The organism is Tateyamaria sp. 7Alg 36 (assembly GCF_059882455.1).
In genome coordinates this window covers 56,494-113,327 of record NZ_CM187613.1, presented here as the reverse complement: position 1 = coordinate 113,327, position 56,834 = coordinate 56,494, and the positions used below count along the sequence as shown (strand labels likewise).

The following is a 56,834-nucleotide window of genomic DNA, read 5'->3' as shown; positions in this document are numbered from 1 at the left end:
CCACCACATCCACGCCCTTTTCAGAGAGCTGGTTCATGATGCGGATCACGCCGCGTTCATTGCCCGGAATGGTTTTGGAGGAGAACAGGAACAGATCGCCCTCTTTCAGCTCCAGCCCCATATACTTGCCATTGGCCAGTTGGGCCGAGGCCGCGCGGCGTTCGCCCTGCGATCCTGTCACCAGCAGCATCAGGTTCTCGCGCGGGATATTGCGCGCATCCTCTGGGCTGACCACCGGCGGGAAATCCTTGAGCACGCCGGTTTCAATCGACGCTTCGATCATACGGCGCATGGCGCGCCCCAGCAAAACGATAGACCGCCCTGCCCGCTCGCCCGCTTCGGCAATGGTTTTCACCCGCGCCACGTTCGAGGCGAATGTGGTGGCCACGACCATGCCGGACGTGTGGCTGCGCACCAGTTTCTCGATCTCGGGACCGACGGTGATTTCCGAACGTCCCGCGTGGGGCGAGAAGATGTTGGTGCTGTCGCAAACCAGCGCCTTCACCCCGTCCTTGGACACATCGGCCCAGAGTTCAGGGTCAAAGGGTTCGCCGACAATCGGTGTCTCGTCCAGTTTGAAGTCGCCGGAATGGATCACGCGGCCCTCGGGGCTGTCGATGATCAGTGCGGCACTTTCGGGGATGGAGTGCGACATGGGCAGGAAGCCGACCTTGAAGGGCCCTGCCTGTACCTGATCGGGCCAGCCTGCGACCACATGCACCGCGTCCTGCGGGTGGCCGTGTTCGGACATCTTGCGGCTGGCAATGTTGGCCGTGAAGGGGCGCGCATAGACCGGCGCACCAAGGCTTTCATAGGTGTGTGCCACCGCGCCAACGTGGTCTTCGTGTGCGTGTGTGATAAAGATGCCGTCGATCCGGTCACGCCGTTCGGCGAGCCACGTGATATCGGGCAGGATCAGGTCCACACCGGGTGTGCCGTCCATATCGGGAAATGTCACCCCGAGGTCGACAACGATCAGCCGTTCCTGTTCGGGTTTGCCATAGCCATAAACATAAGCGTTCATGCCAATTTCACCTGCCCCACCGAGGGGCAGATAGATCAATCGTTCACTGCTCATTGTGTCAGTTATTTTCCTTGTTATAGCGATGGATGACCGTCAGGCCATGCATCGTCAAATCATCTATATAATGATCAAAAAGGTCCTCGGACTGCTGGAACAGCGGTGCAAGGCCCCCAGTTGAAATCACGCGCATGTCGCGGTCGCGTTCCGCCTTAATACGGGCACATATCTCACGGACCAGTCCGACGTAACCCCAAAATACACCTGACTGCATACAGGCGACCGTGTTCGTGCCAATCACGGACTGGGGCTTGGTGATGTCCACATGAGGTAATGCAGCGGCTGCGTTGTGCAAGGCCTCAAGGCTGAGGTTCACACCGGGTGCGATGACACCACCGATATAGGCGCCGTCGCCGTCCACCACGTCAAAGGTGGTCGCGGTGCCGAAATCCACCATGATCAGATCGCCGCCAAACAGGTCATAGCCCGCCACCGTATTCACCAAGCGGTCGGGGCCGACAGCCGTGCCGGCATCCACGCGCACATCCACAGGCAGCAGGCAATCGGGCTTGCCCACCACAATGGGGCGCGTGTTGAAATAGCGATCCGCAAAGACACGCAGGTTGAACACCACCCGCGGCACGGTCGAGGACACGATCACGTCCGTGATCTCGACGTCGATCTTCTGGAATTTCATCAGGGTCGACAGCCAGACATAGTACTGGTCCGCCGTGCGTTGCCATTCGGTCGAAGTGCGCCAAGTCCCGATAAACGCCTGCCCGTCCCAGATGGAAAAGACGGTGTTCGTGTTGCCGCAGTCGATGGCCAAAAGCATCAGCAGGCCCCTTTCAGAAGTAAACGTCGCCCGCCGGAATGGTGATCAGGCCCTGTTCCGTCTCTAGAACAAGTTGGCCCTCGGGGTCCACATCCCTGAAGATGCCCACATGGATATCCTTGGCTGTGCGGGCAGTTATGCGTTCGCCCAAGCGCGCCGCCTGCGCCAGCCATGCCGCGCGGATCGGGGCAAAGCCATAGGTGGCAAAGCTGTGTTCGTGCTGCGCATAGGCGGCGGCGAGCAAGTCAAGAAACGCCTCGGGCGCAATAGCCACCCCGAGTTCGGAGGCAAGCGCCACCGGCAGAAGGGCATTCGCCTCGACATCCGCGATCGGCGGGGCGGCAACCAGATTGACGCCGATCCCGATGGCCAGATGGGTGATCTGCCCCTTGGTGGCAATCGTCTCAAGCAGGATACCCGCGACCTTGCCCGACCGCATCAGCACATCATTCGGCCATTTCAGCGCAAAGGCATCAGGTCGGCCTGTGGCGGCAACAAGGGCGTCGCGCAGAGCCAAGGACACAACGAAGGACCGCAGCGCCGCCTGCCCCATCGGACCATCTAGCGGCATCACCAGCGTGGCAGCAAAGTTGCCCTTGGGCATCGCCCATGGCCGTCCGCGCCGCCCGCGTCCGCTGGTTTGTTGCAGGGCGAGAACCCATTCCGGTCCGGCAATATCCGGCGCGATCCGACCCGCTTCGCTCAGGGTCGAGTCGACTTCCGCCATGACGCGTTTGCCATAGCCTTCCGGCCAAGCCGGTCCTGTATTCTTAGCTTCCAAAAACTTCCCCTTGGAGGGTCGAACACACAGAAGGGCTTAATTAAGCAATGTGCTCGCCGCCATTGCTGCCGCAGTCTCGACCCCGAACATGTTGACGATCCCGACAATCATAATCGCCGCCGAGCCCATCAGCATCACACCAAGCACGACAGACTTGCCGCCGTTCAGGCCCTCTTCGGTTTCTTCGCCGAAATACATGAAGAAAACGATACGAAGGTAATAATAGGCACCGATCACCGAGGCAACGACGCCCGCGATAGCCAGCCATGCCAGACCACCCTCGTAGGCGGCGCGCAGCACGTAAAGCTTGCCGAAGAAGCCCAGCATCGGCGGCACACCCGCAAGCGAGAACAGCAGCACCAGCATCGCCAGCGCACGGCCGGGTTCGCGTTTGGCATACATGTTCAGCGACGAGATGCTGACCACCGGCTGACCGTCTTTTTCCATCATCAGGATAAAGGCGAAGGTACCGATGTTCATTGTGACGTAGATCGCCATGTACACCAGCATCGCCTGCACACCCAAGGCCGTGCCAGCCGCCAGACCCATCAGCGCATAGCCCATGTGGGCAATCGAGCTGAACGCCATCAGACGTTTGATGTTGGTCTGGCCAATAGCGGCGAAGGCACCAAGGAACATGGACAGCACCGACAGCAGCGCCATCACCTGTTGCCAGTCACCCACGGCACCACCAAAGGCGTCATGCATGACACGGGCAAACAAGGCCATCGCGGCCACTTTGGGTGCGGTGGCAAAGAAGGCCGTAATCGGTGTTGGCGAGCCTTCGTAGACGTCAGGCGTCCACATGTGGAACGGCACAGCCGAAACTTTGAAGGCGAAACCGGACATCAGGAATACTAGACCGAACAGCAGGCCCAGCGACGCGCCCTCTTCCGCGACGGTGATGATACCCGAGAACAGCGTGGTGCCCGCATAGCCGTAGATCAGCGATGCGCCATAAAGCAGCAGACCGGAGGACAGCGCGCCGAGGACAAAGTATTTCAGACCCGCTTCGGTCGACTTGATGCTGTCGCGGCGCAGGGATGCAACCACGTATAGCGCCAGCGATTGCAACTCGAGGCCCATATAAAGCGACATCAGATCGCCCGCCGACACCATCATCATCATGCCGACAACCGCCAGCACGACCAGCATCGGGTATTCGAACCGCAGGATGCCGCGGCTGGACATGTAGCCCTCGCTCATCAACAGCACCGCAGCGGCCGAAACCAGCACGACAACCTTGGCAAAGCGCGAGAACGCATCGTCCACGAACATGCCGTTGAAAGCGATGTTGACCCCGTCGCCTGTCACGCCGATCCACAGCGCAACGGCAAGGAACACAGCCGCCGTCGCCCACAACAGGATCGAGGCAAGCCCGTCTTTCGACGTATAGACCGCGCCCAGAAGGCCCAGCATGGCAAATACAGCCAACAGGATTTCGGGCAGGATGATGGTAAGATCAGCAGCCATTGGGGTCAGTCCTCAATTCAGTTCGCGGCCACTTGCGTCGCGGCGTCCGCGGCCGCAAGGGCAGTATCGTATTGGCTTACAAGGGCGGCCACCGATGGCCCGATGATGTCGAGGATCAGCGCAGGGTAAACGCCCAGCAGGATCGTCATCACCACCAGCGGTGCAAAGATCGCACGCTCGCGGGTGGTCATATCGGTGATCGACTTCAGGCTTTCCTTGATAAGGTCGCCCATCACCACGCGGCGGTACAGCCACAGCGCATAGGCCGCCGAGAAGATGACGCCCGTGGTCGCAACCATCGCCACCCAAGTGTTGACTTGGAACACCGCCATCAGCGTCAGGAATTCACCGACAAAGCCGGATGTGCCTGGCAGGCCCACATTGGCCATGGTGAACAGCATAAAGATCAGCGCATAGGCGGGCATCCGGTTCACCAGACCGCCATAGGCGTCGATGTCGCGGGTGTGCATCCGGTCATAGATCACGCCGACGCACAGGAACAGCGCGCCCGAGATAAAGCCGTGGCTGAGCATCTGGAAGATCGCCCCGTCCACACCCTGCTGGTTCGCGGCAAAGATGCCCATGGTGACAAAGCCCATGTGCGCGACCGACGAATAGGCGATCAGCTTTTTCATGTCTTCCTGCACCAGCGCCACCAGCGAGGTATAGACAATCGCAATTGCCGACATCCACAGCACCAGCGGGCTCATCACCTCGGACCCGACAGGGAACATCGGCAGCGAGAAGCGGATAAAGCCGTAGCCGCCCAGCTTCAGCAGGATCGCGGCCAGAACGACCGACCCTGCGGTGGGGGCCTGAACGTGCGCATCCGGCAGCCACGTGTGCACGGGCCACATCGGCATCTTGACCGCAAAGCTGGCAAAGAAGGCAAGGAACAGCAGAGTCTGCATACCGCCCACGATCTGGATGCCCAGAACCTCGAACGTGGCAAAGTCGAAGTTATGCACCAGCAACTGTTCGATATCGGTGGTGCCCGCATCGGCATACATGCCGACCATCGCCACCAGCATCAGGACCGACCCGAGGAAGGTATAAAGGAAGAACTTGAAGCTCGCGTAGATGCGGTTCGCCCCGCCCCAGATGCCGATGATCAGGAACATCGGGATCAGGCCCGCTTCGAAGAAAAGGTAGAACAGCACCAGATCCAGCGCCATGAACACGCCAAGCATCAGCGTTTCCAGCAGCAGGAAGGCGATCATGTATTCCTTGACCCGCGTTTCCACATTCCACGATGCGGCAATCACCAGCGGCATCATGAACGTGGTGAGCATCACAAACAGAACCGAAATCCCGTCCACACCCATCTTGTAGGACAGGCCCATGATCCACGCGCCCTCTTCCACAAACTGGAAGCCGGTGTTGGAGCGGTCAAAACCGAACAGGATGAACAGCGACACCACAAAGGTGATCGTGGTCGTGGCCATGGCAACCCATTTGGCATTGCGCACAGCGGCCTCATCGTCACCGCGCAGGAACACAGCCAGAATAAGGGCTGCCAGCGCGGGCATGAAGGTCACAATAGAAAGAAGGTTGTCCATCAGTTTGCTCCTCCGCTCAAAGTCATCCACGTGACCAGAACCGCGATCCCGATCACCATGGCGAAGGCATAGGTAAAGATATAGCCGGACTGCGCGCGTCCTGCGAGGCGGGTAAAGAAGGGCACGATGCCCATGGAGATGCCGTTGATGGACCCGTCAATGACGTTGCCGTCACCTTTCTTCCACAACTGCTTGCCGATCCACAGCGCGGGTTTGATGAACACCACGTTATAGAGTTCGTCAAAGTACCACTTGTTCTTAAGGAACAGGTAGAGCGGGCGCTGGTTCTCGGCCAGACGACCGGGCAGCGACGGATCCTTGATGTAGAACCAGTAGGCCAGCAGGAAGCCGAGCAGCATCGCGACGAAAGGCGAGGTTTTCACCCAGTACGGCACCTTGTGCGCGTCATCCAGAACCGTGTTGTCCGGCGCCATATACAGCGCCCCCTCACCCGGTTCACCGGCGAAGACATAGTGATGCTCGCCCTCTTTCTTGGTGGCGGCCTTGTCACGCGGGCTGATTGCGCCTGCGTGCTCTTCACCGGCTTCGGCGTAAGGAATGCCATAGAACTTGGCGACCTGATCGGTGTGACCAAAGAAGGATCCGTACCAGACCATACCGGCAAAGATCGCACCAAGGGACAGCACCCCAAGCGGCACCAGCATGACCATCGGGCTTTCGTGCGCGTGATCGTGTGTGTGCTTGTCGCCGCGCGCCTCGCCGTAGAAGGTCAGGAACATCAGACGCCAGCTATAGAAGCTGGTCATCAGCGCCGCAGCGACCAGTGCCCAGAAGCTGAAGCCTGTGCCAGCGGCATAAGCGCTTTCCACAATCGCGTCCTTGGACTGGAAGCCCGCAAAACCGATCGGAATTTCACCCAGCGTGAAGATCCATACCGGAATGCCCACACCTGTGATGGCCAGCGTGCCGATCATCATCGCCGCAAAGGTATAGGGGATCTTTTTGCGCAGACCGCCGTAGTTGGTCATGTCCTGTTCGTGGTGCATCGCGTGGATCACCGACCCCGCGCCCAAGAACAGCATCGCCTTGAAGAAGGCGTGCGTCAGCAGGTGAAACATCGCCGCCGAATACATGCCGACGCCTGCGGCCACGAACATGTAGCCAAGCTGCGAACAGGTCGAATAGGCGATGACGCGTTTGATGTCGGTCTGAACCAGACCCACGGTCGCGGCAAAGAAGGCTGTGGCAGCACCAAGGAAGGTAACGAATGCCATCGCCTCGGGCGCAAATTCCATCAGGGGCGACATGCGGCAGACAAGGAACACACCCGCCGTCACCATGGTCGCCGCGTGGATCAGGGCGGACACAGGTGTCGGCCCTTCCATCGCATCCGGCAGCCATGTGTGCAGGAACAGCTGCGCCGATTTACCCATCGCGCCGACAAACAGTAGGAAAGCAATCAGGTTCGCCGCGTTCCATTCGGTCCACAGGAAGGTCAGTTGCGTTTCCGCCAGCGTCGGTGCCGCAGCAAAGATGTCGTCGAAACGGATGCTGTCGGTCAGGAAGAACAGCGCAAAGATACCAAGCGCAAAGCCGAAGTCACCCACACGGTTGACCACGAAGGCCTTGATCGCAGCGGCGTTGGCCGACGGCTTGCGGTAGTAAAAGCCGATCAGCAGGTAGGACGCGACGCCGACCCCTTCCCAGCCAAAGAACATCTGCACAAGGTTGTCCGAGGTCACCAGCATCAACATCGCGAAGGTGAAGAAAGACAGGTAGGCAAAGAAGCGCGGCTTGTAGCTTTCGCCTTCGCGCCACTGCGGGTCATGCGCCATGTAGCCGAAGGAATAGAGGTGCACGAGGCTTGATACCGTGGTGATCACGATCAGCATGATGCAGGTCAGACGGTCAAGGCGGATCGCCCAGTCGGTCGACAGCGTGCCGGATTCGATCCAGCGCAGGATCTGGATGCTTTCCGTTGTACCGTCAAAGCTCAGGAATGTGATCCACGACAACAGCGCGGCCAGAAACAGAAAGCCGGTGGCGATCCAGCAGGATACGGCCTCGCCGAACAGACGCCAGCCAAAGCCACAGAGCAGTGCGCCGACCAGAGGGGCAAAAAGGAGGATGGTTTCCATGAACTCAGCCCTTCATCACGTTGACGTCTTCAACCGCGATGGTGCCACGGTTGCGGAAGAAACAGACCAGAATGGCCAGACCGATCGCCGCCTCGGCAGCGGCAACCGTCAGAACGAACAGGGTGAACACCTGCCCGACCATATCCCCGAGGAAACTGGAAAACGCGACAAGGTTGATGTTCACCGCCAACAGCATCAATTCGATGCTCATCAGCAGAATGATCACGTTCTTGCGGTTCAGGAACAGCCCGAAGATGCCGATGACGAACAGCGTCGCCGCGACGGTGAGATAGTGTTCAAGCCCGATCATTTCTGTACCCCGGTCATCTTTCTTCTTGCCTTCCAAACGCGCAGCAGGATCCAGCCTGCCACCGCCTTGAGCGCCCAAAGCGCTATCAATCCTGTGACGCCCAGCACCGACACGAATGTGTGGAACATGTGCGCCAAATCCATCATCGTTTCGACACCCCGAAAGGTGTCACAGCCACCCGAGTGGCCGACCGGCCCGTCACGGGCGCATATGCAACCCCGCGGGCCAAGCTTACAGCCCCTGCCCCGGTTTCACGTCCTTGAGCTCCATCGCCAGTGCCGGATCGCGCATCATCTGTGCGACGACATCCTGACGTTTCACATCCGAACGGTGGCGCAGTGTCAGAACAATCGCACCGACCATCGCCACAAGTAGGATCAGACCCGACAGTTGGAACAGCAGGAAATACTGGTCATAGATGATCAGACCCAAAGCTTCGGTGTTGTGACGATCCACAGGCGTCAGCTGTGCGCGCAGGGTTTCTGCGGCGGCGTTGCTTTCCCATGCGCCAAAGGCGATCACGAACTGCATTAGGATCACGAGGGCGATCAGCAGCGCCAGCGGCATGTATTTCGCCATCTCGGCCTTCAACTCGGCAAAGTCGACGTCCAGCATCATCACAACGAACAGGAACAGCACCGCGACCGCGCCCACATAGACGATGATCAGCAGCATGGCGACGAATTCCGCCCCCAGCATCACGAACAGGCCCGCCGACGACAGGAAGGCGAGGATCAACCAAAGCACCGAGTGCACCGGATTGCGGCTGACCACGGTGAATAATCCACCGGCGATCACGCATAGCGCAAAGAGGTAAAAGGCAAATACGGTCATGTCTTGTCCTTCTTGTCGTCCATGACCTCTTGGGCGAGGGCCGCAGCGCGGGTCACGGCAGGCACACCGGCGAACACCGCCATCATGCCCAAAGTCTCGGAAATCTGCTGGTCGGTGGCGCCTGCTTCGCGCGCATGGCGCACAGTCTGGCGCACCGCCGTTTCGGATTGCGCGCCCTGCATGGTCAGCCCAGCAAGGGTCAGCAGCAGGCGTGTCTTGGCATCCAGTGCATTTTCATTGGTCGCATTGCCAAACCACTGGTCCATCACCTCTTTGGGCATGGTGGGCCACAGCGCTTCGACCGCCTTGGGGTCGAACGCATCCATCTGCGGAAAGGATTTCGCCATTTCCTGCATCTGGGCCATCATTGCGGCAAAGGGGTTCTTGTCATCACTCATCGGTATGGCGCGTCGATTTCTAGGTTGCGTGCAATCTCGGCTTCCCAACGGTCGCCGTTTTCCAGCAACTTGGACTTGTCGTAGTACAACTCTTCGCGGGTCTCGGTCGAAAATTCGAAATTCGGCCCTTCGACGATGGCATCCACAGGGCACGCTTCTTGGCAGAAGCCACAATAGATGCACTTGGTCATGTCGATGTCATAGCGCGTGGTGCGGCGGCTGCCGTCATCGCGTGGTTCGGCGTCGATGGTGATCGCCTGCGCGGGACACACGGCCTCGCACAGTTTGCATGCGATGCACCGCTCTTCGCCGTTGGGATAACGGCGCAGCGCGTGTTCACCACGGAAACGGGGCGACAAAGGCCCTTTTTCGTGCGGGTAGTTCAGTGTTGCCTTGGGCGCGAAAAAGTATTTCAGCCCAAGACGGAAGCCACCAAGGAAATCAGCCAGCAGGAAGTACTTTGCCGCGCGGCCATAATCGATCTGCGTCATGTTACCCTCCTACGGTCCAGCGGGCGTAGAAACCCCAGAACCAGTCAAACTTGGCTGCGAATGCCACGAAAACCACCCAGAACAGCGAGAACGGCAGGAACACTTTCCAACCCAGTCGCATCAACTGGTCATAGCGGTAGCGGGGCGTGATCGCCTTCACCATTGAGAAGATGAAGAAGACGAACAGCATCTTGAGAACCATCCAGAAAATCCCGTCGGGCAGGAATGGCACGGGCGACAGCCAGCCGCCGAAGAACAGCAGCGACACCAGCGCGCACATCAGCACGACCGCGACCAGTTCGCCGATCATGAACAGCAGGAACGGCGTGGACGAGTATTCGACCTGATAGCCCGCAACCAGTTCCGATTCGGCCTCGGGAAGGTCGAAAGGTGGACGGTTGGTTTCGGCCAGCGCCGAAATCAGGAACAGGAACAGCATCGGGAAATGCGGCAGCCAGTACCAGTTAAACAGCCCCCAGTCGCCATCTTGGGCACTGACAATCGCGCCAAAGTTCATCGACCCTGTCGACAGGATCACACCGATGATGATCAGGCCCAGCGATACTTCATAAGAGATCATCTGCGCCGCAGAGCGCAGCGAGCCGAGGAACGGATATTTCGAGTTCGACGCCCATCCGCCCATGATCACGCCGTAAACCTCAAGAGAGGAGACCGCGAAGACATAAAGAATGGCGACGTTGATGTCGGACAGAACCCAGCCATCGTTAAAGGGAATCACCGCCCAGGCGATCAGCGCCATCACTAGGCTGACCATCGGCGCCATAAAGAAGACGCCCTTGTCGGCACCAGCGGGCACGACCACTTCCTTGACGATATACTTGCCGAAATCCGCAAAACTTTGCAGCAGGCCGAACACGCCAACCACGTTGGGCCCGCGGCGCATCTGCACAGCGGCCCAGATCTTGCGGTCAGCATACATCAGAAAGGCAAGCGCCATCAGCAGCGGCACCACCACGAGCAGAATCTGACCAACAATCAGAAGCCCTATGCCCAACGGGCTATTTGTGAAAAATTCAGCCATCAGTCCTCACACCGTCGGTATCCCCTTTTCCGCACAGGACGCAGACACGACTTCGGCGTCGATCGTCTTTATCCCACGCGGTAGAGCTGGCGAGATGGTGTAAACAGCATCCGCTCTCCACACGCCAGCCTCTTCGTCAACATTTGTGCGTAAATGACGCGCAAATCCCCAACCACGGATCAACGTATAACCCGCAGCCGCGCATTCGGCATAGTTGCTCACGTCCTGCGCACTCAGGGCGTTCGTCATAGATACGTTGAACTGCACGAGATCATCGTCCAGCAACGTGGTTTCCACACCGCGATAGTCCGGAATGAACTGTTCGGCTGTGGGCACCGGATCGCAGGCAGCCAAAGGCACGCAGGTTATGAACCATGCGGCCTTCATTCAGCAGCCAGCACCTGATCTTTGCGCGCTTTTGCATTCGCACTCAGTTCGGCCATCAACTGGCTGGCACGGGCAATCGGGTTGGTCAGCCAGAAATCGGTGACGGTCGAGGTCAACGTGCCCCCTTCCATCGCGCCCTGTTCCAGCGTGTCGCCTGTGTTCTCGGCCACCTCATCGATATTACCCAGATGCGGGAACTCTTTGGTGATCGCGGCGCGCAGGGCGGACAGGCTGTCATAGGGCAGCTTGGCTTCCATCTCACCCGAGAGAGCGCGCAGAATCGCCCAGTTTTCTTTGGCTTCACCCGGGGCAAAGCTGGCGCGGGCGGCCAGTTGCGGACGCCCTTCGGTGTTCACGAAAATGCCGCCCTCTTCGGTATAGGCCGCTGCTGGCAGGATCACGTCGGCGCGGTGTGCGCCACGGTCGCCATGGCTGCCCTGATAGATCACAAAGGCACCGGCGGCGATGTCGATTTCGTCCGCGCCGAGGTTGTAGATCACATCGGCCTTGTCGACGGCCATCATGGAATCGGGGTTGGTCGCGCCCACATCCATCGCACCGACGCGGCCCGCAGCAGTGTGCAGGATCATCAGTTTGGACTGGGTGCTGGCGGCCAGCGCCTGTGCCGCTGCCAGAATCGCCGTGCCATCGCCACGGGTCAGCGCGCCCATGCCCACGATGATCACCGACGCTTTTTCCGCCACATCGCTGTGATCGCGGCCCAGCAGATCGGTCAGCGTGTCGGTTCCGTTGCCAAGGTGGTTCACCTCATAGGTCAGGTCCGCCGCGTCGCCGATCACGCCAACATTCGCGCCACGCGCCCATGCCTTGCGGATACGGGCGTTCAGCACCGGCGCTTCAAGGCGCGGGTTGGTGCCGATCAGCATGATCGCTTCGGCCTCGTCCAGATCCTCGATCCGCGCGTCGCCGACATAGGCGGCGCGGTTGCCCGAAGGCAGTTTCGCGCCATCGGTGCGGCATTCGACGATACCGCCCTGCCCTTCGATCAACTGTTTCAGCGCATAGGCAGATTCGACCGAGGCCAGATCGCCCACAAGACCCGCAAGGTTGCTGGCCCCCTTGATCGCGCTGGCCGCTTTGCCAAGCGCCTCGGGCCATGTGGCTGGGCGCAGTTTGCCGTTTTCACGGATGTAAGGCTTGTCCAGACGCTGGCGGCGCAGACCGTCCCAGACAAAACGGGTTTTGTCGGAAATCCACTCTTCGTTCACGCCGTCATGGTTCAACGGCAGGAAACGCATGACTTCGCGCCCCTTGGTATCCACGCGGATGTTCGAGCCCAACGCATCCATCACATCGATGGATTCGGTCTTGGTCAGCTCCCAAGGACGGGCGGTGAACGCATAGGGCTTCGACACCAGCGCGCCCACGGGGCACAGGTCGATGATATTGCCCTGCAAGTTGGAATCGAGCGTTTCACCCAAGTAGGACGTAATCTCGGAATCTTCGCCACGGCCTGTCTGGCCCATCTGCGTGATGCCCGCGACCTCGGTCGTAAAGCGCACGCAACGGGTGCAGGAAATGCAGCGCGTCATGTGGGTTTCAACCAGCGGACCAAGGTCCAGATCGTCCGTCGCGCGCTTGGCCTCGCGGAAGCGCGAAAAGTCGACGCCATAGGCCATCGCCTGATCCTGCAAGTCACACTCGCCGCCCTGATCGCAGATCGGGCAATCCAGCGGGTGGTTGATCAGCAGGAATTCCATGACGCCCTCGCGGGCCTTTTTGACCATGGGGCTATTCGTCTTTATGACCGGCGGCGCCCCTTCGGGACCGGGACGCAAATCCTTGACCTGCATCGCGCAAGATGCCGCGGGCTTGGGCGGGCCACCCACCACTTCGACCAGACACATCCGGCAGTTGCCCGCGATGGACAAACGCTCGTGATAGCAGAAGCGCGGGATCTCGATCCCCACCTCTTCGCAGGCCTGAATAAGCGTCAGACCCGGGTCGACCTCGACCTCTTTGCCATCAATAACGATCTTGCGAAGGGTGCTCATACGTCAGTTCATCCTCAATAGGGCGCCAATCTGGCCACCTTTTTCGATCTCTTTGCGTCCAAGGCTGCAATAGCCCTTTGCGCCATTCGCCGCACCACCTGCCTTGAGGTAAGCGTCACGTTTGGCAATCAGGCGGGCCTTTTCGGCATCCGACTTGCGATAGGCGTCGATTTCCTCGTCCGAGTAACCGAGTTCGCGCGCGCGCGCACCCACGCCCGTTACCACGCGATAGGCCTTGACCATTCGGGCGGAAATGTCGGGACAATTCTTACGGATTTCATCTGCGATGCCCACAGCCAGCAAGGTGCCGTCAATCTCCGGCACATCCCGCAAATGGGGTTTGGCCGAAACTGCTCCGGCTAGAAGGCTGATTATTAGGGCCATAGTCATCGTGCGCATCTGGGCTCTCCTCTGGTCGCATCATGTGATGCACATATGGGAAAGTACCCTGTTGCTATGCAATAACACCGCCCTGCACAACCCGTTAGCGTACAAAATCCAACCCTTGCGACCATTAGTTCACTGCGGTGCGCAGGTGCCAACCAGCAGCAGGCTGTCGCCGGAAACACGCAGGCGGCCATCCTCTGCATCGGGCCCATCAACCCAGTCCACATCCGAGGTTCCGAAGTTGCCCACGCAATAGCGCGTCGCCTCGTACCGGCCCGCCGCCCGCGCCCCTTCGAGGGAGGCCGAAACAGGGCGCACAGTGACCTGAAAGTTCAGCCGCTGCTTGTCGGTTTTCTTGGCCGTGGCGCGGAAATACTGCCCGTCAAAGGCGATCCGGTCCGCTTTCTTGCCACCGCAAGCCGACAGCATCAGCGCCGCGATCAGCATAAGGGCCACCAACAGCACAGGCCGTGCGTCAGGTCGGGCAAGGGTTTTGGTCTTGATCATGGTCGGTGCCTCCTCACTGCGTCGTGCACATTTGGCCCCAGCCAGATGCGTGATCACTATTGCCATGGTTTTCAGGATGATGAAAGCGCTGCATCGCGTTGGTGCGTGTCGGAACGGGCGCGTCACCGACTTGCCACAGCGCCTCCACCATCAGCATTCGATGTACATGGCCCCTGCCCGCTTTTGGGGCGCTGCCTTCTGTCGCGGCGGGCGGCGTTCAGTCCGGCGCACCGCGCATCGCATGACGGGGCGGTTCCACCCGCTGTTTTTCCAGAACCACAATGGAATCATGCACATGCAGCGCGGCAAGGTGATCCTGCGCCGCTGTCACCTTCTGCCCGTGGCCGTGATACCAATGGTGCATGTCGTCGATCAGCTGTTTGACCTGCGCCATGAACGTGTCAGACCGCCCATAGCCACCTTTGAAGCGACGCCAGTAATCGGCGTGCAGGTCCTCGACCATGTAAATCCCACCGTCCGACAACATGGGAAACAGCACATCCAGCGTGGCGCGCATATGGGGCGAACGGTGGCTACCGTCATCCAGCACAATGTCCACCCCGCCCATTTCCGCCACCACGGCGCGCAGGAAATCAGGATCGTCTTGCGATCCGATGCGTACCTGCCCAAAATCTCCGTCAAATTGCGCGCAATCAGGGTCGATATCTATGCCAAACAGGATCAGATCCGGACCGAACCATTTGCGCCACATCTCAAGCGAGCCGCCCTTGGACACGCCGATTTCCAGCATGCGCACAGGCTTGCCCCGATAGGGTCCGAGATAGCGGTCATAGATGGGCAGATAATGCAGCCATTTGTGCACGATCGGCCCGTTTGCATCCCAGAACATCTGTTCGATGTCGCTACGCGTTGCCAGATCGTCGGGGGCGGGACCGGTATAAAGACGCTCGTCGAACCCTTGTACGGGATCGCGTCTGGCAAGACGGCGCAGGAATTTAGAGAGTAGTTTCATCAGGCCGACCTCTGCGCTGCGTTCCGGCACAGGGCCCTATGAAACTGACACTAGAGGATATGGGCGCGGTGTCATGTCGAAAAACGACATTTTCTCAATATGTTATAGAAAGGCCAGATATGCGATGGGAAGTCAGAAAATCACTGAGACTACCAACAGACAGCCTTAGAGATGCGTCAGGGGGCGAACGCCGCCCCCTGCCCGCTTTATCACAAGGAAACAGGCTTACTCAGCAGCCAGCCGTTTACCTGCGATGCGGTCTTCAATCTCGCCACGGAAGTTCTTGATCAGGCCTTGGATCGGCCATGCCGCCGCATCACCAAGGGCACAGATTGTGTGGCCTTCGACCTGTTTGGTCACGTCCAGCAGCATGTCGATTTCCGACGCTTCCGCCTCGCCCTTCACCAAACGCTCCATCACGCGCATCATCCAGCCGGTGCCTTCGCGGCACGGCGTACACTGGCCGCAGGATTCGTGTTTGTAGAACTTCGCCAGACGCCAGATCGCCTTGATCATGTCGGTGGAGTTATCCATCACGATGACCGCTGCGGTGCCAAGTGACGACCCTTTTTCCTTCAGCGCGTCAAAATCCATGATCGCGTCGCGCATGTCTTCGCCGCGCACGTTTGGCACGGACGACCCGCCCGGAATCACGGCCTTGAGGTTGTCCCAGCCGCCGCGAATACCGCCACAGTGACGGTCGATCAGTTCCTCGAACGGGATCGACATCGCTTCCTCGACAACGCAGGGGTTGTTTACATGGCCCGAAATCGCGAACAGCTTGGTGCCCGCATTGTTTGGACGGCCAAAGCTCGAGAACCACGACGCGCCACGGCGCAGGATCGTTGGCACAACGGCAATCGATTCCACGTTGTTCACAGTGGTCGGGCATCCATACAGACCGGCACCCGCAGGGAATGGCGGCTTCATCCGAGGCATGCCCTTTTTCCCTTCAAGGGATTCGAGCAGCGCGGTTTCCTCACCACAGATGTAGGCGCCGGCCCCATGGTGCAGGTAGATGTCGAAATCCCAGCCCGAACCGGCAGCGTTCTTGCCCACCAGACCGGCATCATATGCCTCGTCGATGGCGGCTTGCAGGGCCTCTTTCTCGCGGATGTATTCACCACGGATATAGATATAGCAGGCATGCGCGTTCATCGCGAAGCTGGCGATCAGACACCCTTCGATCAGGGTGTGCGGATCATGGCGCATGATCTCGCGGTCCTTACAGGTGCCCGGCTCTGATTCGTCTGCGTTTACAACCAGATAGGACGGGCGACCGTCGCTTTCCTTGGGCATGAACGACCATTTCAGACCGGTGGGAAAGCCCGCACCGCCACGGCCACGCAGACCGGAATCCTTCATCTCTTGGACAACCCAGTCGCGCCCCTTCTGGATCAGCTTGTCGGTGCCATCCCAGTGGCCCCGCATTTGCGCGCCTTTCAGCGTGCGGTCGTGCATTCCGTAAAGGTTGGTAAAGATGCGATCTTTGTCAGCAAGCATGCGTGATCTCCGGATAGCGGTCCCGCGCAGGGCCGTTTCATTTGTCCCGACTGTTTTGCCAAATCCTGACGGCAACCACCAGTGACCAAATGAACGCAGCCAGCGCGAAAAGCAGGAAAAGTACCTCGAACCGTGCGGGCAGGCCCAGCACGGACACGATGACGGGGGCGAATATGGAAAGAAGTGCGGCCCCCGCGATGACGAGGGCCGCTATACGACCCTGACGGGCCATTTTCGGATCAAGCCGGTCCGACATGTTTAGTACACGCCGCCCTTTTTGACCTTGGAAGAGAATTCGGTGGTGCCACCTGCGGCCAGCGTCTTAGCCTGATCGACCCACGCATCGCGCGTGGCGCGGCCCTTGAACCCTTTGAGGTTCTGGTCAACCCACGCCACCTCGTCCGGACCCCAGTCGGCGATCTGGTCAAAGTGGAAGAAGCCCATGGAATGCAGCATGGTTTCCATCGCGGGGCCGACACCTTTGATCTGTTTCAGATCGTCCGGCCCGCCTTCACGTGCGGCGTCCAGTGTTTTGGGCTTGGACCCTACGCCTTCGGTCACAGCTGTGGTTGGGGCCGGTTTCGCCTTGGCGGCAGGTTTTGGTTTCGCGGCGGCTTTCGCCGGCTTTGCCGCTGTCGCGGCGGAGGCAGCACTGGCTGTCTTGGCCGCCGGTGCCTTGGCCGGTGCGGTTTCTGCCTTGGCGGCAGGTTTGTCTTCGGCTGGTTTTGCCGCCGGTGCATCTGTGTTGGACGCTGGCGCTGGTGCTGCTGCGGCCTCGGGTGCGACTGCCGCTGCGGCCACGGGTGCCGCCGCTGCGACGCCTGCGGTTGATGCTGCGGCTGCCGTGCCTGCGGTCGAGGCTGCGGAGGCTGTTGCCCTCTGCCCGCCTGTGCTGGCTGTACCGGTGTTGGCCGCACCGCTTGCGGCTGGGGTGCTGGATACATCACCGCCCAGTTTCGCGTCGGTGCACAGGGTGCGCAGCAACAGGAACCCGAGGACCAGACCAAAGATCAAACCGATCAGAACCGCCGGAAAGAACGAGAAATCCAACAGGAGCCCGAACAAGAGCGCCACCAAGAGGCCGCCTACCGCAGCCATTATCCAGCAGCGTCGCGTGCAGCTGCCCATGCCTTGTGTGTCACTCATCGTTCGGAATCTCCTGTCGGTTTAAAGTATCAAGCCTTATATATACCGCCTTTTTTGGCACGCTTAGAGAATTCTGTCTCATCCCCTGCGGCAAGTGATGTTGCCTGCGTGACCCAATTGTCACGGGTTACACGGCCCTTGAACCCTTCGAGGTTCTGATCGACCCATGCGATTTCTTCGTCTGTCCAGCTCGCCACTTGGCTGAAGTGGTAAAAGCCCAGACGGTTCAATAGTGCCTCAAGCTTGGGCCCGACGCCGCGGATCATCTTGAGGTCGTCGGCCTTGCCATCGCGCGGTGCGCTCAGCGCTTCGGGCTTTTTGCCGGGCCCATCATGGACAACCGGCGCGGCCTTGTCGGCAGCCGTGGGGGCGGCCTTTTTCGGCGCGGCAGCTTTGGGCGCGGCGGCTTTGGGGTTTTCGACAGGCTCTGGTGCGACGCTGCCCACGTCGGGTTTGCCCTTGGCCAGATCGTCCGACACCTCGCCCGGCGCTTCGGACTTGCCGTCCGAGGACGCACCGCGATCACGGGGTGCGGGTTTCTCGCCCTGCGTACGCCCGCCCTGTTTGCCGTCAGGCCCGTCCGGCGGCATCATGTCGCCCGAAGGTGCCACATCTTCGTTGGCGCGTCCCCATGGGGCCAGCAATGGCACCTCGGTCCCGTCGATCCGCTTGATCGTGTCACCAATATCGGTCGCCAGTTGCACAGAGGCGTTGTATTTCGTGTGGCCGCTGTCGAATTCCTTGAGCGTGGTCAGACCGCCAAGGGGTTCTGCTGCATAGCGTCCGTTCTGCGGGCCAGGTGTTGGCACCTTGCCTGCGGCCAGTTCGTCGATCAACTCGCCCATGCGCGCAGCTGTCAGGTCTTCGTAATAGTCCTTGCCGATCTGCGCCATCGGGGCGTTCGCACAGGAACCAAGGCACTCGACCTCTTCCCAGCTGAACTTGCCATCGGCACTCAGTTGGTGCGGCTTGGCGGCGATCTTTTCCTGACAGACCGACACAAGATCCTCTGCCCCGCAGATCATGCAGGACGTGGTGCCGCAAATCTGGATATGCGCCACAGATCCGACCGGCTGCAACTGGAACATGAAATAGAACGAGGCCACTTCGAGCACGCGGATATAGGCCATATCCAGCATCTCGGCCACGGTTTCGATGGCCGGACGGGTCAGCCAGCCTGTCTGTTCTTGCGCACGCCACAATAGCGGAATGACCGCACTGGCCTGACGGCCTTCGGGGTATTTCGTGATCTGCGCCTCGGCCCATGCCTGATTGGCAGGGGTGAAGGCAAAGCTATCGGGTTGGTCAAGGTGAAGGCGGCGGAGCATTGTATTGTTCTCTCGGTCTGGGTGGAGGCGTCGCGTGCCTCCGGCGGGCGTTTAGTGGGCACGATGCAGGTGGGTCACCTTCATCACGATTTACAGGCAGGTGGCAACAGCAGCAGGGTTTCCTCGTCCGCAGCGAACGTGGCGATCCCTTCGGCCATCATCTCGCGCGACAACCGGATGGCCGTCGGGCGGTCGATGCCAAGCGCAGGCATTTGCGCGTTGGCTTGTTGGGTGGTCATCATACAGCCGTTCTTTTGCATCGCTTCGATCAGTGCAGCCTTCTGGTCATCCGCAAGGGATGCCGTTGCAAGGCCGCAGAACAGCAATGGCAGTGCGAACTGTCTCACCGGTCGATCTCCCCGAACACCACGTCCATGGTGCCGATGATCGCGGCCACGTCGGCCAGCTGGTGCCCCTTGGAAATATAGTCCATCGCCTGCAAATGCAGGAAACCGGGGGCGCGCAGCTTGGCGCGGTAGGGTTTGTTGGTCCCGTCCGCCACAAGATAGACGCCGAATTCGCCCTTGGGCGCTTCGACGGCGCAGTACACTTCGCCCTCGGGAACGTGGAAGCCCTCGGTATAAAGCTTGAAGTGGTGGATCAGCGATTCCATCGACGTTTTCATGTCTGTCCGGCTGGGCGGCGTGATCTTGCCCCGCGCCAGCACGTCGCCGGTGGCCTCGCGCAGCTTGGCGATGGCCTGTTTGATGATGCTGACCGACTGGCGCATTTCTTCCATGCGGACCAGATAGCGGTCATAGCAGTCGCCGTTCTTGCCCACGGGGATCTGGAAGTCGAACTCGTCATAGCACTCATAAGGCTGCGAACGACGCAAATCCCACGCAAGGCCGGAACCGCGCACCATCACACCGGAGAAGCCATAGTTCAGGATGTCTTCCTCGGTCACGACACCGATATCGGCGTTACGCTGTTTGAAGATGCGGTTTTCGGTCAGCAGCCCGTCGATGTCGCCCAGCACTTTGGGGAATTCATGGGCCCATTCCTCGATATCGTCGATCAGGTCGTCGGGCAGATCCTGATGGACCCCGCCCGGACGGAAATAGGCGGCGTGCAGACGCGCGCCACAGGCACGCTCGTAAAACACCATCAGCTTTTCGCGTTCTTCAAAACCCCAAAGCGGCGGCGTCAGCGCGCCAACGTCCATCGCCTGCGTCGTGACGTTCAGCAGGTGGTTCAGCACGCGCCCGATCTCGGAATAGAGCACACGGATCAACGAGGCACGGCGCGGCACCTCGACCCCTGTGAGCTTTTCAATGGCCAGACACCAAGCGTGTTCCTGATTCATCGGGGCCACGTAATCCAGCCGGTCGAAATAAGGCAGGTTTTGCAGATAGGTGCGGCTTTCCATCAGCTTTTCGGTGCCACGGTGCAGCAGGCCGATATGCGGGTCACACCGCTCGACCACCTCGCCGTCCAGTTCCAGCACCAACCGCAGAACCCCGTGCGCCGCAGGGTGCTGCGGGCCGAAGTTGATGTTGAAGTTGCGAATCTTTTGCTCGCCCGTCAGGGCGTCGTCGAATTTGGAGCCGTCCATCATAAGTTGCTCACCCTTCTATTGCCGGACCATATGTCGTCCGGACGTCTGCTGTCAGTGTTGCGGACGCGCCAAAGGCACGTTCGTGTGTGAAACGGTCCGTCATGATGCCACCGCGCTTTGGGCAAGGTTGTCCTGCCAGCGTTGCGGCAATGTCCCCAAAAGGGACCGTGCGGCGTCGTATTGCGGGCGCAAAAGCGCGCCCAGTTGTGAATGCACATCCGGCGCAGGCGCGCTACGGGTGCTTGCGTTGATCTTTTCCTCGGGTCCGGCAAGCGGCGTATCAAGGCCCAGAAACCCAGCCAGCTTTTCCAGCGTGCTCGGCTGGAACAGATCCTCGAAGAAGACCACCATGCGCTGGTCCGCAGGCACGGCGGCCTCAAGCCGTTCGAGCGTGCGGGCATAGTCCGAGCGCGCGCGTTCGGGATTGTCTGCACCGGTCGTGACCTCTTGCAAGATCGCGGCACTGGCCACGTCCGCAGGCACGCCCATTTTCACGCGCCGCGCCACGGTCATCGAGATGTTGGACCACAGCCGGTCAATCGGGTCGCGCAGGATCATCAGGAACCGCGTGTTGCCCCCGTTCAGCGCCGCCATCCGCCCATATGTCTGCTGTTTCAGCAGCGCATAGGCAGGGGTCACATCCGCCACCAGACGGTGCGCAGGGCCCACGGGGCGCATCATCAGCTTTTCATAAAGCGCATCATTGCGCCGCTGCGATCCCACCAGCCCGAGCCAGCGGTCGATCTCTTGCACGCGGCGCTGTGTGCGCTGGCGCGTCTTGTCATCTTCGGCACTGGCCATCTGCGCGCGCACATCGCCACGCACGCGGATCAACTGGTCCAGCGCCCAGATCGACGTGCCGTTTTCCAAAGCGTCGAAGTAATGCGTTTCCTTGATCGGCGGCAACACGGCCTGCTCATGGCTGCGCAAGGCACGCGCCAGCCATGTGGTTCCGGCCTTGGCCGCACCGATGCAATATAGAAACGTCGCCGCCATCCCTAGCGTTTCTCCAGCTCTTGCAGCTTGAGCGCCATGAACCACAGCAGCGCAACCGTGCCGATTGGGATAACGCAAACAAACGCCCAATAGGCGTTGATCCCGAAATGGGGCAGCAGCTTGAACATCGGAATGATGATCAGCACAGCCATGATCAGCAAGAAGATCATGCCAGCCCCCCTGCCCGCGTCTTACCACGGACCACGCCCGGCACGAACAGGGCTACGCAGCCAAAGGCCGCCAAGCACAGTGCACGGGCAACGGATGTCATGCGGCACCCCCGTCTTTCTTCTCGTCACCGGGAAGGATGTATTCCGCCCCTTCCCACGGGCTCATGAAGTCGAACTGGCGGTATTCCTGCACAAGGCTGACAGGCTCGTAGACAACGCGCTTTTCAACTTCGTCGTAACGCACTTCGGTATAACCCGTCGTCGGGAAATCCTTGCGCAAAGGATAGCCGCGGAAACCGTAGTCGGTCAGGATGCGGCGCAGGTCAGGATGCCCCGAGAACAGTACACCGAACATGTCGAAAATCTCGCGCTCGAACCAGTTCGCACTGGGGTGCACATCGGTGATCGACGGCACCATCTGGTCCTCGCGGATCGACACGCGCAAACGGATGCGGTGGTTCTGGTACATGCTCAGGAAATGATACACGACGTCGAACCGTTTCGCGCGACCCGGATAGTCCACCGCCGTGATGTCCACGAGCGAGGAGAACTTGCATGTCGAGTCGTTGCGCAGGAATTCGACAAAGCCGGTGATGTTGGCGGGCGCCACATCGACGTTCAACTCGTTATGGGTCACATCCCAGTTCAGCACGCAATCGGGGCGCTTTGCCTCCAAATAGCTGCCAAGTTCGTTCAGGGCTTCGGTCATTATATGCTCCTTGCCGGAGAAAAGTAGTCGCCGCGCAACGCGCGCGGCGATATTCGGTGCAGCCTAGCGGACAATCGTGCCCGTGCGGCGCATTTTGCGTTGCAGTTGCAGGATGCCGTACAGCAGCGCCTCCGCCGTGGGCGGGCAACCTGGTACATAGACATCCACCGGTACGATCCGGTCACAACCACGCACCACGGAATAGCTGTAGTGGTAGTACCCACCGCCATTCGCACATGACCCCATCGAGATCACGTAGCGCGGCTCGGGCATCTGGTCATAGACCTTGCGCAGGGCCGGTGCCATCTTGTTGGTCAGCGTGCCTGCCACGATCATCAGGTCCGACTGGCGCGGGGACGCACGCGGCGCAGTGCCGAAACGCTCAAGATCATAGCGCGGCATCGATGTATGCATCATCTCGACCGCGCAGCAGGCCAGACCGAAGGTCATCCAGTGCAGCGAACCGGTACGTGCCCAGTTGATCAGATCATCGGTTGAGGTCAGCAGGAAGCCTTTGTCCTGCAACGATTCATTCAGAACCTGTGTGGCGTGGTCCTTGTCGCCGCCCGCGGTTGCGGGGCCGAACGAACCTGCATCTGTTACTGCCATTCCAGCGCCCCTTTCTTCCACTCGTATGCAAAGCCTGCGGTCAGCACGCCAAGGAACACCATCATCGACCAGAAGCCGACCATGGACACATCCTTGAACGCCACGGCCCATGGGAACAGGAAGGCGATTTCGAGGTCGAAAATGATGAACAGGATCGACACCAGATAGAAACGGACATCGAACTTCATCCGCGCATCGTCGAAGGCGTTGAACCCGCATTCATAGGCGCTGACCTTTTCGGGGTCGGGATTGCGCACCGCGATGACGATGGCCGCCAGTATCAAAACAAGGCCGAGGCCGATGGCAACGGCGAGAAAAACAAGGATGGGGAGGTACTCCCGCAACATTTCTTCCACGTTTGGCTCCTTTGTCTCGCGGATGATCGCACACCCGCGGGGTCATGTGGCAAGATTGGCTTTTTACGGGTTTACGCCCGACACCGCGCAGGGTCAATAAAGCGCGGGCCAGAACTGGGTCAATTTCGACGGGTGATTTCGACGCAGCCGTTCGGCCTATTCCAGCGGGTCGCGGAACCACTCGACAAGGGTCAGCCCGTTATCGGCATCCGACACGCGCGCTTGCAGCGCGGCACCCGACTGCGACGGCAATTCCACCTTGATCGCCCCGTGCTGCGGCGTCACGCGTTGCAAGCGGCGCGCCACATTGGGCAGCGCGAGCATATCCTGATTGCTCAGCTTCAACTCGGACCGCAGACCGGAACTGGCAAAAACCAGTGTCCCGTCGCCATTATGCACAGTCAGCGCGTCGCCCCGCCGGTTCGAAAGAACGTTCAGCACCGCGTCATTTTCCGCCAGCGCCTCGCACAGCTGCTTTTGCTCGTAGCGCAGCAACTGCCGTTCAATCCGGCTTTCGACCAGCCCGCTTACGGCGCGCAAAAAGGCCGCGTCGGCCTCGCGCCAGACCCGTGGCGTGGTCGAGGTCGCACAGATCGCGCCAACCGCACCGCGTCCCTCTACAATCAGTGGTACACCCAGAACGGCAGCAATCAGGGGCGACTGGCCCAAAGGCATTTCACAGGTCGTGGGGTCGGTCAGCACATCGTTGATGGCAATCGCCCCGCCCGAGCGCACCACACGTCCGCTGATCACATCCGTCAGCGTCAGTGTGCGTCGGTTCAGGTTCGCAGCCATCTGCTGGCGCTGGCCCAGTTCCACAAGTGCATCATCATGGCACACACATACCACAGCGTCGTCGCAACACAATTTTGCGGCGATCGATTGCGACAAGGCATTGAACTCGGCCATATCGCTGAAATCGGTACTATAAAGAGACATGACATATACCAAACAACCCAGAACACGCTGGAACGTTTGCGGGGCTCCTCCCGCTGTTTGATGAGATTACCGAAATTTCGGCGAAAGCAACACCCAATCCGACGCAACCAGCGCGGGTTTCCGCCACGTGCAACATGGATGCGTCACTGGAAATGTTAGCGCCCCAACCAAGGGGCAGGTTCTTTGGCAAAAAACGCATCAATTCCCGCACGCGCCTCTTCGGTTTCCCACCGCTCTTTCAGGGCGGTGATCGTCATTTCGATGGTGTCCTCGTCAATGCGCGGCCCAAGGCTGCGGGCCAATGCCTTGGCCGACGCGACAGCACCAGGCGCGCAGGAAAGATAGGGCGTTACCTCGGCCTCAATGGCCTCGTCCAGATCGTCCGCAGGCACGGCGCGGGCCAGCAAACCAAGGGCGACCGCCTCGTTCGCATCAAAGAGACGCCCCGACATAAAGACGCGGCGCGCGCGCCCTTCTCCCATGCGTGCAAGGACATAGGGGCCAATGGTAGCAGGTATGATGCCCAGCCGCGTTTCCGTCAGCCCCATGCGGATATGGTCGGCCCCAATAGCCACATCACAGACCGAGGCCATGCCGACCCCGCCGCCGAACGCGTTGCCCTGCACCGCCCCGATCAGCGGCTTGGGCATCGTGTTCAGCGCTTGCAACATAAAGGCGAGTTTCGCCGCCTCGCGCGCACGGGTGGCGGCGTCGGCCTCCATCTGCTCGCGCATCCAGCCCAGATCGCCGCCCGCACAGAAACTCTTGCCCGCGCCGGTCAGCACCACAACACGCACCGCCGGATCACTGCCTAATTTTTGTGCAACCTCGGTGAGCTCGGCCAGCATCACGGCGCTAAGGGCGTTGTGCTTGTCCGCACGCGACAGGGTCAGGGTCGCCACACCGCGCCCGTCAACCGCGATCCGAATCGTTTCAAATGTCATTTCTGCCGTGCCCCGTTATGCCTGCCGCAAGGATTTGGCGAACGCCGCCGCATCATTCACCGCATCCAGATCAAGACCGGTTTCATAGCCCAACCGCTCCAAATGCGCGGCCACGTCCTCAGTCGCGACATTTCCCGCCGCACCGGACGCATAGGGGCACCCGCCCAGACCGCCCACGGCGGCATCGAATACCCGCACACCGAGACTGAGCGAGGCGTCGATATTGTCGATCGCCCGACCGCCCGTGTCGTGGTAGTGGCCTGCCAAACGGCCCACAGGCACCACATCGCGCACTGCCAGCAGCATCCGCGCCACCGCATCCGGCGTACCATGACCCAGCGTGTCGCCCAGACTGATCTCGTAACAGCCCATCGCGAACAGACGGTCCGCCACCCGCGCCACGGCTGCAGGATCAACGGGGCCGTCATGGGGGCACTCGACCACGCAAGAGACATAGCCCCGCACCGGCAGGTCGATCTCCCGCGCGGCTTCGATCACCGGCGCGAAACGGTCGAGGGATTCGTCAATTGAGGCATTGATATTGGCCCGCGAAAACCCTTCGCTGGCCGATCCGAACACGGCAATCTCGTCAGCCCTGGCCGCCACCGCCGCATCGAACCCTTTCATGTTGGGCGTCAGCGCCGCATAGCGCACGCCACCCGCACGGGTGATCTTGCCCAGCACTGCGCCACTGTCGGCCATCTGCGGCACCCATTTGGGACTGACAAAACTGCCCGCCTCAATACGCCGGAACCCCGCCGCACTCAGCCGGTCGATCAATGCGACCTTATCGGCCAGCGCGATCTCTCCGCTTTCGTTTTGCAGACCGTCGCGCGGGCCTACCTCGTAAATCTCGACCGCACCTGCCATTCAAGCCTCCCAAGCTGGATAAAAGTCCTTGTCGTATAGATGTCCGCCCTCGTCCGGCAGGCTGGCCTGAAACCCCGCGCGCTCCGTGATCCGCTCGTACCAGCGTGCGGTTTCCGGATGCCCGTCGAGTTTGGCAAAGTGACGCGCCATATAAACCGCCTGCCCGACCGAGATATCGGCAGCAGAAAAGCCCGAGGTTAAAAGGTAGTCCCGATTCTCCAGCGGTGTGGACAGGCGCGCTTCAAGCGCATCATAGCACTTCTTGAGGCGCGCGGCCTCCAGCTTCATCACCACGGGGCTGCGCATCTCGTCCTCGTACAGCATGATATGCTGCTGAGTCAGTGCGGCCACGTGCTGGCTGATGGTTTCGGCAAAGCTGACCCAGACCAGCCACGCCATCCGGTCCGGACTGTCCGGCGAACGGCCCATGCGGTCGGGGCTGAAACGTTCGCACAGATATTGCGTGATCGCCGCCGTCTCGAACATCCGCTCGCCATCGATTTCCAGCGCAGGCACCCGCCCCGCAGGGCTGAGCGACAAAAACTCGGGCGAGCGCAAGGAGCGGTCGAACGGGTGAATGTGCACACGAAACGGCGTGTCGATCTCGTTCAGCAGCCAAAGGGTGCGCATGGATCGGCTTTGCGGACAGTGATGCAGGGTGATCAAGTGGTTTCCTCTTCTAGACGGACCAGAGCCGCGCCTGCTGCCACCTGATCGCCAGTTTCGGCAAGCACTTCGGCAATAACTCCGTCGCGCAGGGCAAGCAGGGCGTGTTCCATTTTCATTGCCTCCAGAATGGCCAATCTGTCGCCTTTGGCAACCCGTGCCCCCGCCTTGGCAAAAACCGCCCGCACCAGTCCGGGCATCGGGGCCTCGATCAGGTTCCCGTCCCCCGCAGCAGTTGACGCCACATCCAGCGGATCGACCAAGCGGTAGCTGATGCCATAATGGTCAAACACCGTGGCGGTGCCGTCGGCCACTGCGACCGTTGGCGCGGGCAACCCGTCGATGACCCACGCGCCATGGCGACGCTCGGCCATTACAATGGTGCCGTCCACATCCCAGCGTTGCGCGTTACGGCCCAGCACTTCGACATGCAATTGGAACACATGATCCTTCAGGGCAAGGCCCACAGTACGGCGCAAGGGCCGCCATAGGGTAAACCCGCCGAGCGCTCCGCCATCGCTCACCCCCGCCACGGCCATGCCTGCCGCCACCGCGTGGCGCGGCGCGGGCGGCTGCATCGCGGTCAGTGCGTCGATGTCGCGCGCGATCAGGCCGGTATCCACCTCGCCACGCGCAAACCCGTCGTGACGCGCCAACGCGCCCAGAAACCCAAGGTTCGTAACCGTGCCCGCCACCTGCGTTTGCGCCAGCGCGCGATCCAGACGACGCAGCGCCACCTCGCGCGTGGGGCCGTGCACGATAACCTTGGCAATCATCGGATCATAAAACGGGCTGATCGTGTCCCCCGCCCGCACGCCACTATCCGCGCGCACGCCGTCGGGAAATTGCAGATGGCTCAGCGTGCCGGTGGCAGGCAGGAACCCCGCCGCCACATCCTCGGCATAAAGACGCGCCTCAAAGGAATGACCACGGATCGACAGATCCTCCTGCTGTGCAGGCAACCCCTCACCAGCGGCCACACGCAACTGCCATTCCACCAGATCAACGCCGGTGATCGCTTCTGTGACAGGGTGCTCTACCTGCAACCGCGTGTTCATCTCCATGAAATAGAACCCGTCGGCCCGCAATGGCCCCGACCCGTCAACGATGAACTCGACCGTCCCTGCCCCGCGATAGCCGATGGCCTCTGCCGCCTTGACCGCCGCCGCGCCCATCGCGGCGCGCATCTCTTCGGTCATGCCCGGCGCGGGCGCTTCCTCGATCACTTTCTGATGGCGGCGCTGCAAGGAACAATCCCGCTCGAATAGATGCACGGCACGGGTGCCATCGCCAAATACCTGCACCTCAATATGGCGCGGATGGGTGACAAATTTCTCGACCAGCACATCAGCATTGCCAAAGGCTATCCGCGCCTCGCTGCGCGCACTTTCCAGCGCATCGGCAAAACCTTCGGGAGTTTCCACAAGGCGCATTCCCTTGCCACCGCCGCCCGCCACGGCCTTGATCAACACCGGATAGCCGATGCGCCCCGCTTCGGATGCCAGAACATCATCGCTCTGGTCGCGCCCGTGATATCCCAGAACCACCGGCACACCCGCCTCGACCATCAACGCCTTAGCCGCATCCTTAAGACCCATGGCACGGATAGCGTCTGCCGGCGGGCCGATAAAGACAAGCCCCGCCGCCTCGACCGCTGCTACGAAATCGGGGTTCTCCGACAGAAAACCGTACCCTGGATGGATCGCCTGCGCACCGGTATCGAGCGCGGCCTGAATGATTACATCGCCCCGCAAATAACTCTCGGCAGGCGCGCTTGCGCCGATATGCACCGCCACATCCGCCAGCGCGACATGCTTGGCCTCGCGATCCGCATCGGAATAAACCGCAACACAGCGCACCCCCATCGCCCGCGCTGTTTCGATCACACGGCAGGCAATTTCACCGCGGTTGGCAATCAGGATCGTATCAAACATCATCTTCTTCCCGTCTTTGGGTGAAAAATACCTCGGGGAGCCCGAGGGGCTGGCCCCTCGGCACCGCCCCTGCACACAGCGCCAAGGGCGCGCTCTTACATGCGGAACAGGCCAAAGCGCGTCTCCTCGATTGGGGCGTTGATCGCGGCGCGCAGGCTCAGGTGCAGCACGTCACGGGCGCGTCGCGGGTCAATAACGCCATCGTCCCAAAGCCGTGCACTGGCATAAAGCGGATGGGACTGTTCCTCGAACATATCAATGGTGGGCTGCTTGAACGCGGCCTCTTCCTCGGCGGACCATGCGCCGCCCTTGCGTTCGATCGCATCGCGTTTGACCGTGGCAAGTACCCCCGCCGCCTGCGCGCCGCCCATGACCGAGATGCGCGAGTTGGGCCACGACCACAGAAACCGCGGGTCATAGGCGCGCCCCGCCATGCCATAGTTGCCCGCCCCGAAAGAGCCGCCCACCAGCATGGTGATTTTCGGCACCGAGGTGGTCGCCACCGCCGTCACCATCTTGGCCCCGTGGCGCGCAATGCCTTCGTTTTCGTACTTCTTGCCCACCATGAAACCGGTGATGTTCTGCAAAAAGACCAGCGGGATCCGCCGCTGGCTGCACAATTCGATGAAATGCGCGCCCTTCTGCGCTGCCTCGGAAAACAGCACGCCATTGTTGGCGATGATGCCCACCGGACAGCCCATGATATGGGCAAACCCGCACACCAGCGTTTCCCCGAACCGTGCCTTGAACGCGTCAAAACGCGACCCGTCCACCACCCGCGCGATCACCTCGTGGATGTCGTAGGGCGTGCGCAAGTCCGCAGGCACAACGCCGAGGATTTCGTCGGGGTCATAGGCAGGCTCTTCGGGGCTTTGCAAAGTGATGTGATTGGCTTTGCAAAGGTTAAGGTTTTCTACACTTCTGCGCGCAAGGGCCAGCGCATGGGCGTCATCCTCGGCCAGATAATCCGCAACCCCTGACAGACGGGTATGCACATCCCCGCCACCCAATTCCTCGGCGCTGACCACCTCACCCGTGGCGGCCTTGACCAGTGGTGGTCCGGCCAGAAAGATCGTGCCCTGATCCTTGACGATAATCGTCACATCCGACATCGCGGGCACATAGGCCCCGCCAGCGGTGCACGATCCCATCACCACCGCGATCTGCGCGATGCCCTTGGCCGACATCTGCGCCTGATTGAAAAAAATGCGCCCGAAATGGTCGCGGTCGGGAAACACCTCGTCCTGATTGGGCAGGTTCGCCCCACCACTGTCCACCAGATAGATGCAGGGCAAGCGGTTCGCCTCGGCGATCTCTTGGGCGCGCAAGTGCTTTTTCACACTCATCGGGTAATAGGTGCCGCCCTTTACGGTGGCGTCGTTGCAGATGACCATCACCTGATGGCCCGCCACCTGCCCGATGCCCGCGATCACCCCCGCACAAGGCGCGGCCCCGTCATACAGGCCATGCGCCGCCGTCGCCCCGATTTCGAGGAATGGCGCCCCCGCATCCAGCAGACACGCCACACGTTCGCGCGGCAGCATCTTGCCCCGCGACAGGTGCCGTTCACGCGACGCCGCACCGCCCCCTTGCGCGGCGGTTTCAGCCGCCTCGCGCACCTGCGCCAACGCCTCCAGATGGGCGGCTTGGTTGTCCTTGAACGCCTGCGATGCCGGCACGGCCTGCGAGGTCAGCTTCATTCGTTTTCTCCTGTTTCGGCGGCGGCACGCGCCTTGAGCGCCTTGCGGATCACCTTACCTGTCACCGTCATCGGCAATTCATCGACAAAGGTGATTTCCCTTGGGTATGAATAGCTTGCAAGACGTTCTTTCACGTAATTCTGAAGGGCGCCCGCCGTAATTTGCGCGCCGTCACGGCGCACCACATAAGCCTTGACGATCTGCGTGCGCAGCGCATCGGGCTTGCCCACCACCCCGACCGTGGCCACGTCAGGATGGGTCAAAAGGCAGTCCTCAATCTCGGCAGGGCCAATGCGATATCCGGCGGATGTAATCACATCATCCTCGCGCCCGACAAAGCGGATATCGTCGCCCTCGCGCTGGCCGCGATCTCCAGTCAGCATCCACGGGCCGCGGAATTTCTCGGCGGTTTCCTTGGGGCGGTTCCAGTATTCCAGCATCATCGACGGCGCGCCACGTCGCACGGCGATATCGCCCTCGCCGTCGGTAATATCACCTGCCTCGTCAATGACTTGCACGTCAAAACCGGGAACGGGACGTCCCATGAACCCTGCACGCGGGGCAAAGCGCGCCGCGCAACTGGACACAACCATGTTGCATTCGGTCTGCCCGTAAAATTCGTTGATGGTTACGCCAAGGGCGCGCTGCCCCCATGCGAGCATCTCTGCGCCCAAGGGTTCACCGCCGCTTGCGACCGAGCGGAGGCCGTCGATGTGCGCATCTTCCGCCTTCAGCATCCGCAGCGCCGTGGGCGGAAAAAACACATTTTTGACAGCAGCTTGCGAGATGATCCTCATGCATTCATCAACCGAAAATTTCGCCATCCGCGCCGCCACCACAGGCACGCCCAAGGCAAGTCCGGGCATCAGAACATCGAACAGGCCGCCAATCCACGCCCAGTCCGCAGGGCTCCACAGGCAGTCGTCCGGCTGGCCCAGATCATCATGGCTGAGGACCACACCCGGAATATGACCCTGCAACACGCCATGGCCGTGCAGCGCACCCTTGGGCGTGCCCGTGGTGCCAGAGGTATAGATCAGCACCGCAGGGTCGTGCGCCTCGGCCTCCACAAATGGAACCGGCGGACCATCGACGCCCGCTTGTTCAGCCAGCCAGCATTCGGCCAGATCGCCGACCAGCGCCGCACCTTCTGCGTCCGTCAGAACAAGGTCCAGACCCGCATCCCTGACCCGAGACTCCAGCGCATCATGCTTGAAGAGTTTGAACAAAGGCACTGAAATCGCGCCGATTTTCCAGATTGCGAGATGGGCCGCCGCACACCACGGCGATTGCGACAGCAATACGCCAACGCGGTCCCCTTGCTGCACGCGCGATTGCAGTGCGCGGGCAAGGCCATCGACCATATCGCTTAACATGCCATAAGTAACATCGCGCCGCGCTGCCCCGCGCAGGTCGATCACCGCAACCTGATCGGCGGGATGGGACAGGCACTGCTGCGCCATGTTCATAGCCCGCCCTCCGATGCGATTGTGACCCCGCCAAAGCGGTCCACGTGATAGGTGATGTCACCGCATTTCACCTGAAACACCACGGCCCCCTCGCCCTGCCAGCCCAGACATTCCGCCTTGCTGCCGCCATGTTCGGCGACGTGCCGCGCGGCGACCGCATTGATGATCCCCGTCGCATCCAGATCGACCTGACGCTGCCCCAGCCAGAACCCCGCAAGGCCTGCCAGCAGCACCAGAACCGATGTCGTGATCAGGACGGAACGTGGCATCACCCCATCGCCGTGACCAGTTCGCGGCCCACCAACATGCGCCGGATTTCCGAGGTGCCTGCACCGATCTCCATCAATTTGGCATCGCGGAACAGACGCGCCACGGGCGCATCGTTCAGGAAGCCCGCACCGCCCATGGCCTGCACCGCCTGATGGGCCTGTTTCATCGCCTCTTCCGAGGCATAAAGACAGCACGCGGCGGCGTCCTGCCGTGTGACCGTGCCACGGTCGCAGGCCTTGGCCACCTCGTAGACATAGGCGCGGGCCGAATTCATCGCCGTGTACATATCGGCGATCTTGCCCTGCATCAGCTGGAACGACCCGATGGGTTGGCCGAACTGCTTACGCTCGGCCATATAGGGCATGATCTCGTCCATGCAGGCAGCCATGATGCCAAGGCCGATACCCGCCAGCACCACCCGTTCGTAATCAAGGCCCGACATCAACACGGCAACCCCGCGCCCTTCGACGCCCAGCACGTTTTCGAACGGCACCTCGACGTCGTCAAAGATCAACTCGGCCGTATTGCTGCCGCGCATGCCCAGCTTGTCAAAATGCGGCGAGGTAGAGAAACCTGTCATCGACTTTTCAATCAGGAAGGCGGTGATGCCACGCGGTCCAGCCTCGGGGTCGGTCTTGGCATAGACCACCAGCGTTTCGGCATCGGGGCCGTTCGTGATCCAGTATTTCGTGCCGTTCAGGATGTAGCGGTCGTTGCGCTTTTCCGCGCTTAGCTTCATCGACACCACGTCCGATCCCGCCCCCGCCTCGGACATGGCCAGCGCGCCGACATGGGCCCCGCTGACCAGATCGGGCAGGTATTTCGCCTTTTGCTCGGGCGTGCCGTTCAGTTTGATCTGGTTGACGCAAAGGTTCGAGTGCGCCCCGTAGCTGAGCGAGACCGAGGCACTGGCGCGTGCGATCTCTTCGACCGCGACCGTATGCGCGAGGTAGGACATGCCAGCGCCGCCGTACTCTTCCTCGACCGTGATGCCCAGCAGGCCCAACTCGCCCATCTCGGGCCAGAGTTCGGGCGGAAAACTGTTCGAGGCGTCGATCTGGGCCGCCATCGGCTTGACGCGATCCTGCGCCCAACGATGCACCATATCGCGCAGGGCATTCACGTCCTCGCCCAGATCAAAATTCATGGAATGGGTGAACATGAACAACCTCCCCAGATTAATGAACACTTGTTCAATTTATAGCAGCGCGGCCCTTCTGTCTACTCCTCAAATGCATGGGGATCGCACCACGGCAAAGCAGTCTGCCGACGCCATGAAAGGCTTCGGCAACGCGACTATAGCTAGGCGTTTGGGAAAGAGGGCTAGATGGCCTGATAGACCGCGCTGACCTCGGCACGGATGATGCGCGCGATCAGGGCGCAATCGTCTAGCGAGAAGGTCAGTGGCACGCGCATGTCCACGATGCTGGCCAGAACGCGGTCACTGTCAGGCATCGGGGCCGACGGCGCATAGCGCCAACTGTCGTATTTGCTGGTAAAGGCCACAGGCTCGGGCGCGCCGAACCATTTCAGCTCGACCCCGCGGGCCGCACAGCGCGCCAGCACATTGCGCACCGCATCGGCAGGCCAGTCGAGCAACAGGAACTGGATGGAGGAGCCGACGATGGTTTCCGCCTCGGGCCGTTCCACCAGTGTCAAACCGGCCGTGTCGCGCAGACCGTTTTCCAGCGCGAAATACCGTTCGTTCCATCGCGCACATTGCGTCGCCAGATCCGCCACTTGCGGGCGCAGGATTGCAGCGCGCAGGTTGTCCATCCGCCCCGAGATATTGGGCGTTTCGTATTTGATCTGATCGAACACTTCGGCAGGAGGCGCGGCGCGGTGACGTTCGAACAGCATATAGCTGCCCGACAGCATGATAGCGCGGGCGGCGATCTGCGGATCATCGGTGATCAGGAACCCGCCCTCGCCCGAATTGACATGTTTATAGGTCTGGCAGGAAAAACACCCCACTGCACCGTAACGCCCCGACGGCACGCCGTTCCACGCGGCTCCCATCGTATGCGCGCAGTCCTCGATCACGGTGACACCGGCGGCGTCGCACATGGCCATCAACCTGTCCATGTCGCAGATATGCCCGCGCATATGGCTCAGCAGCAGCACTTTGGCCTGATCCAGCTTGGTCGCCAGATCGTCCAGATCAATTGTCAGCCCCTCGGTCACGCCGACAAAGACGGGCACCGCCCCCAGCGACGCAATCGCGCCCGGTACAGGGGCAAGGGTGAACGCGTTGGATAGTACCTTGTCCCCTGCCCGCACGCCAACGGCCCGCAAGGCGGTCGCCATCGCATAGCCGCCAGAGGCGACCGCGAGACAGTATTTCGCTCCGACGCTTGCTGCGAATTCCTCTTCCAGCAGTGCGGTTTCCGAGATTTCGCCCGCCGCCGTGTTGTAACGGTGCAGACGACCATGGCGCAAAACAGCAAGGGCCGCGTCGATGCCCGCTTCGGGGATCGGGTCTTGCTGGGTGAAACTGCCGGTGAAACGTTCGCTCATCGCTCTGTTGTGCTGTGGCGCGCGGGCGGCGTCAATGCGGCGTTGTGTGCCGTTCGCGTCATCGAGGCAACAAAGCGGCCACCACGGACGGCAGGGCGGCGTAATCGTCCAGCAGCGCCTCGGGTTCCAGCGCGGCCATGTCCTCACCCGAGGGGCCGAACGTGACCAGAACGCATGGCACGCCACCGGCAAGGGCGGTGTTGCGGTCGGTATCACTGTCCCCGATCAACACACAGCTGCGCTCGTCCACCCCAAGGCGGCGCACCGCCTCGAACAGGGGTTCACAATTGGGCTTGCGCACCGGCAGGGTGTCAGCGCCGACAAGGCTGCCGAATGCATCCCGCACACCCAGATCAAGCAACAGCTGATGGGCCAGCGCCTCGGGCTTGTTGGTGCAGATGCCCACCGCATGGCCACGCGATTTCAGCACCTCGATCGCCTCCATCGCGCCGGGGTACAGGCGGGTATGGGCACTGATCGCGCCGCTATAAGCCTCGAGCAGCACTGGGTAATATTGATCCACAACGGTCTCGTCAAACCGCTCGGCACGGCTTAGGCCTACGCGCAGCATCGCGCGCCCGCCACGCAACGCCACACCGGCATCGCCCGCGTGCAGAACATCGCCCAGCCCCATGTCGCGAAAGCATACATTCGCCGCCGCCAGCAGATCACCGCTGGTATCGGCCAATGTCCCGTCGAGATCGAAAATTACCGCCGTCATCCCAGCCCCTCTTATGGCGGATCGCCGCCGCAGTTGTTGCAAGCCGCAATTTAGATTGATGGGCGGCATGCTTGCGCATATGGCCCAACAGGCTAAAGAGGGCAAAATAAAAAGACAAAGAGAAGTGTTTATGAGTGTCGCATTGATCATCCTCGCTGCCGGTAAGGGCACGCGTATGAATTCGGACCTGCCCAAGGTTCTGCATCCGATTGGCGGCGCGCCCATGCTGCACCACGCGATGCAGGCTGGCGCGGCGCTGGCCCCTGCCCATACTGTCGTGGTGGCCGGTTTTGGCGCGGAACTGGTGACAAGTGCGGCACTGGCCTATGACGATGAGGCGCAAGTGGTCGAACAGACCGAACAGCTTGGCACCGCGCACGCCACCGCACAGGCCCGCGACGCGCTTGAGGGGTTCGAGGGGCGCGCCATCGTGGTCTTTGGCGACACGCCGTTCGTGCGCCCAGAAACGCTCGAGGCGCTGGCCGCATCCGATGCGGACGTGACTGTTCTGGGGTTCGAGGCGGCAGATCCCGCCCGCTATGGCCGCCTTGTGATGGATGGCGACCAGTTGCAGCGCATCGTCGAATTCAAGGACGCGACCGAGGAGGAGCGCGCAATCACCCTGTGCAATTCCGGCGTGCTGGCCGCGCCCGCGCCGCTGTTGTTCGACCTGATCTCGCAGGTCGACAACAACAACGCGCAGGACGAATACTATCTGACCGACCTGCCCCGCCTTGCCCGCGAGCGTGGCCTGAAAGTTGCCGTGACCCGCTGTGACGAGGCCGAAACCCTTGGCATCAACAGCCGCGCGGAACTGGCCATGGCCGAAAAGCTGTTCCAGACCCGCGCTCGTGAGGAACTGCTTGAGGACGGTGTAACCCTTTATGCACCGGACACGGTGTTCCTGTCGCTGGACACCAATGTGGGCCGCGACACGGTAATCGAACCAAACGTCGTCTTCGGCCCCGGTGTGACGATAGAATCCGGTGCCACGATCCGCGCCTTTTCGCATCTTGAAGGGTGCCACGTGTCGCGCGGTGCGGTCGTCGGCCCCTATGCGCGCCTGCGTCCCGGTGCGGAACTGGCCGAAAACGTGCGCGTCGGCAACTTTGTCGAGATCAAGAATGCCGAGATCGCCGCAGGGGCCAAGGTGAACCACCTGTCCTATATCGGCGACGCCTTCATCGGCGAGGCGAGCAACATCGGCGCTGGCACAATCACCTGCAATTATGACGGCGTGATGAAGCACCACACCCATATCGGGGCGCGGGCCTTCATCGGATCCAACACCATGCTGGTCGCCCCCGTGTCCATCGGGGACGAGGCGATGACCGGATCGGGGTCCGTGATCACGTCGGACGTTGAGGCAGGCGCATTGGCGCTGGCCCGCGCACCGCAGGTCGAAAAACCCGGCATGGCCCGCAAATTGTTCGATATGTTAAAGGCCAAGAAGGCCAAACTGAGTAGAGGTAGCTAATCATGTGCGGAATTGTTGGGGTACTTGGCAGTCACGAAGTCGCACCGATCCTTGTCGAAGCGCTGAAACGGCTTGAATATCGCGGCTATGACAGCGCCGGTATCGCCACCGTCAATGACGGTGTGCTGGACCGCCGCCGCGCCGTGGGCAAACTGGTCAACCTGTCCGACAAACTGGTGCACGAGCCGCTGCCGGGCAAGTCGGGCATCGGCCACACCCGCTGGGCCACCCATGGCGCACCCAGCGAAGTGAACGCGCACCCGCACCAGTCCGGCCCCGTGGCCGTGGTGCATAACGGTATCATCGAGAACTACCGCGAATTGCGCGCCGAACTGACAGCGGCGGGCCTGAATTTCCAGACCGAGACCGACACCGAAACCGTCGCCCTGCTGACCGAACATTACATGACCACAGGTCTGGGGCCTGTCGATGCCGCCTTTGCCGCGCTGAACCGGTTGGAAGGTGCTTTTGCGCTGGCCTTCCTGTTCCACGGCGAAGAAGACTTGATCGTCGCGGCGCGCAAGGGCTCCCCTCTGGCAATTGGCCATGGCGAGGGCGAGATGTTTGTTGGGTCCGACGCGATTGCGCTGGCCCCGATGACCGACCGCATCACCTATCTTGAGGAAGGCGACCGCGCCGTTCTGACCCGCGCAGGCGTCGAAATCCGCGATATCGAAGGCACCGTGGTCGAACGCCCCGTGCGCCAGATCCAGATCGACGCCGCCCGCGTCGACAAGGCCGGTCACAAGCACTTCATGGCCAAGGAAATCGCCGAACAGCCCGTTGTGCTGGCCAACACGCTGTCCAACTATATCGACAGCAATGGCGATATCGTCCTGCCCGACACCGGCATCGACTTTGCCGCCATCGACCGCCTGACCATGGTCGCCTGTGGCACGGCCTATTACGCCTGTCTGACGGCGAAATACTGGTTCGAACAGATCGCCCGCCTGCCCGTCGATATCGATGTGGCGTCGGAATTCCGCTATCGCGAGCCGCCCGTGACACCGCGCACCATGGCCCTGTTCGTCAGCCAGTCTGGCGAGACGGCGGACACCCTTGCCGCCCTTCGCTATTGCGAAGGCAAGGCGGACAAGATCGTGTCCGTGGTCAACGTCCCCGAAAGTTCCATCGCGCGGGAAAGCGATCTGGCCCTGCCGATCTTTGCCGGTGTCGAGGTCGGCGTTGCCTCGACCAAGGCCTTTACCTGCCAGTTGACCGTGCTCCTGTTGCTGGCCCTGAAGGCGGCGCACCAGCGCAGCGAGATGACCGCCGACGCACTGCGCGACAACATCACTTCGCTCAACGCATTGCCCGGTCTGATCAACCTCGCCATCCAGCAAAGTTCGACAATCCAGTCCGCCGCACGCAAGCTGGCCGAGGCCCGCGACATCCTGTTTCTGGGCCGCGGTTCCATGTTCCCGCTGGCCCATGAAGGTGCGCTGAAACTCAAGGAAATCAGCTACATCCACGCCGAAGCTTATGCGGCAGGTGAACTGAAACACGGCCCCATCGCCCTGATCGACAAACACGTGCCGGTGGTCGTCATGGCCCATAAGGACGCGCTGTTCGACAAGACCGTGTCCAACATGCAAGAGGTCATGGCGCGCAAAGGCAAGGTGGTTCTGATCTCGAACGCCGAAGGGCTGGCCGAAGCCGGACAGGACGTGTGGTCGAAGATCGCGATGCCCGACTGCCCCGACATTCTGGCGCCGATCGTTTACGCGGTCCCAGCCCAACTGCTTGCCTATCACACCGCCGTTGCCAAGGGCACGGATGTGGACCAGCCGCGAAACCTTGCCAAATCGGTCACAGTAGAATGACGCCCGAGGACGCGCTGGCCGCGATCACCGCCCATGGCGACGCGGCGCGCGCAGCGGATGCCAAGGCCTATCACAAGTCCAAGCGCGTGCATCTTGGCGTGCCCAATCCGGTGCTGAATGATCTGACCCAAAACTGGCGTCAGGAACTGGACGTCGCAGCCCGCGTCGAACTGGCGGACGGTCTGTGGCACAGCGATATTTTCGAGGCCCGCATCGCCGCGGCCAAGCTGCTGACGCAGGCCCGTATGCGCCCTGACGATGCCGCATGGGATCTGATCGTGTCGTGGGTGCCGCAATTTGACGGCTGGGCCATTGCCGATCACGCCTGCCTGGCCGGACAGCGCCGCCTGATTGCGGACCCCGCACGCATTGACCAGCTTGAGGCGTGGACAACATCGGACCATCTTTGGACCCGTCGTGCCGCACTGGTGATGACACTGCCGTGGACCAAGCAGAACTTTCCCAAACCCGAAGAGGTCGCCGTGCGCGAACGCGTGCTTGGCTGGGCCGCGCTCTATGTGGACGACCAGCAATGGTTCATCCAGAAGGCCATCGCTTGGTGGGTGCGTGAGCTGGGCAAACATGACGCGCCGCGCGCGCAGGCCTTCCTTGATGCGCATGGCGCAGCGATGAAGCCCTTTGCCGCCACCGAAGCCGCCAAGTACCTGCCCGCCGCATAACGCACACGCACCAGCGCGTCAGGCGGTCAGGAACCGAACACGTCCACTTCGACCAGATCGGTCAGCGATGCGCCAATGGCCTGCATCGCGGCCAGTGACATCCGGCTACCTGCGGTGCGCTCCCCCTCAATCGGGATCAGGGTGACGGCGACGCTTTGGCCGGTCTTGGGGTTGTGCACCTTGCCCGTCCGTTCTGCGGCGACCAGCGGCGTTTTCAGCCACAGGCCAGGCTCCGCCGCGTTACCCAGTGATGCGACAGTCCGCCCCAGCGTGCCAATCGACATTTCGGGCGTCGGGGCCCCAACCTCTTCGGGCTGATCAGAGGGGCGCGCTTGCGGTCGTGTCTGCACATCCCCCTCCTCATTTTCGGCCACGATTTCAGGCGCCTGCCCGCGATTTGCCCGCTCGGGCAGAACGCCGCAAGCCGAAACAACTAGAAAACTGAGGATCATCCAACGCATGTCGCACACCATAACCTGATCGAAATGACACGCAATGCCCCTTGCGGCGCGGCGCGCTCCCTCCTACCAATTACGCCATGAATGCACCTTTGATCGATCCTTTCGCGCGCGCCATCACCTATTTGCGGGTCTCTGTTACGGACCGCTGTGATTTCCGCTGTGTCTATTGCATGTCGGAAAACATGACCTTTCTGCCGAAGAAAGAGTTGCTGACCCTCGAAGAACTGGACCGCATGTGCTCAACCTTTATCGGGCTGGGCGTTGAAAAGCTGCGGATCACGGGTGGGGAGCCTTTGGTCCGTCGTGACATCATGACGTTTTTCAACGCCATGGGCCGTCATCTCGAGGCTGGAACGCTCAAGGAACTGACCCTCACCACCAATGGCAGCCAGCTCGAACGCTTTGCAAAAGACCTGTATGCAGCCGGTGTGCGGCGGGTGAACATCAGCCTTGATACGATCGACGAACAGAAATTTGCCGACATCACCCGCTGGGGCCGCCTGCCCCAAGTGATGCGCGGTGTGGATGCGGCACTGGCGGCAGGCCTCAAGGTCAAGATTAACGCCGTGGCCCTCAAAGGGTTTAACGAGGACGAACTCGACACCCTGACCCGCTGGTGCGCCGAACGGTCGATGGACCTGACATGGATCGAGGTGATGCCCATGGGCGATCTTGGCAACGAGGACCGTCTGGGCCAGTACTGGTCCCTCAAGGATGTGCGCGCTGCCTATGCCGAACACTATACCGTCACCGATCTGGCCGAACGCACGGGCGGGCCTGCCCGCTATGTCCGGCTAGAAGAAACGGGCCAGAAGATCGGCTTTATCACGCCGCTCAGCCATAATTTCTGCGAAAGTTGCAACCGTGTGCGCCTGACCTGCACGGGTGAATTGTACATGTGTCTGGGACAGGAAGACATGGCCGACCTGCGCGCGCCCATGCGCGACCACCCCGACAGCGACGCCCCGCTTGAGGCCGCAATCCGCGCCGCCATCGCGGGCAAGCCCAAGGGCCATGATTTCGACTATTCCCGCCAGCGCGCCGACGGGCAGATGCCCCGCCACATGAGCCACACAGGCGGGTAACGCGGATGCGACCCACTGCGCTGTTCCGGCTGTACCGGATCGCCACCACGCTTGCCTTGCCGTTTCTGGCGCGCCGCGCCATTGCCAAGCTGCGCAAGGGCGGTATCGATGTGGACCGTGCCCATGAACGGCTGGGCCATGCCACGGCCGAACGGCGTGCCGGCCCGTTGATCTGGGTGCATGGCGCCTCCGTGGGCGAGGCGAAGTCGACCCTGTCCCTGATGGCGCGCATTGCTGCCGATCACCCCGATGCCACGCTCTTGCTGACCTCCGGCACGGCCACTTCGGCCCAAGCGGTGGCGCAGCGCCTGCCCGATGGCGCGGTGCACCAGTTCGCCCCGCTTGACGGGGCTGGCCCGATCCGGCGCTTTCTGCGGCACTGGCGGCCCGATCTGTGCGTGCTGGTGGAATCCGAGCTGTGGCCAAACCTGCTGGACGCCTGCGCTCGGGCACAAATTCCCGTGGCACTTCTGAACGCGCGGCTGTCGGACAGCAGCGCGCAAGGTTGGAAACGCTTTCCCGACACGGCGCGCTATCTTCTGCGTGGGATCGTGATGGCCCATTGTCAGGACCGGCGCAGCCGCGACCATCTGCGCGCCATGGGGCTGGACATGGCCCAGCAAGGCGCGAACCTGAAATCCATGATCGGCCCGCCACTGCTGAGCAAAGAGGCGATTGATACCACCCGCGCGGCCCTGTCGGGGCGTCCGGTCTGGGTTGCCGCCTCCACCCACGAGGGAGAGGAAGACCCCGTGCTGAAGGCGCATGCGCAGCTTTTGGCGGACCACCCCGATCTGTGCCTGATCCTTGTTCCGCGCCACCCCGAACGCGCGCCGGACGTCCTGTCCCTGATCCGCGATGCGGGCCTGTCGGTGGCGCAGCGCAGTGCGGGCGACGGGTTGGACACGGGCGCGCAGGTCTATCTGGCCGACACGATGGGCGAAACCGACCTGTGGTATGCGCTCAGCCCGATTGTGTTCCTGGGCGGCTCCTTCGCGACTGTGGGCGGGCATACGCCGTTCGAACCCGCCGCCGCCCATTGCGCCATTGTGCACGGACCGCACTATGCCAATTTCGAGGAAACCTATGCCACCTTCCTGTACAATGATGCGAGCGTCGAGGTGAATGATGACGCGGCCTTGGCCGAAGCGCTCCATCACCTGCTGACCCATCCCAGCCGTGCGGCGCAACTGGCCGCCAATGCGCGCCCGCTTGCCCAATCCGGCGATGCGGAACTGGGTGCCTTGGCGGGCGAACTCTTCTCTTTGGCCGACCGGCACGCTATGGAACTGCATGACTGATCTGCGCTCCATCGACGTAATCGCCCCGAATTTTAAACGGCGGCTGTCCGGCGTCACCTCGACCGTGATCCGGCTTGTCCCGCTTCAGGCCAAGTCCATGGCGATCACCGCCTGCGCTCCCCTGATGCCCGACCATGTGCCGAATGTGCGCTGGACGCGCCTGCTAACCATGCCGCGCAAGGGGCCGCATGGCGCGCGCGTCTGGCACGCACGGCGCAATGTCGAGATGATCGCGGGGCTGGCGCTCAAACACATCCTGCGTAAACGACTGAAACTACTGTTCACCTCGGCCAGCCAACGCCAGCACACGGGCCTGACCAAGGCGCTGATCGCACGCATGGATGCGGTGATTGCCACCTCGGCCAAAACAGCCGCCTATCTTGAGCGTCCCGCGACGGTGATCCACCACGGTATCGACACAGACACGTTCGCCCCCCACCCCGACAAGGCCAGCTTGCGCCGCACGCTTGGCCTGCCTGAAACGGGGCCGCTTCTGGGGTGTTTCGGGCGTATCCGCACGTCCAAAGGCACGGACATATTTGTCGGCGCGATGATCGAAGTGCTGGCCCGCCATCCCGACGCCACAGCCATCGTGATGGGCCGCGCGGTGGACAAGGACAGTGCGTTCCTTGCCGCGCTGAAATCACAGGTGCAGGCCGCGGGCCTATCGGACCGCCTGCGGTTCCTGCCCGAAGTGCCGGTGTGGGAGACGCCGAAATTCTATCAGGCGCTGGATATCTACGTGGCCCCGCAACGCTGGGAAGGGTTCGGCCTGACCCCGCTTGAGGCGATGGCCTGTGGCGCGCCTGTCGTGGCCACCAGGGTCGGCGCGTTCGAAGAACTGATAACCGAGGGCAAGACAGGTACGCTGATCGCCACCGCAGATACCGGCCAGATGGTGCGTGCTTGCGAGGCGCTGCTGTCCGACCCCGCCAAACTGGCCGCATGGTCGCAAAATGCGCGCAAAGACATGGTGGACCGCTTCCAGTTGCAACAGGAAGCGGACGCAATCATGGCCATCTACAAGGATCTGCTAAAAGGCTAAGGGACGGCGGGTGGGGCGACCTGCCACAGGCAGGAGCGTCACACACCGTCCCCCACGCGTCAGGAGGCCAGCGGCATCCGCTGTTCGACGATCTCGGCCCACCACGAACAGCCTGCGGGGATCGCCTCGTCATTAAAGTTGTATTCGGGGTGGTGCACCATCGCCGTATCGCCGTTGCCCACCAGAATATAGGCGCCGGGGCGTTCTTCGAGCATAAAGGCGAAATCCTCGCCCCCCATGACCAAAGGTGCCTCGTCGCACTGGCCCGACACGCTGCGCGCCACGTCGGCGGCGAATTCGGTCTGTTCGTCGTGGTTGACCATCACCGGATAGTTGCGCTGGTAATCCACCCGCGCCACACCGCCAAAGGCTGTTGCCACACCTTCACAGATTTCGGCCACCCGCTTTTCCGCCAGATCGCGCATTTCGGCGGACATGGTGCGCACTGTGCCCATGATCTGCACCTTTTGCGGGATGACGTTGAACGCTTTGGACGATGTCTCGAACGAGGTGATCGACACCACAATCCGGTCCACGGGGTCGGCATTGCGGCTGACGATGGATTGCAGCGCGGTGACCGCGTGGCTCGCCATCAGGGTCGTGTCGATGGTCTCGTGCGGCTTGGCCGCGTGCCCGCCAAGGCCCTCGAACTCGATGCTCAGCAGGTCGGTCGCGGCAAAGAACGGCCCCGTGCGGATCGAAAATTCGCCAACCGGACGGCCCGGCCAGTTGTGCATGCCGTAGACTTCGTCGATGCTCCAGCGTTCCATCATGCCGTCGTTGCACATCTCGCGCCCGCCGCCGCCGCCTTCTTCGGCGGGTTGGAAGATGACCACGACCGTGCCGTCGAAATTGCGGGTTTCGGCCAGATACTGTGCCGCGCCCAGCAACATGGCCGTGTGCCCGTCATGGCCGCAGGCATGCATCGCATCGGGCGTTTTGGAGGCATAGTCGAGCCCTGTCTGTTCATGGATCGGCAGCGCGTCCATATCCGCACGCAGACCGATCGTCTTGCCCGATGTTGTGTTGCGGCCCTTGATCACACCGACCACGCCGGTGCGCCCGATGCCTGTCACCACCTCGTCACAGCCGAACGCCTCCAGCTTTTCGGCCACCAGCGCGCTGGTGCGGTGGGTTTCGAACAGGATTTCGGGATGTTCGTGCAAATCGCGGCGCCATGCGGTGATGTCGGCCTGCATCTCTGCGAAACGGTTCTTGATGGGCATGCTATGTCCTTCTTTGGGTCGTTGAATGCTCGGGGTTTATAACGTGTTACTGCGCTGGCATGCGTTGTTCCACCAGTTCGACAAACCAGCTGCACCCCGCAGGGATCGCCCCGTCGTCGAAACGGTATTGCGGGTGGTGCAACGTGCCGTTGTCGCCATTGCCCAGCATGATGTAGGCACCGGGCCGCGATTCCAGCATGTAGGAGAAATCCTCGGCCGCCATGACCGGCGGCGTGTCCATATCGACATCGCCCGCCACGGCGCGCGCGGCAGCGGCGGCATGTTCGGTCTGGTCGGGGTGGTTGATCGTCACCGGATAACCAAGGCGGTAATCCACCTCGGCAACGCAGTCATAGGCAAGGGCCGTGGCGGTGGCGATGGCCGTGACGCGGGCCTGCGCCTGCGCGCGCACCGCCGGATCAAGGGCGCGTACCGTGCCGGTCATGCGCGTTGTCTGCGGGATGACGTTATGCGTATCGACATCCGAATGCAGCGCGCAAACCGACACCACAACCGAGTGCAGCGGATCAACCGTGCGGCTGGCAATGCTTTGCAGGCCCAGAATGATATGCGCCGCCGTCACATTCGGGTCGAGGGATTCGTGCGGCGCCGCCGCATGGCCCCCCTTGCCCGTCACCGTGATGTAGAATTCATCCGCCGAGGCCAGCAGCGCCCCGTGCCGGATTGCGAACTGCCCCGTGGGCAGGCCGGGCATGTTGTGCAGGCCATAGACTTCCTGCACGCCCCAACGGTCCATGACGCCTTCGTTCACCATCTCGCGCCCCCCGCCGCCGCCTTCTTCGGCAGGTTGGAACAGCAGAACGACCGTGCCGTCGAAATTGCGCGTCTCGGCCAGATATTGCGCCGCCCCCAGCAGGATCGAGGTGTGCCCGTCATGGCCGCAGGCATGCATCACCCCGCTGTTTTGCGAGGGGTACGTCACACCGCTGTCTTCCAAGATCGGCAGCGCGTCCATATCGGCGCGCAGGGCGATCACGCGCCCCTTGGTATCGCTGCGCCCCTTGATTACCCCCACAACGCCGGTCTGGGCCACGCCGGTGACAATCTCGTCAACACCAAAGCCCTTGAGCTGCTCGGCAACAAAGGCGGCGGTTTCATGTTCCTCGAACCCAAGCTCGGGATTGGCATGAAGGTGCTGTCGCCACTCGGTGATCTGGGCGTGCGTTTCGGCAAGGCGATTCCTGATCGGCATCACATGTCCTTTCGAAGGGTCAGACAGACGGCCCGACGCGCATCGGCGTACCGTCGGCAAATCGGCTCAATCGGAACCGTGACAGATCATGGCCCACGTTGTCGCCCGTGACCAGAGCGGCAAGCACCTTTCCCATGCCCGGACCGATGCCAAAACCGTGACCGCTCATCCCTGTGCCGACGGTCAGCCCCGGCAAGGCCGCAACGCGGTCCACCACGGGCACCACATCGGGCATGGTGTCGATCATGCCTGCCCATGCGGACTTGATACGCACAGGGCCAAGGTCGGGAAACAGCGCGGCAAAGTCGCGGGTCAGTGCCTTGACCTTGCCCGCATTGGGCGCGGGATCCAGCACGCGCATGGCCTCGAACGGCGATGGCGTATCCGCGTCCCAGTGGCGCGGCGTGCCCCACGCATCGGGAAAGCCCCGCGGCGCGGCAGGCAGGAACCGCGTGCCGAACGGGTCAGCGCGCAACTGGGCCAGATATTTCGGAAAGGACCGGAACGCATCGGGGCCGATGAACAGTTCGTGAAAGCCGCCCGCCGCAAGGGAATAGCCGCCATCGGCGCGCGGACGGAAGGCGATACTGTCCTCTGCCGCGCCACCGGGATAGACCTGCGGCAAGGGTTCCGTCGCTGCCACCGTGGCGCGCACCGACAGTTGCGGCAGGGCCACCCCGTGACGACGCAGGAACAGCGCCGACCACGCGCCACCCGCCAACACAACCTCGGGCGCGGCGATGCGGCCCTGTTCCGTCACCACACCCGCAACCGCCCCTGCGGCCATATCAAGCGCACGGGCCGCGCAGTTTTCGACAATCTGCACCCCTGCCCGCGCGGCAATCCCCGCCAGCGCAGGCACCGCGACCCAAGGTTCTGCGCGCATGTCGCTGGGCGTATAAAGCGCGCCCTTGTACCGCCGCGCCATGTTCGGGATCAGTGCGGCCACCTGATCGGCGTCCAGCAGGCGGCTGTCCAACCCGTGCGCCTGCGCATGGGGCAGCCATGCCGCGTAATCGGCCATCTCGCTGTCCTTGCGCGCAAGATAGGTCACGCCGCCGGTGGTCAGGCCAATATCTTCGTTGGTTTCTGCGGCCAGTTCCCGCCACAGGCGGTTGGCCTCGATCATAATACCCAATTCGTCAGGGTCACGGCCCTGCTGGCGGATCCAGCCCCAATTCCGCGAGGATTGTTCGCCCGCGATGCGCCCTTTTTCCAGCAGGATCACCCGCTTGCCCCTGCGGGCCAGAAACAGCGCGGTACACACGCCAATGACGCCGCCGCCAATCACCACCACATCTGCGGTGTCCCCGTGCGGGCCACGCCATGTCACGGGCAAGCCCGCATGGATCGGAAAGGGTGTCATGCGCGCACCTTACCGCTCGGCGGGCGGGCGCCTTTCGGGCGCAGCTCGAAACAGAGCCGCGCGCCGGTCATGACAGACGCGCCACCAGATCGCGCATAAAGGCATGGCCCGCCTCGAACTGTGCCACGGTGATATATTCGTTTGGCTGGTGGGCCTGCGCGATATCGCCGGGGCCGCAGACAACGGCGCTATAGCCTGCCGCCTGAAACTGCCCTGCCTCGGTGCCATAGCTGACCACATGGCCCGCGTTGTCGCCCGTGATCGCCCGCACCAGCGTTTCCGCCGCGCCATCGGTTTCGGGCTTCAGCGGCGGCACATTGAACCGTGGGCTGACGTCGATCCGCGTGTCGGGATGGATCGCCTGCATACCCTTTTCGATCTGCGCCACATGGGCCAGATAGGCCTCTTTCAACGCCACCACGTCATCCCCCGGCACCGCACGGAAATCCATGGAGAACCGGCAATCCTTGGCGGTGATGTTATGAGCTGTCCCGCCCGACACCTGCCCCACATGCCATGTGGTAAAGGGCGGGTCGAACATCGCGGCCAGCGTCGTCGGCGTCGCGGCCATATTCTCGGCATTGCGGTGGTTGGCAAAGTCGATGACCTTGGCCCCCTCAAGAATGGCGCTAACGCCGGTGGGCAACAGGGACGAGTGCACCTCGAACCCGATCACATGGGTGTCAAAGCCCTGCCCGCCCTTATGGCCAGTCACCGCCTTCATCATCGACGGCTCGCCCACGATCACGGGGCCGCCCTTGGGCACCACGCCTTGCATCGCCTCGATCATCGGCGGCGCGCCGAGGCAGCCGATTTCCTCGTCAAAGCTGAGCGCGAGTTGCAAGGGCGTTTTTACACCCGCAACATGCGCCTCGACCAGCGCCCAGATCGCCAGCGCGTCGAACCCTTTCATGTCGCACGTACCGCGCCCGTAATACTTGCCATCCCGTTCGCTGACCACAAACGGGTCCGTATCCCACGGCTGGCCATCCACCGGCACCACATCTGTATGGCCCGACAGCACCACCGCGCCTTCGACCTCGGGGCCAACATGGGCAAACAGCGCCGCCTTGGGCTGGTCGGGATGGTAATAGCGGTGGCAGGTAATACCGTGGCTGTTCAGATATTCCTCGACCCAGTCCACCAGCGGCAGGTTCGTGTCGCGACTGACCGTGGGAAAGCTGACGAGTTTCGTCATCAGTTCCAGCGGTGTCATTCTGTCAGTCATGGCCTGTCATCTCCGAAAGCGGTCCGCGCAGGCCCGAGGGCACCATAGCGCGGTCTGTGAAAAGTTGCCCCACCCCATCGGCCAATTCCGCAGCAGTGTCCATGCCGCGCTGCGCACCTGCGCCCTTGCGCCGCTCACCGCCCGCAAAACGGGCCGGCAAGCGCACAAAGAAGGCGCGCAGATCAGTACCCGCTGTCTGTTGTCAGGACAAAATGCCCCGTCTCGACCTCGTTATAGACCGATGGTTCGGCCACATAGCTGGTAGGGTGGATCGGCGACGGAATGGGTTTGAAGTTCAGGTCTTTTTCACTTTTGCGCTGGCGCGGGTCGGCAATCGGCACCGCCTTCATCAACGCCTGCGTATAGGGGTGCTGCGGGTTTTCAAAGACGCGCGCGCGCGGCCCCATTTCCACGATCCGGCCCAGATACATCACACCCACATGGTGGCTGACCCGTTCGACCACCGCCATGTCGTGGCTGATGAACAGGAAGGACAGGTCAAGCTCGGCCTGAAGCTCCATCATCAGGTTGAGCACCTGCGCCTGCACCGACACGTCCAGCGCCGACACCGCCTCGTCCGCGATGATCAGCTTGGGGTTCAGCGCAAGGGCGCGGGCAATGGCGACGCGCTGGCGCTGGCCACCGGACAGTTCATGCGGATAGCGGCGGGTAAAGCTGCGCGGCAACTCGACACGGTCAAACAGCATTTCGACACGTTTGGTGCCCTCAGCGCCCTTGAACATGCCATAGTTGCGCATCGGTTCGGCCACCTGATCGCCCAACTGCATCTGCGGGTTGAGCGAGGCGAACGGGTCTTGGAAAATCATCTGCATATCAAGACGCGCCTGCCGCAAATCGCGGTCATTCAGCGCCATGATGTCCTTGCCATCCAGACGGATTTCGCCCGACTGCGGTTCGACCAGCCGCAGGATCGACCGCCCTGCCGAGGATTTGCCGCAGCCTGATTCACCGACCAGCGACAGGGTCTGGCCCTTGTTGATGGTAAAGGACAGATCCTCGACCGCGTGCACATTGGCCACCAGACGGCGGAAGAACCCGCCGCGCACCGGAAAACGGGTGGTAAGGTTGCGCACTTCAAGCAAGGGTTCGCTGCTGCCGATGATCGGTTTGATCTCGCCTTGCGCGCGGCCCATCAGCTTCATCGGCTCGGGCGCGGCCTTGCCCCGCATCTCGCCCAGCTTGGGCACAGCGGCCAGCAGCGCCTTTGTATAGGGGTGTTGCGGGTTCTCGAAGATTTCCTCGACCGTGCCTTCCTCGACCTTGTTGCCGCGGAACATGACAACCACGCGGTCGGCCATCTGCGCCACAACCGCCATGTCGTGGGTGATGAACATGACGGCAGTGCCGGTTTCACGCTTGAGCCGATCGATCAGCGCCAGAATTTCGGCCTGAATGGTCACATCCAGCGCCGTGGTGGGTTCGTCCGCAATCAACAGGCGCGGCTCGCAAGCCAGCGCCATGGCGATCACGACCCGCTGGCGCATCCCGCCGGACAATTCGTGCGGATATTGCTTCAGGCGGCGTTCGGGTTCGGGGATGCGAACCTGTTGCAGCAGTTCCAGCGCGCGCGCTTCGGCCTGCGCTCTGGACATGTTGCGGTGCAGGCGCAACCCTTCGGTCAACTGCCGCCCGATGGTGAACACGGGGTTCAGCGCGGTCATCGGCTCTTGGAAGATCATTCCGATCTCGTTGCCGCGAATCGTGCGCATCAAATCCTGTTCGGTCTGGGCCAGATCGACGGGTTCGGCATCCTTGCGATTAAAAATGAGGCGGCCGCCCTCGATATGACCACCGCCGAATTCCACCAGACGCATGAGCGACAGCGACGACACCGATTTCCCCGAACCGGATTCGCCTACCACACAGACGGTTTCGCCCGAATTGATCGAGAACGACACGTCCTCGACCCCTAGTACGGGACCGTCTTTGGTCTGGAACGCAACGCGCAGTTCCTTGATTTCGGCAATCGGCTCTTGGCCAGTTTCGTCCAGCATACATACCCCCGTGCGGACCTATTTCGTCCGGATTGTAAAAGAGTGGGCGAAGGTTCCGGCACTGTCAAATGCAAGATGGCCCAAATGGACAGTTGACCGCACGCAAGGCTTGCAATTTCGGCAAAGTCTGTTTCGATGTCGCAATGAGCTTGGGGGACAAGCACGCAAAAACATTGTTTAAACCGTATCTTAGACGGTCGTATTGAAGCGTGTGGCCGTATGGAATCCTACAAGTTCAAGATAATTGCGGCCCGTGAACGGGTTGCTCGACTGACGTGCAGAACCAACTGCCGTCCAACATGGAGTAGACTATGACATTGAAAACCCTCCTTATGGGTGCTGTGGCGACCACTGCACTTGCGCCGGCGGCGTTCGCCGAGCGCGGTGCAGACGGCGAAGTCAGCATCCTTTATTGGCAAGCCCCTTCGATCATGAACCCGTACCTTTCGGGCGGCACCAAAGACATCGAAGCAGCCAGCCTGACCATCGAACCCCTCGCACGTTATGACGACACCGGCGTGATGGTGCCGTTTCTGGCAGCAGACATCCCCACAGTCGCCAATGGCGGCGTGAGCGAAGACCTGACCTCGATCACATGGAAGATTGCCGAAGGCATGATGTGGTCCGACGGCACGCCGGTGACATCCGCAGACGTGAAATTCACCGCTGAATACTGTATGCACCCCGAAGGCGGTTGCGCGCAGGCGTCCTTCTTTGACGGCGTTGAAACTGTTGAGGCAATTGACGACATGACCGTCAAGGTCACGTTCAATCAGCCCAAGCCGAACCCCTATGGCCCGTTTGTCGGTGGCCAGTCGCCTATTATTCAGGCAGCACAATTTGCCGACTGTCTGGGTGCCAAAGCCCCCGAATGCACCGAGGCGAACTTTAACCCGATCGGCACCGGCCCCTTTGTGGTTGACGATTTCCGTCCCAATGACGTGATCCAGTTTTCGGCCAACGAAAACTACCGTGATCCGGCCAAACCGGCCTTTGCCAAAGTGACGTTCAAAGGCGGCGGCGATGCGGCTGCGGCTGGCCGTTCCGTTCTGGAAACCGGCGAATACGACTATGCTTGGAACCTGCAACTTGCGCCCGACGTCATCGCGCGCATGGAATCGGCAGGCAAAGGCAAGGCCATCGCAGGCTTTGGCCCGCTGGTCGAGCGTATCGAGATGAACCTGACGAACCCGTCGCCGGACCTGCCACCAGAGACACGTTCCACAGTGGCCGAACCACACCCGATCCTCAGCGACATCCGCGTGCGCAAAGCGCTGTCCATGGCCATCGACCGCGCGCTGCTGGTCGAAGTCGGTTACGGTCAGGCGGGCAAAGTGACCTGCGATCTGGTTCCTGCGCCTGAAATGTTCGCCTCGGGCGACATGCACTGCGCCGAACAGGATCTCGAAGGGGCCGCTGCCCTGCTGGACGAAGCCGGCTGGACCGACAGCGACGGTGACGGCATCCGCGACAAGGACGGTATGAAGCTGTCGCTTCTGTACCAGACATCCACAAACGCCGTACGTCAGGATTTCCAGGCCCTGATCAAGGCATGGTGGGAAGAGATCGGTGTTGAAACCGAACTGCGCAACCTTGATTCGTCGGTCTTCTTCGGCGGTGATCCCGGTTCGCCAGACACGTTCCAGAAGTTCTATGCAGACGTTGAAATGTACGCCAACACCTTCAACGGCACAGACCCCCAGCAATATCTGGCGGCCTATCGTTGCGGCGGCGAACCCAAGCCCGACAGCCAGTGGCAGGGTGAGAACATCAACCGCTTCTGTGATCCCGAATATGACGCACTGATCGATGAACTGGCCCGCACAGGCGACATCGACAAACGCGCCGAAATCGCGATCAAGATGAACAACATGGTCACCAAAGACACCTTCACCATCGTGCCGCTGGTGCACCGTGGTCGTGTCTCTGCCCACGCGAACAGCCTTGGCGGTGTCAAGCTGAACGTCTGGGACAGCGAACTGTGGAACGTGGCCGATTGGTACCGTATCGACTAAAACGGCAAGGCGGGCAAAATGTCCGCCTTACCTTTCTTCGGCGCATCGTGTTAACGCCTGCGCCGAGGTTCACACCAGCCAATAAAGCGGATGCGTCATCCGCAAGCGCCGGTGAAACCAAGACCTGTGCAAAAGGACTGGCGCCTACATGCTGACCTTCACCATTCGCAGACTTGTGCTGTCGATCCCCACGCTTTTGTTCATCAGCCTTGTGATTTTCCTGCTGTTGCAACTGGCACCGGGTGATCCGATGGCCCAAGTGCCGCTGACCGTCCCCCCCGAAGTCAAAGAAAAGATGCGCGAGGCCCTTGGCCTTGGTGCTCCGATCCATGTCCAGTACTGGAAATGGATTGTGCAATTCTTCTGGATCGAACCGCAGGTGCTGTTTGACCACTGGTTCGGCACCTCCTTTGCCGAAGGCAAGCTGCGCGTAATCTCGTGGCAGACCCGCAGCCCCGTGATGGACATCGTCGTCCAGCGTATTCCCCAGACGCTCTGGGTGGTTGGCCTGTCCTATGTCGTGGGCATCCTGATCGCGCTGCCCATCGGTATCTATTCGGCTTACAAACAATATTCGGTCTTTGACCAGTCCGGCACGTTCATCACGATGATCGGCTTTTCGATCCCGCCCTTCTTTACCGGCCCGCTGCTGATCGTGTTGTTCTCGGTGCAACTGGGCTGGCTGCCGTCGATCTATGACACCACCCATGTGGTCAACGACTGGGAAAGCTTCAAAGTACAGTTCATGCAGATGGTCATGCCCGTCATGGTGCTGGCGCTGCAAACCACGGCGCAGATCTCGCGCTATATGCGCTCATCCATGCTCGACAACCTCGGGCAGGACTATGTGCGCACCGCGCGCGCCAAAGGCCTGCGTGAAGGCGTGGTGGTCATGCAGCACGTTCTGCGCAACTCGATGATCCCCGTGATCACCGTGATCGCACTGGGCATTCCGGCCATCTTCGGCGGTGCCATCATCACCGAGAACGTGTTCAAGGTGAACGGCATCGGGCAATTGCTGCTGACGGCGCTGTTTGCCAACGACATCCCGATGGTGATGACCCTGACCTTTATCTTTGCGATCCTGATCGTGCTGTTCAACCTGATTGCCGACGTGCTTTACGGCGTGCTCGACCCGAGGATCCGCTATGACTGATCAACCCGTGCCCGCAGGCCCCGACATGGAAATCGAAGCCATCGCGGCCCTGCAAGACAAAGAACCGCCCAAAGCCCCCCGCAGCCAGTGGAAGGACGTCTGGGACCAGTTCAAACACCACAAAGGCGCGCTGTTCGGCGGCGGGTTTCTGGTGTTCATCACGCTGGCGGTCCTGCTGGGGCCCTATATCTGGCAGGTCGATCCGCAAAAGCTGGATATCCGCAACAAGGACATGCGCCCGATCTATACCGCGCTGTGGGACAGCACGGCCAAGGTCGGCTGGTTCCGCCCGCTGGGCACGGACAACCTTGGCCGCGACATCCTTGCCAACCTGATCGCGGGCGGACGAGCGTCCATGGCCGTGGGCTGGGCCGCGATGATCCTTGCGCTGCTGATCGGCACCGCTGTGGGCGTCATCTCGGGCTATTTCAAAAAGGCCGACTTCTGGCTGATGCGCTTTACCGATCTGGTGCTGTCCTTGCCGATCCTGCCGCTGTTGCTGGTTGCTGTGACCCTGTTCCGCCAACCCCTGCGCGCCAATTTCGGACCCGAGGGCGGCATGTTCATCCTGATCGTCGGGGTGATCGGCCTGACCTCGTGGATGCAGACAGCGCGGATTGTGCGTGGTGATATCTTGGCGCTGAAAGAGCGCGAGTTCATCCTTGCCGCCCGTTCCATCGGCACCACGTCGGGCTCGATCATCATGCGCCACCTGCTGCCCAACGTGATCTCGCCGATCATGGTGTCGGCGACACTGGGCCTTGCCACGGCGATCATCACCGAAAGTGCCCTGTCCTTCCTTGGCGTCGGCTTTCCGTCGGACTTCCCCACATGGGGCAAACTGCTGGCCGACAGCGTGCAACGGATGGAGCAATACCCCGAACGCGTGATCCTGCCCGGTATCCTGATCTCGCTGACCGTGCTGGGGGTGAACTACCTTGGCGACGGCCTGCGCGACGCGCTTGACCCGCGCATCAGGGGGCGGTGAACAACCGCCCTCCTCCTCCCCCTCCTCTTGGCCTGAGCCTTACTTGACCGCACCTGCCGCAGTGGCTTTGCCGTCCTTGAGGGTGATGGTGATTGTGCCCTTATCTGTGTCGATGGGGGTGGTGAGGACAACGTCGAACTTCACAGTGCCCGATGGTCCCTTTGCGGATTGGGATAGCTGTACCTGACAGGTCGAGGACACCGTCATTTTCATCGCAAAGGCCGCAGGCGTGTTGAACATCAGCGCACAGGTGGGTGTTAGATCCTTTATGAACGTCTGCGTCAGATATTCATGTTCGACCAAAGTGTAGCTGACCCCGCAGGACAGCTTGACGTCGAACCCCTTGGTTTCGGTGATCCCCAGCTTTTCAAAGATACTGCGCGCAAGACTGTCCCAGACAAGGGCTGTGGCGGCGGTTTTCTTGGTCTCTTTGATCTTGCCTGTGTTTTCCTTGGTGTCCGGCAGGATAGCGCCAAACGCCTTGCCCTTGGGCACCGTGTTCTTGTTGGCGTTCTGTAGCAGCTTTTGCGTGCCCGACAGTGCGCCGGTGAATTTCAGCTTGCGCAATTCCTCGGCCTTTTCGGTCGCCTCACGCCTGGCCTTTTCCGCCTCGGCCGCTTTGACATAGGGCGCAAGGGCGCTTTTCCACGTTCCGCCTTCGAAGCCTTTGTTGATCTTGTACCCTTCGAGCCGCGTAATGTTGGCGTATTCCTCAAGACACTTGGCGACTTTGGGATCATTGCGCGGCACTTTCGATTCCGGTAATTCCACATGGGGTTGGTCCCACGAACACCACGCCACCTTGCCTTCGGCATTGACCAATGTGTTCTTTTTCATCAGCGCGACCCATTTTGTGGTCAACTCGCTTTCGGTCGCCACATGGTGGTCCTTGCCGCCAAACGCTTTGCTGATCCCCCAGACCAGCGACGCCTTCTTGCCCGGAGCGCCGTAATACAGGTTCAGGTGCCGCGCCATGTCAATCATATGCGCGCTGGCGCAGGTCTTGCTGGTCCCCTTGGAAATTAACTCGGCCTGAACACGCGGTGTCCTGTTCTGATCCACCGGATTTTTGGAATAGGTAAAATGCACCGTGGACATCTTGGCATCGTATTCGGCCAGAACCTTTTTATCCTTGGCGTCTTTCTTGTCCTTCTTGATCCATGCCGCGATCCGCGTGGCACGTTTGTCAGTCAGATATTTGTTGATGTCTGTTTCAAGTTTTTTTGCGCTTTTGGTAATTTCATTTGCTGCGGAAACCATGTTGCACTCCGGAATTCATAAAATATCCCGAAGCTTGCAGCTAGGGCCGAACCAAATCAACCCTGAATTGAAGGCCGACACCCCGTCCCTACTCGTCCGCCTCGCGGCGCAGGCGGTGTATCAGCAGCCAGACCAGCCCGACCACGGGCAGGGTCACCAGTGCCGTCAGCAGGTTCTTGGACAGGCCCGTGGGTTCTTGCAGCGGGTAAAGCAGGTAGGACACCAGCGACACCGCGTAATAGCTGATCGCGACCACCGACAGCCCCTCGACCGTGCGTTGCAGGCGCAGTTGCAGATCGGCGCGGCGGTCCATGCTTTCCAGCAGGTTCTGGTTCTGGGCCGAACGTTCCACATCCACCCGTGTGCGCAAAAGATTGGCGGCGCGCACGCCGCGCGCGCTCATCGCGTCCAGCCGTTCCTGAGCGGAGCGCACCGTGCGCATCGCGGGCTGATAGCGGCGGACCATGAATTCGCGGAAGGTCTGGCGCCCGCCATAGCGCGCCTCGCGCAGGGCCGCGATACGTTCGGTCACAATCGCCTCATAGGCCCACGTGGCACCAAAGCGGAAGGAACATTGCGCCGACAAGGTTTCAAGCTCGGCAGAAATTTCAAGCAGCGCGTGCAGTGTATCCTCGGCGCGCGAGCCCTCTTGCGACATGCTTTCCACCAGTTCGGTGAGGCGGGTGTCGAGCGCGCCCAATTGCGCCCCCATGCCCCGCACGCGGGCAAAGCCGAGCATGGACATGGATTTGTAGGTCTCGATCTCGCACAGGCGCTGCACGATGCGCCCGATACGGCGCGGGCCAGTGTCGTCCGAGGCGAACAGCGCGAAGCGCATGTGCCCCGCCTGATCAATGCGGAAATCGCCAGCCATCACGGCGGCGTCCTCCAGCACTGAACTGACGGCAAGGCTTTCTGGCACGAACCAGTCGCGCAGGCGTGTCTTGATCTCTTCAGGGCTGACGCGGTTTTCGATGC

Annotated in this window: 56 protein-coding genes (2 of these 56 only partly in view); 9 read left to right on the top strand and 47 right to left on the bottom strand. The window is 61.3% G+C overall.

The genetic code is table 11. The features are described 5' to 3' along the window. The 39 genes from AC6GQJ_RS00545 to AC6GQJ_RS00355 form a co-directional block, all read right to left on the bottom strand. On the bottom strand, window positions 1-1,078 hold the 5' portion of the coding sequence (locus AC6GQJ_RS00545) for a ribonuclease J (RefSeq protein WP_500770712.1). The gene continues 593 nt to the left of window position 1, outside the view; only the first 1,078 of its 1,671 coding nucleotides appear in the window; it begins with the start codon at window positions 1,076-1,078; its stop codon lies beyond the left edge, outside the window. A 4-nt stretch (window positions 1,079-1,082) separates the two neighbouring features. Next, entirely contained in the window at window positions 1,083-1,856 is a 774-nt protein-coding gene (locus tag AC6GQJ_RS00540; protein WP_500770710.1) for a type III pantothenate kinase, read from the bottom strand. A gap of 13 nt (window positions 1,857-1,869) precedes the next feature. Further along, window positions 1,870-2,583: a biotin--[acetyl-CoA-carboxylase] ligase gene (locus AC6GQJ_RS00535; protein WP_500770708.1), complete on the bottom strand. Its 714-nt coding sequence runs from the start codon at window positions 2,581-2,583 to the stop codon at window positions 1,870-1,872. A 90-nt stretch (window positions 2,584-2,673) separates the two neighbouring features. Then, window positions 2,674-4,110 carry an NADH-quinone oxidoreductase subunit NuoN gene (gene nuoN / locus AC6GQJ_RS00530; protein WP_500770706.1) on the bottom strand — a complete coding sequence of 479 codons (1,437 nt, stop codon included), beginning with the start codon at window positions 4,108-4,110 and terminating at the stop codon, window positions 2,674-2,676. Window positions 4,111-4,127: 17 nt separating this feature from the next. Next, window positions 4,128-5,669, bottom strand: coding sequence for an NADH-quinone oxidoreductase subunit M (locus tag AC6GQJ_RS00525; RefSeq protein WP_500770704.1), 1,542 nt, complete (start codon window positions 5,667-5,669; stop codon window positions 4,128-4,130). Next, window positions 5,669-7,768, bottom strand: a complete 2,100-nt coding sequence (gene nuoL, locus AC6GQJ_RS00520) for an NADH-quinone oxidoreductase subunit L (RefSeq protein WP_500770702.1) — start codon at window positions 7,766-7,768, stop codon at window positions 5,669-5,671. The genes AC6GQJ_RS00525 and nuoL overlap by 1 nt, the downstream gene beginning before the upstream one ends. A gap of 4 nt (window positions 7,769-7,772) precedes the next feature. Further along, the gene (nuoK, locus tag AC6GQJ_RS00515) at window positions 7,773-8,078 is read right to left on the bottom strand and encodes an NADH-quinone oxidoreductase subunit NuoK (protein WP_025062630.1); all 306 of its coding nucleotides are present in this window, start codon (window positions 8,076-8,078) and stop codon (window positions 7,773-7,775) included. Then, window positions 8,075-8,206 carry a hypothetical protein gene (locus tag AC6GQJ_RS00510; RefSeq protein WP_500770699.1) on the bottom strand — a complete coding sequence of 44 codons (132 nt, stop codon included), beginning with the start codon at window positions 8,204-8,206 and terminating at the stop codon, window positions 8,075-8,077. Before AC6GQJ_RS00510 ends, nuoK begins: the two co-directional genes overlap by 4 nt. Before the next feature lie 103 nt (window positions 8,207-8,309). Further along, window positions 8,310-8,912, bottom strand: coding sequence for an NADH-quinone oxidoreductase subunit J (locus AC6GQJ_RS00505; RefSeq protein ID WP_500770697.1), 603 nt, complete (start codon window positions 8,910-8,912; stop codon window positions 8,310-8,312). After that, entirely contained in the window at window positions 8,909-9,310 is a 402-nt protein-coding gene (locus AC6GQJ_RS00500) for a carboxymuconolactone decarboxylase family protein (RefSeq protein WP_500770695.1), read from the bottom strand. The genes AC6GQJ_RS00505 and AC6GQJ_RS00500 overlap by 4 nt, the downstream gene beginning before the upstream one ends. Further along, window positions 9,307-9,801: an NADH-quinone oxidoreductase subunit NuoI gene (gene nuoI / locus AC6GQJ_RS00495; protein ID WP_500770693.1), complete on the bottom strand. Its 495-nt coding sequence runs from the start codon at window positions 9,799-9,801 to the stop codon at window positions 9,307-9,309. The genes AC6GQJ_RS00500 and nuoI overlap by 4 nt, the downstream gene beginning before the upstream one ends. Before the next feature lies 1 nt (window position 9,802). Continuing rightward, window positions 9,803-10,843: an NADH-quinone oxidoreductase subunit NuoH gene (gene nuoH / locus AC6GQJ_RS00490; RefSeq protein WP_500770691.1), complete on the bottom strand. Its 1,041-nt coding sequence runs from the start codon at window positions 10,841-10,843 to the stop codon at window positions 9,803-9,805. 6 nt (window positions 10,844-10,849) lie between these two features. Then, the gene (locus AC6GQJ_RS00485) at window positions 10,850-11,230 is read right to left on the bottom strand and encodes a YNQ4 family lipoprotein (protein WP_500770689.1); all 381 of its coding nucleotides are present in this window, start codon (window positions 11,228-11,230) and stop codon (window positions 10,850-10,852) included. After that, window positions 11,227-13,245: an NADH-quinone oxidoreductase subunit NuoG gene (nuoG, locus tag AC6GQJ_RS00480; RefSeq protein WP_500770687.1), complete on the bottom strand. Its 2,019-nt coding sequence runs from the start codon at window positions 13,243-13,245 to the stop codon at window positions 11,227-11,229. The genes AC6GQJ_RS00485 and nuoG overlap by 4 nt, the downstream gene beginning before the upstream one ends. Before the next feature lie 3 nt (window positions 13,246-13,248). Continuing rightward, on the bottom strand, window positions 13,249-13,644 hold the full coding sequence (locus AC6GQJ_RS00475; protein ID WP_500770685.1) for a DUF5333 domain-containing protein: 396 nt from the start codon (window positions 13,642-13,644) through the stop codon (window positions 13,249-13,251). Window positions 13,645-13,764: 120 nt separating this feature from the next. Further along, window positions 13,765-14,139, bottom strand: coding sequence for a hypothetical protein (locus AC6GQJ_RS00470; RefSeq protein ID WP_500770683.1), 375 nt, complete (start codon window positions 14,137-14,139; stop codon window positions 13,765-13,767). A gap of 217 nt (window positions 14,140-14,356) precedes the next feature. Further along, window positions 14,357-15,112, bottom strand: coding sequence for a class I SAM-dependent methyltransferase (locus tag AC6GQJ_RS00465; RefSeq protein ID WP_500770681.1), 756 nt, complete (start codon window positions 15,110-15,112; stop codon window positions 14,357-14,359). A 225-nt stretch (window positions 15,113-15,337) separates the two neighbouring features. Beyond that, window positions 15,338-16,615 (bottom strand): NADH-quinone oxidoreductase subunit NuoF, encoded by a 1,278-nt coding sequence (gene nuoF / locus AC6GQJ_RS00460; protein ID WP_500770679.1) that lies wholly within the window; start codon window positions 16,613-16,615, stop codon window positions 15,338-15,340. A gap of 37 nt (window positions 16,616-16,652) precedes the next feature. Then, window positions 16,653-16,871 (bottom strand): DUF5337 family protein, encoded by a 219-nt coding sequence (locus AC6GQJ_RS00455; RefSeq protein WP_500770677.1) that lies wholly within the window; start codon window positions 16,869-16,871, stop codon window positions 16,653-16,655. A gap of 2 nt (window positions 16,872-16,873) precedes the next feature. Further along, window positions 16,874-17,761: a helix-hairpin-helix domain-containing protein gene (locus AC6GQJ_RS00450; protein WP_500770675.1), complete on the bottom strand. Its 888-nt coding sequence runs from the start codon at window positions 17,759-17,761 to the stop codon at window positions 16,874-16,876. Between the two features lie 29 nt (window positions 17,762-17,790). Beyond that, a complete protein-coding gene (locus AC6GQJ_RS00445; protein ID WP_500770672.1) occupies window positions 17,791-19,089 on the bottom strand; it encodes an NADH-quinone oxidoreductase subunit E in 1,299 nt (432 codons plus the stop codon). 83 nt (window positions 19,090-19,172) lie between these two features. Then, window positions 19,173-19,436 (bottom strand): hypothetical protein, encoded by a 264-nt coding sequence (locus AC6GQJ_RS00440; protein WP_500770670.1) that lies wholly within the window; start codon window positions 19,434-19,436, stop codon window positions 19,173-19,175. Beyond that, window positions 19,433-20,644 carry an NADH-quinone oxidoreductase subunit D gene (locus AC6GQJ_RS00435; protein ID WP_500773980.1) on the bottom strand — a complete coding sequence of 404 codons (1,212 nt, stop codon included), beginning with the start codon at window positions 20,642-20,644 and terminating at the stop codon, window positions 19,433-19,435. The genes AC6GQJ_RS00440 and AC6GQJ_RS00435 overlap by 4 nt, the downstream gene beginning before the upstream one ends. A 102-nt stretch (window positions 20,645-20,746) precedes the next feature. Next, window positions 20,747-21,643, bottom strand: coding sequence for a sulfotransferase (locus tag AC6GQJ_RS00430; protein ID WP_500770668.1), 897 nt, complete (start codon window positions 21,641-21,643; stop codon window positions 20,747-20,749). A 2-nt stretch (window positions 21,644-21,645) separates the two neighbouring features. Continuing rightward, entirely contained in the window at window positions 21,646-21,813 is a 168-nt protein-coding gene (locus AC6GQJ_RS00425; protein ID WP_500770666.1) for a hypothetical protein, read from the bottom strand. Window positions 21,814-21,910: 97 nt separating this feature from the next. Next, window positions 21,911-22,522, bottom strand: coding sequence for an NADH-quinone oxidoreductase subunit C (locus tag AC6GQJ_RS00420; protein WP_500770664.1), 612 nt, complete (start codon window positions 22,520-22,522; stop codon window positions 21,911-21,913). Window positions 22,523-22,585: 63 nt separating this feature from the next. Beyond that, window positions 22,586-23,131, bottom strand: coding sequence for a NuoB/complex I 20 kDa subunit family protein (locus AC6GQJ_RS00415; RefSeq protein ID WP_500770662.1), 546 nt, complete (start codon window positions 23,129-23,131; stop codon window positions 22,586-22,588). Then, entirely contained in the window at window positions 23,122-23,487 is a 366-nt protein-coding gene (locus AC6GQJ_RS00410) for an NADH-quinone oxidoreductase subunit A (protein WP_500770660.1), read from the bottom strand. The genes AC6GQJ_RS00415 and AC6GQJ_RS00410 overlap by 10 nt, the downstream gene beginning before the upstream one ends. A 156-nt stretch (window positions 23,488-23,643) precedes the next feature. Continuing rightward, on the bottom strand, window positions 23,644-24,426 hold the full coding sequence (locus AC6GQJ_RS00405) for a GAF domain-containing protein (RefSeq protein WP_500770658.1): 783 nt from the start codon (window positions 24,424-24,426) through the stop codon (window positions 23,644-23,646). Between the two features lie 155 nt (window positions 24,427-24,581). Continuing rightward, window positions 24,582-25,370, bottom strand: coding sequence for a crotonase/enoyl-CoA hydratase family protein (locus AC6GQJ_RS00400; RefSeq protein ID WP_500770656.1), 789 nt, complete (start codon window positions 25,368-25,370; stop codon window positions 24,582-24,584). Between the two features lie 15 nt (window positions 25,371-25,385). Next, window positions 25,386-26,240 (bottom strand): hydroxymethylglutaryl-CoA lyase, encoded by an 855-nt coding sequence (locus AC6GQJ_RS00395; protein WP_500770654.1) that lies wholly within the window; start codon window positions 26,238-26,240, stop codon window positions 25,386-25,388. Continuing rightward, on the bottom strand, window positions 26,241-26,906 hold the full coding sequence (locus AC6GQJ_RS00390; RefSeq protein WP_500770652.1) for a glutathione S-transferase family protein: 666 nt from the start codon (window positions 26,904-26,906) through the stop codon (window positions 26,241-26,243). Continuing rightward, window positions 26,903-28,840: an acetyl/propionyl/methylcrotonyl-CoA carboxylase subunit alpha gene (locus AC6GQJ_RS00385; protein ID WP_500773978.1), complete on the bottom strand. Its 1,938-nt coding sequence runs from the start codon at window positions 28,838-28,840 to the stop codon at window positions 26,903-26,905. The genes AC6GQJ_RS00390 and AC6GQJ_RS00385 overlap by 4 nt, the downstream gene beginning before the upstream one ends. A gap of 95 nt (window positions 28,841-28,935) precedes the next feature. Then, window positions 28,936-30,540: a carboxyl transferase domain-containing protein gene (locus AC6GQJ_RS00380; protein ID WP_500770650.1), complete on the bottom strand. Its 1,605-nt coding sequence runs from the start codon at window positions 30,538-30,540 to the stop codon at window positions 28,936-28,938. After that, the gene (locus AC6GQJ_RS00375) at window positions 30,537-32,009 is read right to left on the bottom strand and encodes an AMP-binding protein (RefSeq protein ID WP_500770648.1); all 1,473 of its coding nucleotides are present in this window, start codon (window positions 32,007-32,009) and stop codon (window positions 30,537-30,539) included. The genes AC6GQJ_RS00380 and AC6GQJ_RS00375 overlap by 4 nt, the downstream gene beginning before the upstream one ends. Further along, window positions 32,006-32,278, bottom strand: coding sequence for a hypothetical protein (locus AC6GQJ_RS00370; RefSeq protein WP_500770646.1), 273 nt, complete (start codon window positions 32,276-32,278; stop codon window positions 32,006-32,008). Before AC6GQJ_RS00370 ends, AC6GQJ_RS00375 begins: the two co-directional genes overlap by 4 nt. Beyond that, complete coding sequence (locus AC6GQJ_RS00365; protein ID WP_500770644.1) at window positions 32,278-33,441, bottom strand: isovaleryl-CoA dehydrogenase; 1,164 nt, start codon at window positions 33,439-33,441, stop codon at window positions 32,278-32,280. The genes AC6GQJ_RS00370 and AC6GQJ_RS00365 overlap by 1 nt, the downstream gene beginning before the upstream one ends. A gap of 161 nt (window positions 33,442-33,602) precedes the next feature. After that, window positions 33,603-34,796 (bottom strand): DegT/DnrJ/EryC1/StrS family aminotransferase, encoded by a 1,194-nt coding sequence (locus tag AC6GQJ_RS00360; protein ID WP_500770642.1) that lies wholly within the window; start codon window positions 34,794-34,796, stop codon window positions 33,603-33,605. A gap of 58 nt (window positions 34,797-34,854) precedes the next feature. After that, the gene (locus tag AC6GQJ_RS00355) at window positions 34,855-35,517 is read right to left on the bottom strand and encodes an HAD-IA family hydrolase (RefSeq protein ID WP_500770640.1); all 663 of its coding nucleotides are present in this window, start codon (window positions 35,515-35,517) and stop codon (window positions 34,855-34,857) included. A 130-nt stretch (window positions 35,518-35,647) separates the two neighbouring features. On the opposite strand from AC6GQJ_RS00355, the gene glmU reads away from it, so the two are divergent. From glmU to AC6GQJ_RS00340, 3 genes are read left to right on the top strand one after another with little or no spacing between them, the layout of a single operon-like run. Further along, window positions 35,648-36,994: a bifunctional UDP-N-acetylglucosamine diphosphorylase/glucosamine-1-phosphate N-acetyltransferase GlmU gene (glmU, locus tag AC6GQJ_RS00350; protein WP_500770638.1), complete on the top strand. Its 1,347-nt coding sequence runs from the start codon at window positions 35,648-35,650 to the stop codon at window positions 36,992-36,994. A gap of 2 nt (window positions 36,995-36,996) precedes the next feature. Next, window positions 36,997-38,817: a glutamine--fructose-6-phosphate transaminase (isomerizing) gene (gene glmS, locus AC6GQJ_RS00345; RefSeq protein WP_500770636.1), complete on the top strand. Its 1,821-nt coding sequence runs from the start codon at window positions 36,997-36,999 to the stop codon at window positions 38,815-38,817. Continuing rightward, entirely contained in the window at window positions 38,814-39,497 is a 684-nt protein-coding gene (locus tag AC6GQJ_RS00340; RefSeq protein WP_500770634.1) for a DNA alkylation repair protein, read from the top strand. Before glmS ends, AC6GQJ_RS00340 begins: the two co-directional genes overlap by 4 nt. A gap of 26 nt (window positions 39,498-39,523) precedes the next feature. Here the strand turns inward: AC6GQJ_RS00340 and AC6GQJ_RS00335 are convergent, their stop codons facing one another. Next, on the bottom strand, window positions 39,524-39,958 hold the full coding sequence (locus AC6GQJ_RS00335) for a hypothetical protein (protein WP_500770632.1): 435 nt from the start codon (window positions 39,956-39,958) through the stop codon (window positions 39,524-39,526). A gap of 77 nt (window positions 39,959-40,035) precedes the next feature. Here AC6GQJ_RS00335 and moaA point away from each other — a divergent pair, with 77 nt between their 5' ends. From moaA to AC6GQJ_RS00320, 3 genes are read left to right on the top strand one after another with little or no spacing between them, the layout of a single operon-like run. Continuing rightward, entirely contained in the window at window positions 40,036-41,043 is a 1,008-nt protein-coding gene (gene moaA / locus AC6GQJ_RS00330; protein WP_500770630.1) for a GTP 3',8-cyclase MoaA, read from the top strand. A 5-nt stretch (window positions 41,044-41,048) separates the two neighbouring features. After that, entirely contained in the window at window positions 41,049-42,344 is a 1,296-nt protein-coding gene (locus tag AC6GQJ_RS00325; RefSeq protein ID WP_500770628.1) for a 3-deoxy-D-manno-octulosonic acid transferase, read from the top strand. After that, complete coding sequence (locus AC6GQJ_RS00320) at window positions 42,337-43,389, top strand: glycosyltransferase family 4 protein (protein ID WP_500770626.1); 1,053 nt, start codon at window positions 42,337-42,339, stop codon at window positions 43,387-43,389. Before AC6GQJ_RS00325 ends, AC6GQJ_RS00320 begins: the two co-directional genes overlap by 8 nt. Window positions 43,390-43,448: 59 nt before the next feature. Here the strand turns inward: AC6GQJ_RS00320 and AC6GQJ_RS00315 are convergent, their stop codons facing one another. The 5 genes from AC6GQJ_RS00315 to AC6GQJ_RS00295 all read right to left on the bottom strand — a co-directional run bounded on the left by AC6GQJ_RS00315 (window position 43,449) and on the right by AC6GQJ_RS00295 (window position 50,437). Continuing rightward, a complete protein-coding gene (locus AC6GQJ_RS00315) occupies window positions 43,449-44,615 on the bottom strand; it encodes a M20 aminoacylase family protein (protein WP_500770624.1) in 1,167 nt (388 codons plus the stop codon). 46 nt (window positions 44,616-44,661) lie between these two features. Then, window positions 44,662-45,828 (bottom strand): amidohydrolase, encoded by a 1,167-nt coding sequence (locus AC6GQJ_RS00310; protein WP_500770622.1) that lies wholly within the window; start codon window positions 45,826-45,828, stop codon window positions 44,662-44,664. A 19-nt stretch (window positions 45,829-45,847) separates the two neighbouring features. Further along, window positions 45,848-47,194 (bottom strand): NAD(P)/FAD-dependent oxidoreductase, encoded by a 1,347-nt coding sequence (locus AC6GQJ_RS00305; protein WP_500770620.1) that lies wholly within the window; start codon window positions 47,192-47,194, stop codon window positions 45,848-45,850. Between the two features lie 67 nt (window positions 47,195-47,261). Beyond that, window positions 47,262-48,422, bottom strand: a complete 1,161-nt coding sequence (gene argE / locus AC6GQJ_RS00300; RefSeq protein WP_500770618.1) for an acetylornithine deacetylase — start codon at window positions 48,420-48,422, stop codon at window positions 47,262-47,264. A 182-nt stretch (window positions 48,423-48,604) separates the two neighbouring features. Then, the gene (locus AC6GQJ_RS00295; protein WP_500770616.1) at window positions 48,605-50,437 is read right to left on the bottom strand and encodes an ABC transporter ATP-binding protein; all 1,833 of its coding nucleotides are present in this window, start codon (window positions 50,435-50,437) and stop codon (window positions 48,605-48,607) included. Window positions 50,438-50,748: 311 nt separating this feature from the next. Between AC6GQJ_RS00295 and AC6GQJ_RS00290 the strand changes: the two genes are divergently transcribed. The 3 genes from AC6GQJ_RS00290 to AC6GQJ_RS00280 all read left to right on the top strand — a co-directional run bounded on the left by AC6GQJ_RS00290 (window position 50,749) and on the right by AC6GQJ_RS00280 (window position 54,596). Continuing rightward, window positions 50,749-52,452, top strand: a complete 1,704-nt coding sequence (locus tag AC6GQJ_RS00290) for a peptide ABC transporter substrate-binding protein (RefSeq protein WP_500770614.1) — start codon at window positions 50,749-50,751, stop codon at window positions 52,450-52,452. A 148-nt stretch (window positions 52,453-52,600) separates the two neighbouring features. Beyond that, window positions 52,601-53,608, top strand: coding sequence for an ABC transporter permease (locus AC6GQJ_RS00285; protein WP_500770612.1), 1,008 nt, complete (start codon window positions 52,601-52,603; stop codon window positions 53,606-53,608). Then, window positions 53,601-54,596, top strand: a complete 996-nt coding sequence (locus tag AC6GQJ_RS00280; RefSeq protein WP_500770610.1) for an ABC transporter permease — start codon at window positions 53,601-53,603, stop codon at window positions 54,594-54,596. The genes AC6GQJ_RS00285 and AC6GQJ_RS00280 overlap by 8 nt, the downstream gene beginning before the upstream one ends. Window positions 54,597-54,635: 39 nt before the next feature. Here the strand turns inward: AC6GQJ_RS00280 and AC6GQJ_RS00275 are convergent, their stop codons facing one another. Both AC6GQJ_RS00275 and AC6GQJ_RS00270 read right to left on the bottom strand, forming a co-directional pair. Next, window positions 54,636-55,856: a hypothetical protein gene (locus tag AC6GQJ_RS00275; protein WP_500770608.1), complete on the bottom strand. Its 1,221-nt coding sequence runs from the start codon at window positions 55,854-55,856 to the stop codon at window positions 54,636-54,638. Window positions 55,857-55,944: 88 nt separating this feature from the next. Beyond that, a protein-coding gene (locus AC6GQJ_RS00270) for a DUF3422 family protein (RefSeq protein WP_500770606.1) crosses the window boundary here: on the bottom strand, window positions 55,945-56,834 show its 3' portion. Its footprint extends 394 nt past the window's final position; the window shows 890 of its 1,284 coding nt (coding positions 395-1,284); its start codon lies off the right edge, out of view; its stop codon occupies window positions 55,945-55,947.

Coding starts and splice junctions, on each gene's coding strand:
- AC6GQJ_RS00540 (WP_500770710.1), bottom strand. CDS start 1,856: ATGCTTTTGGCCATCGACTGCGGCAACACGAACACCGTCTTTTCCATC.
- AC6GQJ_RS00535 (WP_500770708.1), bottom strand. CDS start 2,583: ATGGCGGAAGTCGACTCGACCCTGAGCGAAGCGGGTCGGATCGCGCCG.
- nuoN (WP_500770706.1), bottom strand. CDS start 4,110: ATGGCTGCTGATCTTACCATCATCCTGCCCGAAATCCTGTTGGCTGTA.
- AC6GQJ_RS00525 (WP_500770704.1), bottom strand. CDS start 5,669: ATGGACAACCTTCTTTCTATTGTGACCTTCATGCCCGCGCTGGCAGCC.
- nuoL (WP_500770702.1), bottom strand. CDS start 7,768: ATGGAAACCATCCTCCTTTTTGCCCCTCTGGTCGGCGCACTGCTCTGT.
- nuoK (WP_025062630.1), bottom strand. CDS start 8,078: ATGATCGGGCTTGAACACTATCTCACCGTCGCGGCGACGCTGTTCGTC.
- AC6GQJ_RS00510 (WP_500770699.1), bottom strand. CDS start 8,206: ATGTTCCACACATTCGTGTCGGTGCTGGGCGTCACAGGATTGATAGCG.
- AC6GQJ_RS00505 (WP_500770697.1), bottom strand. CDS start 8,912: ATGACCGTATTTGCCTTTTACCTCTTTGCGCTATGCGTGATCGCCGGT.
- AC6GQJ_RS00500 (WP_500770695.1), bottom strand. CDS start 9,310: ATGAGTGATGACAAGAACCCCTTTGCCGCAATGATGGCCCAGATGCAG.
- nuoI (WP_500770693.1), bottom strand. CDS start 9,801: ATGACGCAGATCGATTATGGCCGCGCGGCAAAGTACTTCCTGCTGGCT.
- nuoH (WP_500770691.1), bottom strand. CDS start 10,843: ATGGCTGAATTTTTCACAAATAGCCCGTTGGGCATAGGGCTTCTGATT.
- AC6GQJ_RS00485 (WP_500770689.1), bottom strand. CDS start 11,230: ATGAAGGCCGCATGGTTCATAACCTGCGTGCCTTTGGCTGCCTGCGAT.
- nuoG (WP_500770687.1), bottom strand. CDS start 13,245: ATGAGCACCCTTCGCAAGATCGTTATTGATGGCAAAGAGGTCGAGGTC.
- AC6GQJ_RS00475 (WP_500770685.1), bottom strand. CDS start 13,644: ATGCGCACGATGACTATGGCCCTAATAATCAGCCTTCTAGCCGGAGCA.
- AC6GQJ_RS00470 (WP_500770683.1), bottom strand. CDS start 14,139: ATGATCAAGACCAAAACCCTTGCCCGACCTGACGCACGGCCTGTGCTG.
- AC6GQJ_RS00465 (WP_500770681.1), bottom strand. CDS start 15,112: ATGAAACTACTCTCTAAATTCCTGCGCCGTCTTGCCAGACGCGATCCC.
- nuoF (WP_500770679.1), bottom strand. CDS start 16,615: ATGCTTGCTGACAAAGATCGCATCTTTACCAACCTTTACGGAATGCAC.
- AC6GQJ_RS00455 (WP_500770677.1), bottom strand. CDS start 16,871: ATGTCGGACCGGCTTGATCCGAAAATGGCCCGTCAGGGTCGTATAGCG.
- AC6GQJ_RS00450 (WP_500770675.1), bottom strand. CDS start 17,761: ATGAGTGACACACAAGGCATGGGCAGCTGCACGCGACGCTGCTGGATA.
- AC6GQJ_RS00445 (WP_500770672.1), bottom strand. CDS start 19,089: ATGCTCCGCCGCCTTCACCTTGACCAACCCGATAGCTTTGCCTTCACC.
- AC6GQJ_RS00435 (WP_500773980.1), bottom strand. CDS start 20,644: ATGGACGGCTCCAAATTCGACGACGCCCTGACGGGCGAGCAAAAGATT.
- AC6GQJ_RS00430 (WP_500770668.1), bottom strand. CDS start 21,643: ATGGCGGCGACGTTTCTATATTGCATCGGTGCGGCCAAGGCCGGAACC.
- AC6GQJ_RS00425 (WP_500770666.1), bottom strand. CDS start 21,813: ATGATCTTCTTGCTGATCATGGCTGTGCTGATCATCATTCCGATGTTC.
- AC6GQJ_RS00420 (WP_500770664.1), bottom strand. CDS start 22,522: ATGACCGAAGCCCTGAACGAACTTGGCAGCTATTTGGAGGCAAAGCGC.
- AC6GQJ_RS00415 (WP_500770662.1), bottom strand. CDS start 23,131: ATGGCAGTAACAGATGCAGGTTCGTTCGGCCCCGCAACCGCGGGCGGC.
- AC6GQJ_RS00405 (WP_500770658.1), bottom strand. CDS start 24,426: ATGTCTCTTTATAGTACCGATTTCAGCGATATGGCCGAGTTCAATGCC.
- AC6GQJ_RS00400 (WP_500770656.1), bottom strand. CDS start 25,370: ATGACATTTGAAACGATTCGGATCGCGGTTGACGGGCGCGGTGTGGCG.
- AC6GQJ_RS00395 (WP_500770654.1), bottom strand. CDS start 26,240: ATGGCAGGTGCGGTCGAGATTTACGAGGTAGGCCCGCGCGACGGTCTG.
- AC6GQJ_RS00385 (WP_500773978.1), bottom strand. CDS start 28,840: ATGTTTGATACGATCCTGATTGCCAACCGCGGTGAAATTGCCTGCCGT.
- AC6GQJ_RS00380 (WP_500770650.1), bottom strand. CDS start 30,540: ATGAAGCTGACCTCGCAGGCCGTGCCGGCATCGCAGGCGTTCAAGGAC.
- AC6GQJ_RS00375 (WP_500770648.1), bottom strand. CDS start 32,009: ATGAACATGGCGCAGCAGTGCCTGTCCCATCCCGCCGATCAGGTTGCG.
- AC6GQJ_RS00370 (WP_500770646.1), bottom strand. CDS start 32,278: ATGCCACGTTCCGTCCTGATCACGACATCGGTTCTGGTGCTGCTGGCA.
- AC6GQJ_RS00365 (WP_500770644.1), bottom strand. CDS start 33,441: ATGTTCACCCATTCCATGAATTTTGATCTGGGCGAGGACGTGAATGCC.
- AC6GQJ_RS00360 (WP_500770642.1), bottom strand. CDS start 34,796: ATGAGCGAACGTTTCACCGGCAGTTTCACCCAGCAAGACCCGATCCCC.
- AC6GQJ_RS00355 (WP_500770640.1), bottom strand. CDS start 35,517: ATGACGGCGGTAATTTTCGATCTCGACGGGACATTGGCCGATACCAGC.
- glmU (WP_500770638.1), top strand. CDS start 35,648: ATGAGTGTCGCATTGATCATCCTCGCTGCCGGTAAGGGCACGCGTATG.
- glmS (WP_500770636.1), top strand. CDS start 36,997: ATGTGCGGAATTGTTGGGGTACTTGGCAGTCACGAAGTCGCACCGATC.
- AC6GQJ_RS00340 (WP_500770634.1), top strand. CDS start 38,814: ATGACGCCCGAGGACGCGCTGGCCGCGATCACCGCCCATGGCGACGCG.
- AC6GQJ_RS00335 (WP_500770632.1), bottom strand. CDS start 39,958: ATGCGTTGGATGATCCTCAGTTTTCTAGTTGTTTCGGCTTGCGGCGTT.
- moaA (WP_500770630.1), top strand. CDS start 40,036: ATGAATGCACCTTTGATCGATCCTTTCGCGCGCGCCATCACCTATTTG.
- AC6GQJ_RS00325 (WP_500770628.1), top strand. CDS start 41,049: ATGCGACCCACTGCGCTGTTCCGGCTGTACCGGATCGCCACCACGCTT.
- AC6GQJ_RS00320 (WP_500770626.1), top strand. CDS start 42,337: ATGACTGATCTGCGCTCCATCGACGTAATCGCCCCGAATTTTAAACGG.
- AC6GQJ_RS00315 (WP_500770624.1), bottom strand. CDS start 44,615: ATGCCCATCAAGAACCGTTTCGCAGAGATGCAGGCCGACATCACCGCA.
- AC6GQJ_RS00310 (WP_500770622.1), bottom strand. CDS start 45,828: ATGCCGATCAGGAATCGCCTTGCCGAAACGCACGCCCAGATCACCGAG.
- AC6GQJ_RS00305 (WP_500770620.1), bottom strand. CDS start 47,194: ATGACACCCTTTCCGATCCATGCGGGCTTGCCCGTGACATGGCGTGGC.
- argE (WP_500770618.1), bottom strand. CDS start 48,422: ATGACTGACAGAATGACACCGCTGGAACTGATGACGAAACTCGTCAGC.
- AC6GQJ_RS00295 (WP_500770616.1), bottom strand. CDS start 50,437: ATGCTGGACGAAACTGGCCAAGAGCCGATTGCCGAAATCAAGGAACTG.
- AC6GQJ_RS00290 (WP_500770614.1), top strand. CDS start 50,749: ATGACATTGAAAACCCTCCTTATGGGTGCTGTGGCGACCACTGCACTT.
- AC6GQJ_RS00285 (WP_500770612.1), top strand. CDS start 52,601: ATGCTGACCTTCACCATTCGCAGACTTGTGCTGTCGATCCCCACGCTT.
- AC6GQJ_RS00280 (WP_500770610.1), top strand. CDS start 53,601: ATGACTGATCAACCCGTGCCCGCAGGCCCCGACATGGAAATCGAAGCC.
- AC6GQJ_RS00275 (WP_500770608.1), bottom strand. CDS start 55,856: ATGGTTTCCGCAGCAAATGAAATTACCAAAAGCGCAAAAAAACTTGAA.